The organism is Vibrio galatheae (assembly GCF_000967545.1).
In the GTDB taxonomy this organism is placed as follows: Bacteria; Pseudomonadota; Gammaproteobacteria; order Enterobacterales; family Vibrionaceae; genus Vibrio; species Vibrio galatheae.
The window spans coordinates 113,984-166,866 of the sequence record NZ_JXXV01000006.1 but is presented as its reverse complement, the minus strand read 5'-3'; the positions used below and the strand labels follow the sequence as shown (position 1 = coordinate 166,866).

The 52,883-nt window shown below is 45.1% G+C and carries 48 protein-coding genes and 3 pseudogenes (1 of these 51 cut by a window edge); 14 read left to right on the top strand and 37 right to left on the bottom strand.

Features of this window, described 5'->3' with window-relative positions; all coding sequences use genetic code 11:
- Nucleotides 1-48: 48 nt before the first annotated feature.
- From TW81_RS02745 to TW81_RS02725, 5 genes and pseudogenes are all read right to left on the bottom strand, one after another.
- Nucleotides 49-927, bottom strand: coding sequence for a 6-pyruvoyl trahydropterin synthase family protein (locus TW81_RS02745; RefSeq protein WP_045954192.1), 879 nt, complete (start codon nt 925-927; stop codon nt 49-51).
- A gap of 337 nt (nt 928-1,264) precedes the next feature.
- Nucleotides 1,265-1,621: a PilZ domain-containing protein gene (locus TW81_RS02740; protein ID WP_045954191.1), complete on the bottom strand. Its 357-nt coding sequence runs from the start codon at nt 1,619-1,621 to the stop codon at nt 1,265-1,267.
- 166 nt (nt 1,622-1,787) lie between these two features.
- Nucleotides 1,788-2,117, bottom strand: a pseudogene (locus TW81_RS02735) (basic amino acid/polyamine antiporter); the annotation flags it as partial.
- Between the two features lie 12 nt (nt 2,118-2,129).
- Nucleotides 2,130-2,306 (bottom strand): annotated as a pseudogene (locus TW81_RS02730) (basic amino acid/polyamine antiporter); the annotation flags it as partial.
- Nucleotides 2,307-2,804: 498 nt separating this feature from the next.
- A complete protein-coding gene (locus TW81_RS02725; RefSeq protein WP_045954188.1) occupies nt 2,805-3,026 on the bottom strand; it encodes a hypothetical protein in 222 nt (73 codons plus the stop codon).
- A 275-nt stretch (nt 3,027-3,301) separates the two neighbouring features.
- Between TW81_RS02725 and TW81_RS02720 the strand changes: the two genes are divergently transcribed.
- Entirely contained in the window at nt 3,302-4,168 is an 867-nt protein-coding gene (locus TW81_RS02720; RefSeq protein ID WP_045954187.1) for a patatin-like phospholipase family protein, read from the top strand.
- Between the two features lie 3 nt (nt 4,169-4,171).
- Here TW81_RS02720 and TW81_RS02715 read toward each other — a convergent pair whose 3' ends face one another.
- From TW81_RS02715 to TW81_RS02680, 8 genes are all read right to left on the bottom strand, one after another.
- A complete protein-coding gene (locus tag TW81_RS02715) occupies nt 4,172-4,774 on the bottom strand; it encodes a 2OG-Fe(II) oxygenase (protein ID WP_045954186.1) in 603 nt (200 codons plus the stop codon).
- Nucleotides 4,775-4,885: 111 nt separating this feature from the next.
- On the bottom strand, nt 4,886-5,224 hold the full coding sequence (locus TW81_RS02710; RefSeq protein ID WP_045954185.1) for a DOPA 4,5-dioxygenase family protein: 339 nt from the start codon (nt 5,222-5,224) through the stop codon (nt 4,886-4,888).
- A 47-nt stretch (nt 5,225-5,271) separates the two neighbouring features.
- The gene (locus tag TW81_RS02705) at nt 5,272-5,910 is read right to left on the bottom strand and encodes a response regulator (protein WP_045954184.1); all 639 of its coding nucleotides are present in this window, start codon (nt 5,908-5,910) and stop codon (nt 5,272-5,274) included.
- Complete coding sequence (locus tag TW81_RS02700) at nt 5,903-7,264, bottom strand: cache domain-containing protein (protein WP_045954183.1); 1,362 nt, start codon at nt 7,262-7,264, stop codon at nt 5,903-5,905. The genes TW81_RS02705 and TW81_RS02700 overlap by 8 nt, the downstream gene beginning before the upstream one ends.
- An 88-nt stretch (nt 7,265-7,352) precedes the next feature.
- Nucleotides 7,353-8,636, bottom strand: a complete 1,284-nt coding sequence (locus tag TW81_RS02695; RefSeq protein WP_045954182.1) for a TRAP transporter large permease — start codon at nt 8,634-8,636, stop codon at nt 7,353-7,355.
- Between the two features lie 11 nt (nt 8,637-8,647).
- Nucleotides 8,648-9,181: a TRAP transporter small permease subunit gene (locus TW81_RS02690; protein ID WP_045954181.1), complete on the bottom strand. Its 534-nt coding sequence runs from the start codon at nt 9,179-9,181 to the stop codon at nt 8,648-8,650.
- Nucleotides 9,182-9,304: 123 nt separating this feature from the next.
- A complete protein-coding gene (locus tag TW81_RS02685) occupies nt 9,305-10,411 on the bottom strand; it encodes a TRAP transporter substrate-binding protein (RefSeq protein WP_045954180.1) in 1,107 nt (368 codons plus the stop codon).
- 374 nt (nt 10,412-10,785) lie between these two features.
- Complete coding sequence (locus tag TW81_RS02680; protein WP_045954179.1) at nt 10,786-11,160, bottom strand: hypothetical protein; 375 nt, start codon at nt 11,158-11,160, stop codon at nt 10,786-10,788.
- Between the two features lie 220 nt (nt 11,161-11,380).
- Between TW81_RS02680 and TW81_RS02675 the strand changes: the two genes are divergently transcribed.
- On the top strand, nt 11,381-12,049 hold the full coding sequence (locus TW81_RS02675; protein ID WP_045954178.1) for a DUF2982 domain-containing protein: 669 nt from the start codon (nt 11,381-11,383) through the stop codon (nt 12,047-12,049).
- Between the two features lie 42 nt (nt 12,050-12,091).
- Here the strand turns inward: TW81_RS02675 and TW81_RS02670 are convergent, their stop codons facing one another.
- From TW81_RS02670 to TW81_RS02590, 17 genes are all read right to left on the bottom strand, one after another.
- Nucleotides 12,092-12,748: an MBL fold metallo-hydrolase gene (locus tag TW81_RS02670; RefSeq protein ID WP_045954177.1), complete on the bottom strand. Its 657-nt coding sequence runs from the start codon at nt 12,746-12,748 to the stop codon at nt 12,092-12,094.
- A gap of 79 nt (nt 12,749-12,827) precedes the next feature.
- A complete protein-coding gene (gene mepK, locus TW81_RS02665) occupies nt 12,828-13,370 on the bottom strand; it encodes a peptidoglycan L,D-endopeptidase MepK (protein WP_045954176.1) in 543 nt (180 codons plus the stop codon).
- A 180-nt stretch (nt 13,371-13,550) separates the two neighbouring features.
- The gene (locus tag TW81_RS02660; RefSeq protein ID WP_045954208.1) at nt 13,551-15,122 is read right to left on the bottom strand and encodes a L,D-transpeptidase family protein; all 1,572 of its coding nucleotides are present in this window, start codon (nt 15,120-15,122) and stop codon (nt 13,551-13,553) included.
- Nucleotides 15,123-15,230: 108 nt separating this feature from the next.
- Entirely contained in the window at nt 15,231-16,316 is a 1,086-nt protein-coding gene (locus tag TW81_RS02655; RefSeq protein ID WP_204243974.1) for a DUF1513 domain-containing protein, read from the bottom strand.
- Nucleotides 16,297-17,328, bottom strand: a complete 1,032-nt coding sequence (locus TW81_RS02650) for an imelysin family protein (RefSeq protein ID WP_045954175.1) — start codon at nt 17,326-17,328, stop codon at nt 16,297-16,299. The genes TW81_RS02655 and TW81_RS02650 overlap by 20 nt, the downstream gene beginning before the upstream one ends.
- A 9-nt stretch (nt 17,329-17,337) precedes the next feature.
- Nucleotides 17,338-18,729, bottom strand: coding sequence for a di-heme oxidoreductase family protein (locus TW81_RS02645; RefSeq protein ID WP_045954174.1), 1,392 nt, complete (start codon nt 18,727-18,729; stop codon nt 17,338-17,340).
- A gap of 119 nt (nt 18,730-18,848) precedes the next feature.
- The gene (locus tag TW81_RS02640; protein ID WP_045954173.1) at nt 18,849-20,111 is read right to left on the bottom strand and encodes an imelysin family protein; all 1,263 of its coding nucleotides are present in this window, start codon (nt 20,109-20,111) and stop codon (nt 18,849-18,851) included.
- Between the two features lie 168 nt (nt 20,112-20,279).
- The gene (locus tag TW81_RS02635) at nt 20,280-20,927 is read right to left on the bottom strand and encodes a GTP cyclohydrolase II (protein ID WP_045954172.1); all 648 of its coding nucleotides are present in this window, start codon (nt 20,925-20,927) and stop codon (nt 20,280-20,282) included.
- A 160-nt stretch (nt 20,928-21,087) separates the two neighbouring features.
- A complete protein-coding gene (locus tag TW81_RS19385) occupies nt 21,088-21,261 on the bottom strand; it encodes a hypothetical protein (RefSeq protein ID WP_204243973.1) in 174 nt (57 codons plus the stop codon).
- 302 nt (nt 21,262-21,563) lie between these two features.
- A complete protein-coding gene (locus TW81_RS02625) occupies nt 21,564-22,037 on the bottom strand; it encodes a DUF2947 domain-containing protein (RefSeq protein WP_045954171.1) in 474 nt (157 codons plus the stop codon).
- A gap of 20 nt (nt 22,038-22,057) precedes the next feature.
- Nucleotides 22,058-22,645 (bottom strand): HD domain-containing protein, encoded by a 588-nt coding sequence (locus TW81_RS02620; protein ID WP_045954170.1) that lies wholly within the window; start codon nt 22,643-22,645, stop codon nt 22,058-22,060.
- A 1-nt stretch (nt 22,646) separates the two neighbouring features.
- Nucleotides 22,647-23,225: a ribosomal protein S5-alanine N-acetyltransferase gene (gene rimJ, locus TW81_RS02615; RefSeq protein ID WP_045954169.1), complete on the bottom strand. Its 579-nt coding sequence runs from the start codon at nt 23,223-23,225 to the stop codon at nt 22,647-22,649.
- Nucleotides 23,226-24,770 (bottom strand): transcriptional regulator TyrR, encoded by a 1,545-nt coding sequence (gene tyrR, locus TW81_RS02610; RefSeq protein WP_045954168.1) that lies wholly within the window; start codon nt 24,768-24,770, stop codon nt 23,226-23,228.
- 99 nt (nt 24,771-24,869) lie between these two features.
- Nucleotides 24,870-25,916, bottom strand: a complete 1,047-nt coding sequence (locus TW81_RS02605; protein ID WP_045954167.1) for a YcjF family protein — start codon at nt 25,914-25,916, stop codon at nt 24,870-24,872.
- Nucleotides 25,913-27,289: a YcjX family GTP-binding protein gene (locus tag TW81_RS02600; RefSeq protein ID WP_045954166.1), complete on the bottom strand. Its 1,377-nt coding sequence runs from the start codon at nt 27,287-27,289 to the stop codon at nt 25,913-25,915. Before TW81_RS02600 ends, TW81_RS02605 begins: the two co-directional genes overlap by 4 nt.
- 118 nt (nt 27,290-27,407) lie before the next feature.
- The gene (locus TW81_RS02595) at nt 27,408-27,593 is read right to left on the bottom strand and encodes a hypothetical protein (RefSeq protein ID WP_045954165.1); all 186 of its coding nucleotides are present in this window, start codon (nt 27,591-27,593) and stop codon (nt 27,408-27,410) included.
- Between the two features lie 123 nt (nt 27,594-27,716).
- Entirely contained in the window at nt 27,717-29,240 is a 1,524-nt protein-coding gene (locus tag TW81_RS02590; protein ID WP_045954164.1) for a fumarate hydratase, read from the bottom strand.
- A 169-nt stretch (nt 29,241-29,409) separates the two neighbouring features.
- On the opposite strand from TW81_RS02590, the gene pabB reads away from it, so the two are divergent.
- Nucleotides 29,410-30,777: an aminodeoxychorismate synthase component 1 gene (gene pabB / locus TW81_RS02585; protein ID WP_045954163.1), complete on the top strand. Its 1,368-nt coding sequence runs from the start codon at nt 29,410-29,412 to the stop codon at nt 30,775-30,777.
- Nucleotides 30,778-30,807: 30 nt separating this feature from the next.
- Here the strand turns inward: pabB and TW81_RS02580 are convergent.
- Nucleotides 30,808-31,944 (bottom strand): annotated as a pseudogene (locus tag TW81_RS02580) (ATP-binding protein); the annotation flags it as partial.
- A gap of 326 nt (nt 31,945-32,270) precedes the next feature.
- Here TW81_RS02580 and TW81_RS02575 point away from each other — a divergent pair.
- The 6 genes from TW81_RS02575 to TW81_RS02550 all read left to right on the top strand — a co-directional run bounded on the left by TW81_RS02575 (nt 32,271) and on the right by TW81_RS02550 (nt 39,746).
- Nucleotides 32,271-32,876 (top strand): CoA pyrophosphatase, encoded by a 606-nt coding sequence (locus TW81_RS02575; protein WP_045954162.1) that lies wholly within the window; start codon nt 32,271-32,273, stop codon nt 32,874-32,876.
- A 291-nt stretch (nt 32,877-33,167) separates the two neighbouring features.
- Nucleotides 33,168-34,421, top strand: a complete 1,254-nt coding sequence (locus TW81_RS02570; RefSeq protein WP_045954161.1) for an aromatic amino acid transport family protein — start codon at nt 33,168-33,170, stop codon at nt 34,419-34,421.
- Nucleotides 34,422-34,514: 93 nt separating this feature from the next.
- Entirely contained in the window at nt 34,515-35,876 is a 1,362-nt protein-coding gene (locus TW81_RS02565; protein ID WP_045954160.1) for an L-serine ammonia-lyase, read from the top strand.
- 280 nt (nt 35,877-36,156) lie between these two features.
- Nucleotides 36,157-37,770, top strand: a complete 1,614-nt coding sequence (locus TW81_RS02560; RefSeq protein WP_045954159.1) for a methyl-accepting chemotaxis protein — start codon at nt 36,157-36,159, stop codon at nt 37,768-37,770.
- 169 nt (nt 37,771-37,939) lie between these two features.
- The gene (gene asnS / locus TW81_RS02555; RefSeq protein ID WP_045954158.1) at nt 37,940-39,340 is read left to right on the top strand and encodes an asparagine--tRNA ligase; all 1,401 of its coding nucleotides are present in this window, start codon (nt 37,940-37,942) and stop codon (nt 39,338-39,340) included.
- Nucleotides 39,341-39,512: 172 nt separating this feature from the next.
- Nucleotides 39,513-39,746, top strand: a complete 234-nt coding sequence (locus TW81_RS02550) for a hypothetical protein (RefSeq protein WP_045954157.1) — start codon at nt 39,513-39,515, stop codon at nt 39,744-39,746.
- A 50-nt stretch (nt 39,747-39,796) separates the two neighbouring features.
- Here TW81_RS02550 and TW81_RS02545 read toward each other — a convergent pair whose 3' ends face one another.
- The gene (locus tag TW81_RS02545; RefSeq protein ID WP_045954156.1) at nt 39,797-40,003 is read right to left on the bottom strand and encodes a hypothetical protein; all 207 of its coding nucleotides are present in this window, start codon (nt 40,001-40,003) and stop codon (nt 39,797-39,799) included.
- A gap of 103 nt (nt 40,004-40,106) precedes the next feature.
- Entirely contained in the window at nt 40,107-41,504 is a 1,398-nt protein-coding gene (locus TW81_RS02540) for an aminotransferase-like domain-containing protein (protein ID WP_045954155.1), read from the bottom strand.
- Nucleotides 41,505-41,818: 314 nt separating this feature from the next.
- On the opposite strand from TW81_RS02540, the gene TW81_RS02535 reads away from it, so the two are divergent.
- Together TW81_RS02535 and TW81_RS02530 are read left to right on the top strand one after the other, a co-directional pair.
- Nucleotides 41,819-43,309, top strand: coding sequence for an HD-GYP domain-containing protein (locus tag TW81_RS02535; RefSeq protein WP_045954154.1), 1,491 nt, complete (start codon nt 41,819-41,821; stop codon nt 43,307-43,309).
- Nucleotides 43,310-43,536: 227 nt separating this feature from the next.
- On the top strand, nt 43,537-44,730 hold the full coding sequence (locus TW81_RS02530) for an amino acid aminotransferase (RefSeq protein WP_045954153.1): 1,194 nt from the start codon (nt 43,537-43,539) through the stop codon (nt 44,728-44,730).
- Nucleotides 44,731-44,797: 67 nt separating this feature from the next.
- Here the strand turns inward: TW81_RS02530 and TW81_RS02525 are convergent, their stop codons facing one another.
- The 3 genes from TW81_RS02525 to TW81_RS02515 all read right to left on the bottom strand — a co-directional run bounded on the left by TW81_RS02525 (nt 44,798) and on the right by TW81_RS02515 (nt 48,673).
- Nucleotides 44,798-45,451, bottom strand: a complete 654-nt coding sequence (locus TW81_RS02525; RefSeq protein WP_045954152.1) for an outer membrane beta-barrel protein — start codon at nt 45,449-45,451, stop codon at nt 44,798-44,800.
- Between the two features lie 284 nt (nt 45,452-45,735).
- Nucleotides 45,736-46,113, bottom strand: a complete 378-nt coding sequence (locus TW81_RS02520; protein WP_045954151.1) for a hypothetical protein — start codon at nt 46,111-46,113, stop codon at nt 45,736-45,738.
- 214 nt (nt 46,114-46,327) lie between these two features.
- Complete coding sequence (locus tag TW81_RS02515; protein WP_045954150.1) at nt 46,328-48,673, bottom strand: helicase-related protein; 2,346 nt, start codon at nt 48,671-48,673, stop codon at nt 46,328-46,330.
- A 156-nt stretch (nt 48,674-48,829) separates the two neighbouring features.
- Between TW81_RS02515 and TW81_RS02510 the strand changes: the two genes are divergently transcribed.
- The 3 genes from TW81_RS02510 to TW81_RS02500 all read left to right on the top strand — a co-directional run bounded on the left by TW81_RS02510 (nt 48,830) and on the right by TW81_RS02500 (nt 51,723).
- Nucleotides 48,830-50,518 (top strand): NAD-dependent malic enzyme, encoded by a 1,689-nt coding sequence (locus TW81_RS02510; RefSeq protein WP_045954149.1) that lies wholly within the window; start codon nt 48,830-48,832, stop codon nt 50,516-50,518.
- 129 nt (nt 50,519-50,647) lie between these two features.
- Nucleotides 50,648-50,968, top strand: a complete 321-nt coding sequence (locus tag TW81_RS02505; protein WP_045954148.1) for a DUF3392 domain-containing protein — start codon at nt 50,648-50,650, stop codon at nt 50,966-50,968.
- Complete coding sequence (locus TW81_RS02500) at nt 50,941-51,723, top strand: SanA/YdcF family protein (RefSeq protein ID WP_204243972.1); 783 nt, start codon at nt 50,941-50,943, stop codon at nt 51,721-51,723. Before TW81_RS02505 ends, TW81_RS02500 begins: the two co-directional genes overlap by 28 nt.
- On the opposite strand, the gene TW81_RS02495 is transcribed toward TW81_RS02500, so the two are convergent.
- Nucleotides 51,698-52,883 carry the 3' portion of a GGDEF domain-containing protein gene (locus TW81_RS02495; protein WP_045954204.1) on the bottom strand. Its footprint extends 98 nt past the window's final position, so 1,186 of the gene's 1,284 nt are visible here — the last part of the coding sequence; its start codon lies off the right edge, out of view; its stop codon occupies nt 51,698-51,700. The two genes, TW81_RS02500 and TW81_RS02495, sit on opposite strands and share 26 nt — an antisense overlap.

The window sequence follows — 52,883 nt, the reverse complement described above, 5'->3', positions numbered from 1 at the left end:
CTTAACTGACTGGCATTACGCGCTTGAGCGTTCTTTTTGCTACCTGGTTTATTTAAAAGCCATTGCCCCTTTACCAACACCTTCGTAAGCGATGATCTGTAGTGATTGATCCTCATTAAGACTCGGTTTGACTTGGTCTGCAATGTAACAAGCCAGTAGCTCTACTGTTGTGTCAGTAGGTAGGATCTCAGTTTCACTTTTAGCAATCGCCAATTCGAACTCACCTTGTGGCGCAGTATAGCGGAATCCATAGTGGGTTTCGTCACAGATCGAGTTTGTCTGTTCAACAAAGCTCAAGTCAGCAACCGCTACTTGGTCTTCTTTGGATCCGAGGTAGATATCTTGCCAACGCTTGGCAAAGGCCGACTCTTTCTCTTTGTCACGTTGACCATCAACCAGTATCTCAATTGGAGAACGGTGGCCGTGAGCGATGCGCTGACAGTTCCCGTCGTGCTTTTTCAAACCATGGGTATAGTGATAAAACGCACCCGAGATGGCTTCATGTCGCAAAGTGATTTCAATTCCTGTCACATTGCTTGGCAAGTTATCGCGCAAAATAAGATATACATGTTCGGTGAGGCTCTCGATGTTAACTTCTTCGGCATCGATTAGGCAGTACGCTTCATTTGGGCAATGTAGATGGATACTTTTACTTCCACGTAGGAGATCCAGTGTGGCATAGCCAGCTTTGCTCTCTTTATGGATGATCGCCGAGCTTCGCGCAGGGACGATTAAACGATGATCAACATACTCATCGACAAGGCGTTTGATTTGCTTTTTTACCCGCCCGAAATCCAGCACCATACTCATTTCATTAAGCTCACCAGACATGGTCACATCAAGAATCCAACTATCTCCTACCACCCCTCTTTGTTCACAGATATATGAAGAATCGATAACGGTAAGATCTCTAACAAATAGGTTCAAGTTGAACTCCTTAGTACTTAAATGAGATACGGGAGGCTGAAAATTTTCAGCAGGCACTTCGTCTCATTGATTAGGCTGAATAAATTGGACGGGCAGGATGAAGCAACGACGGTGCAAAGTCCACCTTTTTATGACCCTTGGATAATAGTAGGGCAAAGTCTCGACAATTTTTACTTAATTATGCAGCACATACATGTCTTATAACGCTCATATCATTGAACGCTATAGATTTCTGTAAGCGGCAAGCGAATGGTGAATACTTAGTGTGTTGAAGAAACAAATAGCCTGTAAATTAAAAAGGAGCCATCTGGCTCCATTTTACAAAACGATACGGCTATTAGGCGGCGGCCTCTCTTAATCGCGCAAAAAATACTGGATACTTGTTGCGAATATTTCGCTGCTCATCCACCATAATTTTGAAGGTTGGGCCTTTGCGCAGTTGAACAATGACTTCGTCGTGTTCGAATCTAAGCACCGCGCCTTCTATCTCAACACGGTTTTCATCATTTAGGTTGAGTACGCCTTTCACCGACAGCCCTTTATACATAGTTTCAGTGTTATTCACTACCATGCGAATCCCACCTTCAGAAACCTCTGTTACCTTAAACAACTCTTCGCCGAGTCTAACAAAAGGCCGCGCTCGTTTCGGATATCGTAAACGATAAAACTGTCGTTTTTGTATAAAGCTACTCATGGTCCTATTCCTGCTCCGTGCTAACCATAGCTAGTTATAATCTTAAAGTATAACCTTTTAACACTAAAATGGTGTAGATAAACACGAGTTATTTTACTGATACCTACTATGTCGGCAAGACTACGGATTTTTAAAGTGCTAGCGAGATTTAAACCTCATGGGAATGTTAGAACGTGACGCTCAAACTGCCTTGCCAAATCATCGCCATCACTGTTAGAGCCAAAAACCCAAGCACACCAACACCGAATTTTTCTCGGCCTTTGAATGGGTTAATGCCCTGCTCTCTTTTGGCCTGAACATAAAAGTAGAGCCCAGGCAGATACAAGATTGCGGAAAGCAACAAGTAGTTCAGCCCCGAGGCATAGAGTAGCCAGAGCCCGTATATTGTGGCACTAACACCGATCAGTAGCAGGCGACCTTTGTTCTTCTCTTCGATAGCAATCTTGAGTACAAACGCACCAATTAAAAAATAAGGCACAAGGATCATTTCTGAGGCGATGGGAGGTCACTTCTGAAAGGATAAAGCGAGGAAAATCATGCCAACGCCAGTGATTGTCCAGCCAATGATAGCGGCGGCAGGACTTGCAACTGAAGCCATATTTTGCGGTAAGCTAAAGACACCTGCTCCAATCATAGAGCAGATAACAATTGCGGTAAGCGAACTTAGGCCAAGCTTTTTATCCATGGTTGTTTCTGGGTATAGATTCAGGGAGGCTAATCTTACGCTGAAACGGCCTATTTAGGCAGATTTGAACCACGCAAAACCTGACATTCTATGAGCAAATCGAAGATTTCATTGTCACCGATCAATCCAGCGCATGCATTTTAGACTATCCACGCAGAGAAAATAGGATTAAGCAGTATCAAACATCAATTTAATCAAGATAAAACGCGATATATCACTAATAAATGAACAGTCGTTAACATTTAAAATAGAAAAGTTAGACGAAAATAGCGACTAAATATCCGTAACTTCATCGAATTTATTCACAAACACCAGCAACTCTTCAATATTCGACTATGCTTTTAAAAGTGAAAAGCGGCAGCCTATAGCGTGCCGATAATGTTATCCATTACTTCCTGTTTGTAAGGTCGCTGAAAAGCGACCATTTTTTTGTGCAGTACCAATTCGAATAACTAGAAAAAGCAGCTAAGCGCTGCTTTTTAACATTGAAAAGATAGATTAGTGTTGAGCGCTTTCGGCTCGCTGAGCAAATTCTGCTTGTTGATAGATATCGGCCAAACTGCGATCTTTTCTTTGTTTAGCACTCTTTTTCTTGCCGAAAAAATGATGGTCTTGATCGTTCAGCGCCTTTTCATGAGCCTTTGCCGATTGAATAAACTCCGGATCGGACATCGCTTGCTGGCGTAGGCGGTTAACGCGTTCAATAGTTTCCAACAACATATTGCACCTCCTAATTACCTGTATCTATAAACAGTATAGCTAGCCAAACACCATTGTCAAAAAATACTGTATATAAAAACATGAAAATACTTAACTAGCTGCTAGGTATAAGATTATTCTAGGTATGCTTACAGATAAAATGGAAGTTTCCTATGCTTAGCATAGGCGGAACCAATTGATAGATAACGTCTATTACAGCTATCCGTCGTAGCCATTTTTAACCCGCTCCCCTTGTCGATAGAATCAAACACACATTAATCAACTTGGAGCAGAATATGAAAGCGCTCGTCGTAGAAGGTGGCGCAATGCGCGGCATCTTTGCAGCTGGAGTACTCGACTCATTTCTTGAACAAGACTATCAACCCTTCGATTTTGCCATTGGTGTATCAGCAGGTGCGTCAAACTTAGTCGGCTACTTAGCTAAGCAGAAAAATCGCAGCTATCAGGTGATCACGCAGTTGGCAACAAATCGCCAGTTTTTTAATCCAACCCGTTTTATCAAAGGCGGAAACTTGGTAGATGTAAACTGGCTTGTCACAGAGTCAGCAAGACAGTTTCCACTAGACAAACAGACGCTATTTTCAGGGACGCCTCTGGTTGCGAGTGCCACCAACATAGAAACTGGTCAGGCAGAATATTACCAAGTGACGTCAGACAATCTAAATCGGGTTCTTGAAGCGACCAGCGCTCTGCCCATTGCCTATAAGCAAACACCGTGCTTTTCTGGCGGCTGTTATACCGATGGTGGCGTTGCGGACTCCATTCCTGTAATCGAAGCGTATCGACGTGGTGCAAAAGAAATTACTGTGGTGCTGTCTCATCCACTCAGCTACCAAATGCCTCATTCGAGAACTTCTTGGTTGATCAAACGCTTGCTGACTGAACATCCGATGATCGGAGAAGCCTTAGCGAACCGCGCAGAACGCTATAATCATTGCTTGGATTTCATTCGCAATCCACCGAGAGATGTCACTATTCGAGTCATTGCTCCACCAGAAACGTTTGCTGTTAAGCGCTTAACAATGAAAAGAGATCTGCTTGATGATGGCTATCAGATGGGCCGTGTGGAAGGAGAAAAACACCTTGCTAGTCGTGAAGGTGTTTATGGTCTAACGATCGAGAATTGCCACTTTTGTGTTTAAGCACTACTGAGCTATATCGAGTAAGTTATCTCTTACTCCATTGACGCGGAACCAACCTGCAATGCTGTAGCGTTCGGCATTCGTCGGCAATACCTCATGAGGAAATTGCTCCGAGAGGAAAACAAGCAAGCGTCCAGATTTAGGTGAGAGGGTTAACAGTGGATTGTCTTGTAAATCGTAGACCACCAGCTCACCCGCATCTTGCGCTGACCAATCCGCGTTCATATAAAAAACGGTGGTCAAACGGCGGTTTTCATTGCCCTTAAAGCAATCGAGGTGTTTCTGATAAAAATCACCTTTCTCATACTTGGCAAAATGGGCTTCATATTCGAATAACCCAAGGAACAGATGTCTATTTGCAGCTAAACGAATCTGTTCCATTTTAGCCAAATAGTTTTCAACCGGAGTCCCCATATCTGAAGTTAACCAGTGGATTTTGTCACTGCGAATTGAGCTTTCTTGAGCCAGTTCGTCGTTGCGTCCGATGCGTGCTTTGTTCCAATCGAGCGGAAGGTAGTTTCTCAGGTCAGCCACTTCTTGATTGGAAAGAAAATCATCCCAAACGTAGTAGCCTTGGGTGAACAGTGCATCAATAAGTTGGTCCATGTATGTCGTTCAGTGATTAAATCAATGAACGCCTTATACACAATCCGACTTAGCTGTCACAAATCAGATAAATTGTCGTTACGACAAATAATTACATGGGAGTAAGAAGCGTTATAACACAGACAGATTGATTTCTACCGGCTCCCCCAGCCAATAAGCAAACTGGGTGTGATCTTGGATATCATTGCCCGTATCGGCGTGGACTAACACAGAGAGCTTATTGCGCACTTTATCTAGCCATGAAACCACTGCATCAAAATCATCACATGTGAAAGCGATTTGAAAGCTCCACATGGTATGTGGGCCAACAAGCTTCTCATGAAACCGACCGACAGGAACAGTAAATCGTGTTTGTGCTTCAGCTCTTATCTGTTTGGCTAGTTCACGACTCGCCTGATCGAAATAAACGTGGGCGTGGTAATGTTTGTGGTTATTTTTCGGATACGACATAGGCACTCTTAATCTCACTGTTAGCTGGTTTTAGGGGAACGTGATTATTAGGCAACAATGCCCTGTTCGAGCGCATATTTGGCCAACTCGCCCGTACTGTGTAAGTCGAGCTTGTGTTTAATGTTTTGTCGATGGGTTTCTACCGTTCGATAGCTAATATTCAGTAACGACGCGATTTTTTTGCTGCTATTGCCTTCCACAACCAGTTTCAGTATCGCTTCTTCACGGCGACTCAAAGGGTTGGGCTTTTGCGCCACCGGCACCACTTCTTGGGAAAACAGTGTCTGAGTCACTGACTCACAGAAGTAGGTAGAACCTTGGTAAACGGTTTTGATCGCTTGAACCATACGTCGCGCACAGATCTCTTTTAGCATGTAGCCAACCGCGCCGACTTGCATGACCTTCATAATGTACTCGCGGTTATCGTGCATGGTTAACATCAACACCTTCACATCTGGCATCGACTCTTTAATCACACTGGTCGCATCAATACCGTTCATCAAAGGCATGCTAACGTCCATCAGTACCACATCAGGGTTAAGTGCTTTCACCACTTCGATCGCTTCAACACCGTTACATGCAGAACCTATCACTTCAATTTCAGGTTCAGTTTGCAACCTTGCGATAAATCCATCTAATACCACTTGATGATCATCGACAATCACCACTTTAATCGGTTTATCCATATACTAATCCATCCAATTCCAGTAGTACGGTTATTTCTGTGCCTAAGCTTAGGTCACTTTCTATCTCGAAGTCACCGCCAATAAACTCTACCCGCTCGCGCATATTCCTTAAGCCAATGCCGTTTTTTCTCAGTGCACTGTTGACGTCAAAGCCAACACCATCGTCGCGAATAATTAGCTGAAGCCGATCGCCCATCTGGTGCAAGATAACACTCACGGTATTCGCGTGCGCATGTTTTTCAATATTGGTTAGAGACTCTTGTGCAACACGATACAAGGTTGTAGCTACCTCTGATTTCAACTTACCCGGCTGAGTACTCAGTGAGGCTTCGACATCCACTCCTGAGTGGGACTTAAAGTCTTGTAGCAGCGTATTCATCGCAGCCTCTAAGCCAATATCATCAAGGGCGCTGGGGCGCAAATTGTGCGAGATATGCCTTACCTCATTGATCGCCGTCGTGAGTGATTGCTGAGATTTGACAATATGTTGCTGTAAAGGCACATCTGTGATTTTGCTCGATAGCAACTCTAAATGACACTTACTTGAGACTAACAGTTGATTGATTCCGTCATGAAGCTCTCGGGCAAGATGCTTTTTTTCGTCTTCCTGGAACATCACGGTTTTGTGCGCAAGCTCTTTTAAGCTTCGGTCTGCAAGCCGGTGCTCGTGCAAGTTGACCGCTAGGGTAATCACCACAATCACACCGACAGTTACAAGCATAATGACAATCACCGAAAAGAACGTTGTTTCAATATTTTTGCTTACTTCCGACTTAAGATTAGCTACCTCATTGGTAATATCTTCAATGTATAATCCAGTGCCAATCATCCAGTTCCATTTGTCTAACCAAGCGGCGTAGCTGAGTTTTATGACGTTTTCACCAGTCGATGGTTTTTGCCATAAGTAACGGTGAAATCCTCCGCCACTTTGGGCTTGGTCAAGCAAAGCCTCAATCACTAAATCGCCATTCTCGTCCTGAAGATCAATCAGGTTCTGCCCTATCAAGTCAGGCATGATTGGGTGAACAAGATTGGTTCCCTGCTCATCATAAGCAAAAAAGTAACCGTCTTTATCTTTACCGTAGCGAAGTTTCGACAATACAGATTTCACTTGTTGCTTGGCTTCTTCTTCTGGCAGGTTGGAATCGTTATAAATGTGGGCAATGGCGTCAAAAGCTAAGTTGACATGATCCTTAAGCGCGGTTTCCTTTGAACGAATGAGGCCGTCTTCAAAGATGTGAATTTCCTTTTCACCGAGGGTTTTGGCTTGATGGATAGAGATCCAACTCGTCAGCGCGGTGACAAGAAGCAAAGGCAATAGACTAAGCAGTATCAGTTTCGCTTGTAGAGGCATTCCTTTCCCCAATGACAACAGAGGCTGCTTACCGAATGGCAAGCAGCCTCACTTTAACAGGAGTTGTTAATTAAACGTAACTAAAAGATCACATTCCGTAGAATTGAGGGAAAACGAGCAAGGTCGCAAGTACAAAGATCTGTATCGCGATAAATGGCATTACACCGCGATAGATATCTCTGGTGGTGACGCCTTTTGGTGCCACACCTTTTAAATAGAACAAACTAAAACCAAAAGGTGGCGTTAAAAACGACGTCTGCAAGTTCATGGCAATCAAAATAGCGAACCACGTCATGTTAATGCCCATCAGCTCTGCAACTGGCGCAAGGATTGGCACAATGATGAAACAGATCTCTACGAAGTCGATAAAGAAGCCGAGCACTAAAATAACCAGCATAGTGATGATCAGGAAGCCCCATTTATCACCAGGTATCTGCAACAACCACTCCTCAACTAAATAGTCGCCGCCCGTATAAGTAAATGCCATCGAGAAAGCGGTTGCACCGAGCAAAATCGCGAACACCATTGCGGTGACTTTGACCGTTTCCTTCGACGCTTCATAGACCATTGACCAGCTAAACTGACGATAAAGAAGAGCCAGCACGATTGCACCCGCACCACCAAGCGCAGCAGACTCTGTTGGCGTTGCTACACCAGCGAAAATAGAGCCAAGTACGACAATAATCAAAGCCAATGGAGGAATGACAGCCTTAAGCGCCGTGATCACCTCTTGTCTTCTGTCCATTGTACCGTCGCTCGGAATAGGCTGAGCCGCATCTGGATTCATTTTCGCGTAGATCAGGATATACACCACATACGCGCCAACAAGAACAATACCCGGCCATACTGCCGCTTGGAAAAGATCGCCCACTGGCACACCGAGCACGTCGCCAAGCAAAATAAGCACAATGGAAGGCGGAATAATTTGACCTAAGGTACCTGACGCACAGATGGTGCCACACGCTAGACCCTTATCATAGTTGTACTTAAGCATAACAGGCAGTGAGATAAGCCCCATTGCCACCACTGACGCGCCGACGACACCTGTCGAAGCTGCTAGCAAAGCGCCAACCAGAACGGTTGAAATGGCGATACCACCACGAACACCGCCAAACAGTTTGCCCATTGATTCCAGCAACTGCTCTGCTAAACGTGTTTTCTGCAGAACCAATCCCATGAAGACGAACAGCGGAACGGCCATCAACACAGTGTTTTCCATGATGGATTGAATTCGGTAAGGCATGAAAGCAAACATATCCATGCCTTCTGCCCAAACTCCAAAAATTAACGCAATACCGCCAAACGTGAAGGCGACAGGAAAGCCAAGTAGCAAAGCAAACAAGGCAACAAAAAACATTACAATACCGACCACTGTAGCCTCCTTTATTTGCGTTCTTGCGCGTAGATAAGATGTGGATTGATGATTTTATTCAGCGAATGAAGCAATAAACCAACACCACTGATCGCCATAAATAGGAATGACAAAGGAATCATCGCTTTAATTAGCCAGCGGTATGGCAACCCACCGGGATCGCCCGATGTTTCACCGAGCGCGTAACTCTCTTTGGCAAAATCGATTCCGTAATACGCCACCAAAAGACAAAACGGAAAAAGAAAAAACAGGGTACCGAGTAAATCAATGATCGCTTGTGCTTTGTTTGAAAGGCGCTCGTAAAACAAATCGACTCGAACATGACCACCCGCCTTTATTGCGTACGGGACACCAAGTAGAAATACTGCGGAGAACAGATGCCACTCCATCTCTTGAAACGCAATAGAGACATCATTAAATGCATAACGCATGACAACGTCATAAACGACATTGACGAGCAATAAGATAAATAACAGACTTGATAACCATCCGAGAAAGTCACCAAAGCGATTAAAACCTCGCTCAATATAGATCAGGCTTCTCATTCCCTACTCCATGGATTTTTGATAACGCCACTCTAGGGTCTGTTGACCTAATGAGTGGCGTTTTTATAAGATTTTCTTGAGCCTCCCCAACTGCGTGACATTGTCACGCAGCGGGAGCAATATTTATTGTTTAAGTTCTTCTTGTGCCGCTTGGCTGTTTAAGTAGGCGCGGTGAGAGATGTCCGTCCACGAACGCACTTGCTTCAGATAATCCGCTTGAGATTTTTGAATCTCGGCTGCCAATTCATCTTCCGCAGCGTGTTTTGCCAATAGACGATCATTAGCGTCACGCATTGCTTGCATTACAGCAGGTGGGAAATCTTTGACTTGCACGTCTGGGTATTCTGTTTTCATCGAAACCCAGTTCTTGCCACTTTCGTGCGTAGCCTGTGTATACATATCGTAAGCGGCCGTGCGCATTGCTATACGTAGAATTTCACGTAGATCTTCAGGTAAGCTTTCGTACTTACGTTTGTTAACTAGGAACTGAAGCTCTGAACCTGGCTCATGCCAACCTGTGTAGTAGTAAGGCGCGATTTTGTGAAAGCCCATACGTAAATCAAGTGACGGTCCAACCCACTCCAAAGCATCAATGGTGCGACGCTCAAGAGAGGTGTAGAGCTCACCCGGCGCAATATTGGTCGGCTTAGCGCCCAGCTCAGCTAAGATTTCACCTGCGAAACCTGGGATACGCATCTTCAGGCCCTGAAAATCTTCTACCGTGTTAATTTCTTTTTGGAACCAACCGCCCATCTGAACATCAGTGTTACCACCAGGGAAAGAAAGCAGGTTGTGCGGCGCATAAACCTTATCCATGAGCTCCATGCCACCACCGTGATAGAACCACGCGTATTGCTCAGAAGGAGTCATACCAAACGGCATAGAAGTGAAGTACAAGGTGTTTGGCACTTTGCCTTTCCAGTAATATGAGCCTGAGTGACCCATATCGTACTGACCTGATTTCACCATATCAAAAACGCCAAGTGGCGCTTTGTGCTTATTGGCAGAATCAATACGTATTTGTAGACGACCATTCGACATTTTTTCAGCCATTGCCGCCATATTTTTCGTGGCGTCACCAAAAACAGGGAAGTTTGGCCCCCAAGTTTCAGCAAGCTTTAAGCGATACACTTTTTCAGCAGCAGTGGCAGAGGTTGCAACAACTGCTAGGGCTGCAGCAATTGCAGTTCCTTTCAATACTCTTGTTAAAGATTGTTTGATAAGACTCATTTTCACGTCCTTTGTTCCGAGGTCCGCCTTACTAGGCATGTTCTATTTCTTAGACAGAGTGGTTGAACTAGGAACAATATGAAATAGGCGTGAACACGGACTATTTTTAACAATCAAAACAATAATTAGACTAAAGAACTACGTACTTATACGTAGAATAAAAGACATAAAAACTTAAAATAAAATTAAATTCAATTACTTATATAGAATAAAAATAATTCAACCCACCAATTAATACTTAGTTATTTACTCAAATGAGAATCAACTAAAAATGTGACAAAACCATTAAACCGGTTGGGATAAAACGAAAAAGCCTCGACATGGTCGAGGCTCTAAAGCATGTAGACTGAATAGTCAGCGTTGGCGTATGAAGGTTAGATCGCTTTGTAGATCACTTTGTTGCCAGCGAGTTGCTCTTTAACGACTAGGTTTTCTTCTAGCAGTTTTTTCAGAGCGCCTGTCGCCCAAGATGCCGCTTTCGCATCTTCTTGGCCTGCGGCGATGCCGATACCTTTAGGGTTGATACCTTCAGCGTTGCTAACAACGATATCAAGAACTTGTTGCTGCTTAGGTGTTAGCGCAACGTCAGTTGTATTCACGGCTGCTACAACTTTCTCCGCTGCTGGTTTTACAGCTACTTTTTTCTCAACTGCTGGCTTAGCTTTCTTTGTTGCTTGAACGTTAGCAACCGTCGCTTTAATGCGTTTTTGCAGTTTAAGCTGCACGTTACGCTTATGAGCAAGTCTCATCGAGTGTTTCTCCATTTCACTGCATACGGAGCAGTGGTGAAAATTTGAAGCGCGTTTTATACCAAAATTTTGCTGGTATTTACAGGGTATGAGCCGCTTTATGGGACAAAAATACGCGATACAACATCATGCGACTACAATTTAATCAATAAACCAAGTGTTCGAATCTTCAACTACTGATTATATAAACAGATGTATTTATTGCTGAGAGTAACCCGATATGCAAACCGTCCATTTAACCAATCAACCCTTTGTGTTCTCCTCAATTACCATGAGGTGGTTTAGTGGTATTTTCGCTATTGGCTGCCTGTTGCTCTTCTTGTATGCACCGGGTTGGCAGCAAGCCATACTGACCATCATAGTGATTGCGTCACTGCTTGTCTTTGGCTACATCCTGATACTAAAGAGCACGGTCAGATTCACCTTAACCGCCACACATTTTCAGCAGCATTTGTTTAAAGGCGGTTGGGTTGTGAAATGGAATAACGTCCAGAAAATTGGTATTTGTACCTACGAGCACCAAGGCTGGCATCAACCATTGCCTTGGGTAGGGATAAAACTGAAAGACTACTCCCCCTACCTCAACAGCATCTGTCCGAGAATAGCGACTGAAATTCTCCTCAGTCAACGTGCCCTTCTTTATTTAGGCGCTCGTCAACATCAGCAAGGGGCGCAATTTGAAGATATCGTATTGGATTCAAAAGTCTTTACTACTCCTGAGGGTAAGCGTTTTAAAGGGCTTCAGGCGATGCTCGCCAATCGTATGAAATACCAACGGCAGTATTTTGATTATGATATTTTCATTTCTAGCCAAGACTTAGATAGAGATGCAGATGAGTTCGTTGGACTAGCAAGACGATACCTAGCCGCTGCCGATCTCGACGCATAAAAAAGGCCGCTAGCGCGACCTTGAGTAAATCAAATTAGGTGGTTAATACAGTGGCATTTCATCTGCAACAAACGGGTTTGACGCGCGCTCTCTACCAAATGTTGATTCAGGGCCATGACCGGGAACAAATCGAACATCGTTGCCTAACGGCCATAACTTGCCTTTAATTGATGCAATCAAGGTATCAAAATCACCTTTCGGAAAGTCAGTACGACCGATTGAGCCATTGAAGAGCACGTCGCCGACAAACGCCAATTTTGCCTCTTCGCTGAATAGCACTACGTGGCCTGGAGTATGGCCTGGTGTATGAATCACGTTCAAGACTTGGTGACCGAATTTGATGGTATCGCCATCATTAAGCCACTGATCAGGTTCGAGTGCCTTTGTTAGCGGAAAGCCGAACATCTGACTTTGATTTTCTAGCCCTTGCAACCAAAAATTATCGTCTTTATGCGGCCCAATGATGTTTACGCCACCCAACTCACGGGCAAGAGGCTCAGTTCCACCGACATGGTCAAGGTGACCGTGAGTCAATACTAGGTTCACCACCTTTACGCCTAGATCCTTGATTAGCATCGCTAACTGCTTTACATCACCGCCTGGGTCGACAACGATGGCTTCCATGGTTTCATCACACCAAACGATAGAACAGTTCTGGGAAAAGGAAGTAACAGGGACGACTTGGTACTTGAGTGACATAGCTTAACCTTGATAACTATCTAAACTGGCTGAACTATGACACTTGCGCGCCATTTTGACAACCAGATGCGTAATACCATCATGCCCAGTAGCGCACAGGGCCAGTGTCAATATGGACAAAGTTACTTCTTGGATAGTAGCCAACACCACCAACTTGAAGTTCGCGGGCAGCATTGCGCACTCTCTCAAGGCTTACGCCATCAAGGCGAAAGTCAATCGCTTGTCCCAGCATGTGATAACTTTTCTTAGCGACACCACTTGATTGTCTACGTAGGGCTTCATTTGTTGCTGGAGAACGATAACCTGAGATGATCTGTACCTCAGCTTCAACCCCTAACTCTTTTTGAATCAAACTGATATGGTCAAACAATCGCTTGTCCATCGCATGAACTTCATTGCGCCTAAAGTCTCGGCACAAGTGGTTAAGACGATTGAGTTCTTTGTTGACGTAGTTATTACCATCGAAGTAACACGTTTCAAGTGCTTCACTGGTGTGTAAATTTGTTAATGCTAATGAACGAGGTTGATCTGGATAAGATGCCCACACCATACTTGGTGCACAGCTCGCTACTACCAAACCACTTCCGGCCAGCTTAATAAAGTCTCGTCGGGATAATGCCACTTTAAATTACCTTCACATGTTGCTCAAAACGTGTCAAACGGCGACACTACCGGACTCTGTTGTGAAGTGCAAATGCATAAAACATGCTCAAAGAGGCACAATGCAGCGACTTTGTTTATTACCTATTGAAGCCACTCATAAAAATTAATTTTTAATGTCAAAGTAAAGAATGGGTCAATTTTATCCCTTTGTGTAACGAAATCTATCTAAGCGGTAAATATCTTCCCGATAGTGGACATTTCCTTCCTCATACCAAGCCGTCTGATAAATGATATGGACAGGAATCCGGTTTTTTAACGGGATCGATTGATTGGCGACAGGCTCAGCACTCTGTTTTGTCTCGACGGAGGTATCTTGTTCAAAGGTTAAACCTTGCGATTCAAGTAAAGTCACCGCAAAACGATCGGCGTTTTCGACTCGAATACAGCCTGAGCTAAATGCTCTTTGTGTTTCGTCAAATAGCCCTTTACTTGGTGTATCGTGGAGATAAATGGCCCTTCGGTTGGGCGTGTTAAATTTATACAAACCTAGCGCATTGGCGTTACCTGATAGTTGAGTCATTCGATAGGGAAACGCACTGGGTTTCAGATTTTTCCAATCAATCTCTGCTGGGCTAATAATGTCTTGAGAGCCCCACTTAGGGATGATCTTAATATTGTGTGTAGCGAGGTAGTTCACATCCTCTTTCACCTTCGGAATGATGTCTTCAACCATGATTTTCCACGGTACATTCCACGTCGGGTTAAGGATAAGCGAGTCTAATTTGGTCGTCATCACAGGCGTTGGGCGTGCCTTTCTGCCCACGACAACCTTAGACGCAAACAGTTGCTGGCCGCGCGCCCAATACTTCATTTCAAAACTCGGCACATTGACAACAATAATGGTATCACGCTGAACAGGCCAGTAACGGATTCGTTCAGCATTGATTGCTAATATCGACAATCGCTTCTCTATCGCTAAATTTAACCACTTGATGGTATCGGGGCCGATAATGCCATCTTCTTTGAGGCCATGAAGCCGCTGAAACTGTTTAACGGCACTTTCGAGCGTATTATCAAACCAGGTGACATCTTTCCTAACATTAAGCAGGTCAACATCAACCACTTCGAGTCTGTGTAATAATACCTCTCTGTTGGCAAGTTTATCGCCGGCCTTTTTTATCCCTTCTTGGGTGTAAAGAGGGGTCTCCAGTTTCTGAAACTTCACCAGATGCAAATAGGTATCGACGAGCGATTGATAGCCTGAGGAGTCGGGCGTATAACGCTCAATAAGATCCCCTAATGCTTGCTGAGAGATGGCACGATGAGTCGCAATCAAGGCACTGTTAGGAGGGATGGGCAGCGATTCGTTCATCTTACCATCAAAGAACCACTCATTTCCCTCGGTTTTGGCATTTTCCGCGTAACTAAGGTAGAGAAGCAAGGTATCGGTTGCTAACACGTCATACTCATACCATCGATTGCTTTTACGATAAAACTGCAAGTAGTTTAATTGACGTGAAAACAGCGGACTAAAACTGGCGTGGTGGATTAACTCAAGTTGAAACTCGAGTTTGCTACTTTGCTGGAGATCAAACCAGATCATCTGAGAATTGTTATTGCGATATATGTCCTCTACCACTGCTGGATATTGCAGCAAGCGATGCAGTTGACTGTCGGGTTCAAACCAACCTATTTCGTTAAAAAATTGTGTCGCAAAACTCGTTGTGGGCGTTAAGCAAAGCACCAACAACCAACAAGTCCATTTTCCCATTGTTTCATCCCCTGCCATACTCCTAACGGTAAGTATGGCAGAGTTATAGAACAAGAGTATGACTTGTTGTTTAAACTTTTGCGGCTTGCTCCATTGCGGGTGAAAAGATTAACCGATGACGGACCAGTGATTGTCCCATTGAACACCAGATTGTAGGACCTGCTTCTCTCCTGGTTCTAACTGGCTAACAACACCACCCGCCCCGGAACTGACTTTGAATTCTTGCCCTTGGACAACAACGCCTGACGCATCAGGTAAAGGAGAGAGCTCGACCAGTTTTTGGTTGTGTTTAGACCAAATGCCATAGCAGTTACCACGCGGTGATGTCGCGAGGATCCAATCTTCCGTCGCAGCAATACTGGCAATGTAGTGATTAAAACGTGCCCACTGCTCTGGCTCTGCTTGGAGGGGGGTGAGTTTGCCACCAAGAGTATGCATAGCAAGCAGCGCGGGATACTCATCTGGCTCTCCACGGTACTGCTGACCACATAAAACCGTGTTCGAGCCATCATGTGCCAAATGACGAATACTTAACTTGTGATCGTCAAGCCCCACTTGCTCAACAAGCTCACCATTGTGGTCAAGGTAGCTCAAGCTTGGTGTCATTGACTCTAAATTTAGCGGTGCTCTACCATTGGTATGAACGCCACCTACACCCACGACCAACGAATCATCAGGCATAACGATCACTTCATGGGGCCCTAAGCCAAACCCGGTAAATTCTGCCACTTTTTCATAATTCGCAGTGACATCATAGACACCAATAATCCCGCGACTGGTCCCCCGCTCTCCTTCTGTCGCATAGAGCCATTTGCCGTCATTAGAATAGACACCGTGTCCATAGTAATGTCGGTTGCTATCAGCGGCTCTTAATTTAAGCGATTCACCACTGTGATAGTCAAATACTTGGAAAAAGGTTCCCGGGCGGCGGGCAAAAGCAACGCCATGACCGATTGCCGCATTCGAGGCGACGCCATGGCCACGATCAGGTAGTTGCACTTGGCGGATAGGCATACCATTTTTGTCTGCAACCACAGCGTTAAAACGGTTTCGCCCCGAAATAGAGCAGCCAATAAGCGTTGGCTTAGCAGGTTGTGATGACGTTGATACACAGCCAGCCAACGGATACGCCGCCCCAATAAGAGCGGCTTTAAGTAGTGAACGTCTTGTATTATCAGTCACCATCAGTTGCATTAAACCCTATGACGACGCCAAGCTCGATAGCGACTTCTTCATGAATCAGGTACTTTAGCTGCTCAAGCTTATTGTATTGAGCATAAACGTTTTGGTAGCCCTTCTTGGTTTGCAACAAATCAAACAAACTCTCATTGTTTGGCCAAGTTTCGATGGTCATCGCAAACTGGTTAGCAATACTGTCAGCCAATGCCACCTTCCCTTTTTCACGCAGCGCAGCATCAATACCTAAGCCGTTGGCAAAATAGAGCGTTTGCATTGCTTCAATATTCGCTTTTAAGTTCTGCATCGAGGTTTCAGAGCGCCATGACTCGGCAAAATAAGGCCGCGGCTTACCAAACGCCGCCAGTGGACGACTCATCTTTTTCATACTGTATTCGAGCTGATTAGAAAGCAGCGCGATGTATTCAGATTGCCACTGTTTTTGATCCAATGCAGTCCAAGGGTTCTCGCTCCATGCCTCGGCAATTTTTGCCGCATTGAGTTCTATGTTTGCTGTGATGGCTTGAGCAGTGATACAAGTGGTTGAACTTGGTGCTAAGTTGGACGTAGTGTCGAACAGCAACCATTCAATCGCTCCCAAACCTTGTACCGTCACGCTTTGCATCGCAATTTCAGACTGGGTCAAAGCGTGTTTTTGCTTCACCAAACCGCCCATTTTACGACCCGTCGTGTTCTTTTTGTCGGGCCAAAACTGAATATTCCAGCTCTGAGCTAACGCTTGCTCGGGCCCTCGCTCTTGGCCTTGTAGAGCCATCCAAGCCAGCATCGTTTGATGCCATTGTCCTTTTAGGGCCTCCAACTCCGTGGTCGATGCGCAGTACGCCGACATTGCCTGTGACAACTGGGTAGATTGATGTTTAAACGCTTGCGCAGATAAAAACTCTACTTCGTAGACACTTTGGCTAACGTGACTCGTATTTTGAGGCTCTACGGCACCAGTTTGAGTCGTTTGACAACCGATCATCGTCATGGCAATGGCTGCACCTAACGCGATACTTTTATGTTTCATCGTTGAATCCTATAACGAGTTCAAGAACGCGATTAACGCCTCTCTTTCTTTGTGGTTAAACTGCAACACTTTCTGTTTCGCCGTCTCTGCCTCTCCTCCATGCCAAAGCACAGCTTCCATCAGGTTACGAGCACGCCCATCGTGTAAGAAGTAAGTGTGACCATTGACCTCTTTAGTGTAACCAATCCCCCACAGTGGTGGTGTGCGCCACTCCTGACCATTGGCTAGGTATTCAGGTCGATTGTCTGCAAGACCTGCACCCATATCATGGAGCAACAAATCGGTATACGGGTGAATTATCTGGTTTGATAAAGCTGGCAAGTTTTCACGCAAACCGGTTTTAACCGTGGTTTTGTGACAGCTCTCGCAGCCTGTATTAGCAAATAACTTTTGCCCCAATTGTACTTGTGGATCATCAACATTGCGACGGATAGGCACAGCTAAATGCTGAGAATAAAATTCTACAAAGTCGAGAATGTTGTCGCTGACTTCAGGTGAACCGCCATTGGGTAGCTGTTCACAAATCGATTGTTTCGAAGTGCAGTTTTCATTGGGGAATAAGTTGCTAGTCAAACCGACATCACCATTAAAGGCGGCGGCATTTTGCTGCATAAGATTAGGTTGCCCCGCTTTCCAGCCAAAACGTCCTACCGCAAAGTCGTTGGCGAGTACATCCCACACGACATTGACCTTGCCAGAAATCACGCCATCGTTTTGTTTTTGTTCTTTGGCCCACGCGTAAAGTGTCTCATCCGGAATACTTTCCAGTAGTCCCAAGCCAATCATAGGTGGCGCAACACGGGCAGACATTTGCGTATCTGGGTGCATCGCTCCATAACCAAGGTTGGTGATTGACAGGTTTGGTTTACGTAACATCACAACGCTACCATCAGCAAACGTTATGGGCACATCAGAATAGGTGATGTTAATTGTGCCTTCAGGGACTTGATTCGCCAGAGCAAAATCTTGCAACTGTCCACCATACGTGGGTTCAGGGATCACTCCGTCTTTAATGTAGGCTTTCTTTTGCTCTGCCGTCATAGCAGGAATACTTAAACGCACAAGCATTGAGACAGCATGTTGATCATTCGCTTCAGGAGGATGACCTCTCCCATCCTTGATGTGGCAGTTCTGACAGCCATTGGTGTTAAATAGCGGCCCTAGCCCATCTCGGGCTTCTGTGGTGGCTGGTGCTTGTACCCATGGATTGCGAAAGAAACTGTTACCTACACTGAAATCTAAACGTTTAGACATTGGTAGGTTGCCAGCAGGTAAAGAATAAGCGTTTGCACCTTGTTTATTGACTGACGTATCGCCGCCAGACGTAACGTCATAGCCAAATGCAGTGCAAGTACTGAACATGAGAAGACTGGCAAAGACACTTTTCGTGTACAACTTCATACGAGGACTCTCAATAGATAAATAACCCGAAAAATAAAAATGGGAATTATTCTCAAATATCTATCATTAAAAACGGCAAAAGGGCTCTACTGAGCCCTTGTAGTATCTAAAGCTTGCGATCAAAACTCGTGGTCAGCAGTATCTGGATTCAGGCTGCTAATACCGACAATCTTGGCTGCACGCTCAATCTGAGTTGTCTGAGCAACGAGCGACATGATCGTTTCATTAACCAAGGCGTTACCTTGAGTGTTGCCTGCTGCGATTAATTGATCGAAATGTTGACCTTTCTTCTCTGCTGAAGTAACCAACTGACCCACTTGGGCGCGAGTTACATCAAACTGCTTTTGGATTTCCTGTGACGCTTGCTTATCTTTCTGGGCCACAAGATCATTGATGCTTGGACCAGACAACAGGGTGCCATCTTCACGTTTGTAGATACCCGTATATACGTTGTAAATACCTTGTTCGTTGTAGTAATGCGAGTTGTGCGTGTTGTCTGAGAAACAGTCGTGCTCATCTTCCGTTGAGTTGGCTTCTAGTGCCACTTTCATACGCTCACCCGCTAGCTCGCCAAGTGAAAGAGAACCCATTCCAAACAACATCTTACGTAAGCCGTTATCTGCTGAATCAGCTAGAAGTTCTTCACGATAGTTGCCTTTCACATCAGCTGACCACTGCTTTTCCATCCACTCAAGATCTTGAACCAACAGCTCAGCTGCTGCTTTAAGGTATTCGCCGCGACGGTCACAGTTATTATTAGTACATTCTGCACCAACAACGAAGTCAGTGTAGGCACGTTGACCAGCACCAGCGTTAGTACCATTCAGATCTTGCCCCCATAGCAGGAACTCAATCGCATGGTAACCTGAGGCGACGTTGGCTTCTGAGCCACCCACTTCATTGAGATCCGCGATTAACTCAGGTGTAATTTTAGAGACATCCACTTTTGATGCGCCAATGGTCAGCTCTTTGTTTGCAACGATGTTTGCGGCTGCGCCTTCATTACCCAACTCATATTGGTAATCGGACGCAACATAATCGATTAGTCCTTCATCTAGTGGCCATGCGTTTAGTTGACCTTCCCAATCGTCAACGACAGCGTTGCCGAAACGGAAAACTTCAGATTGTTGATAAGGAACGCGCGACGAAAGCCAAACTTGTTTCACTTGCTCAAATTTCGCAGCCGTTGGGTTAGCAAGGAAAGCAGCAACAGATTGATCAAGTGCCTTTGCCGTTGTGAGCGAGTCGGAAAATACAGCGTGAGCGACATCAGCATAATGCTCAACGACCTGTTCTTTAGTTACGTTTGCGGCGAAAGCAGAACTACTTGCAATAAGTAGAGAAGCTGCGACAGATTGAGCTAATAGAGTTTTTACATTCATCGAGAAAGCATCCTTGTTGAGCTTAATAATCATTCTTTATTGCTAGTGCTAATTATTATCATTTGCACCAATAATTGCGAATAATACAAACTTACAATTTTTTTGCAAGCAGTAAACAAAAAAACCTCACAAAAGTGAGGCTTTTATCAACGCTGCAATCTCAAAGGCTTAGAGATCGAGATTATGCTTTCCGTGCGAGATTTTGGCTTTGAGGTAGTTTTCGTTGCCATCTTTCACATGAGCAAGCGTATTGACAACCTCTTCGATCTCAATACCGTGCTCTTTAAGCTCACGGATCTTTTTCGGATTGTTGGTCACAAGGCGAATTTTGTTTGCACCTAGTGCTTGGAGCATCTGAGCGGCTTCTGTGAAATCACGCAGATCATCGCCAAAACCTAAGTGATTGTTAGCTTCGTATGTGTTTAACCCTTCACTTTGTAATTTGTAGGCATCAATTTTGTTATACAGCCCAATCCCACGACCTTCTTGACGTAGATAAAGAATAATCCCACCCGCTTCAGCCATGCGATTAATCGTTTCTTCTAGCTGTTCACCACAGTCACAGCGTGATGAATGGAACACATCACCTGTGAGACATTCTGAATGCATACGGACAAGGGGGGTTGCTTGTGTTTTATCCGCCTGTTTAAAAATGACGGCTACATGCTCTTTATCTGTCTTCAATCCACGAAATGAAAGTAGTTCGGCATCAATACTACTTTTCGCACCGACTTTGAAGTCAACTCTGGCTCTTACTTCCGCCATATTTTTACTCGCTTGAATCTGTGTCTTTACTATTTCTGTCGCTGCATTCATGCAAATGCTCCGCCTGATGTTAACTATGGGGATTGTTACCTATCTTTTCAATGATTAGATCACATTTGTTATAATATAACATTTTCTCCTCAAGACAATAAAAAACCTCACCAACAGACGTTGTGAGGTTTACTCAATCAAGACAAAATTAAAATCAGATCTAGTCTTGCTGGTTTTTCCATACCGACAATGCAATCCAACAAGCTTCTAACTCTCTCAACTCTTCGTCGGTTAAAAGAGATAAAGTTGGCTTTGTTTGAGGAAGCGCGCACGCCTGTATGGCACGAATATGCGCGTAAAAATCTTCTCGTAATTGAGTAATATTCAAGGCCACTGCTTTTCCCTAAGAATCTAGTGATATTTGTATAAAAATGAGTCATTAGATGCACTTGTCTAAATAATGATACCAAATGACATAATTGCCGCAAAGAATAGACAACAAAATGCGGAGTAAGTCACATTATTTATACAGTTTAAGTCTTTACTTTTCTTGATATTAGTTTGATCAAAATGATCTTTTATCCACCCTAAATAGTCGCGGCTATAGCCTTAACAATCTAAACAGTTTGGACTAGCTCAAGCCGCGAGAAAATGCTCGATCTAAAGAACGAAAAAGAGCAGCAATTGCTGCTCTGATTAGTTTCTGAAACCCAACTTAACCGTTCCTTGGGTATCAAACCACAAGGCCTCTTTTCGACGGCGGCCAATGAGAATTGGTCCATCGTCGTAAAATAAGAAATTTTTCCAATGCTTTTTAAATACCGACCATTTGGTCTCAATCACATTGTACTTTTCATAACAGAAGTAAACGGTGACATCATCTTGCCAATCAATAAATTCGGCGACCTCTGGCGGTAAAGCGTCTTCATCGGCTTCCCAGGCAGCCATCCAGTCGACACTCTGTTGCCAGTTTGATTCTTTCATTGGCCAGTCACTCGAACTTAATCGTTCCGCGTCAGGGCTTTGTGCACTGATGTTCTCTTTCCATAACTGAGAGGCACGCGCTTGCGTCATTGGTTTTATCGCTTCTAAATCCTGTTCAGGTACTGGCATAGACTGATGGGTGAAAATCCATTTTCTTTGGTATTCATCCAAAGTAAGGTATGACATTAAATTTCCTCTTGAAGCACTTACGCTTTCAGCCAACCATTTTTCGTGGCGTCTTCGATGATTTGTTTAGCTTTGTCCCACAATGCTTGTGAGCCGTACTCGATTTTTTGGTTCACGGTCAGTGCTTGTTGACGAGTAACTCCATGCTCTAGCCAGCTCTGACCTTGATTATGATAGTTACGTAACATGGGAATAATTCGGTCTAATGCTTTGGAAAATTTGGCATCGCTAGACTGTGCTGATTCAAATTCTAACCACAATTCCAGAAGTTGCTGCCCTTGCTCGATTGGCAACATGCCAAAAAGACGCTCGGCCGCAGCCCGCTCTTTCTGCTCTTGTTCAGCAGAAGCCGCCACATCATAAACAAAGGTGTCGCCCGCATCAATTTCCACAATGTCATGGATCAAAAGCATTTTCACCACACGTGCTATATCGACGGGCTGGTTAGCATGCTCTTCCATCAATATCGCCATGAGCGCCACGTGCCAACTATGCTCAGCGCTGTTTTCTAAACGGCCCTGGGCGCTTTTTACCCGCGTGCGGCGTAACACAGATTTAAGTTGGTCCAACTCCATCAAAAGGGCCAATTGTTTCTCAAGTCTTTGCAAGTTAGGCCTCCTTCCAGTTGGGGTTAACGAGCGATGTCAAATTATGGTCTTCCCATTTTCCGTTAATCAACAAATAGTCTTTGGCAAACCCTTCTTTAATAAAACCAACGCGCTGCAGCACGGCTTCACTACGATGATTACGCGGCATATAGCTCGCCATCACACGATGAAGGTTCTGCACTTTAAACATATAGTTCACGGCCAGTTTCAATGCACGCGTCATCGCTCCCCTCCCTTGGGCACTTTCTGCCAGCGAGTAACCTACATTGCAAGCATGGAAAGGAAAGCGTGAAATGTTGCTAAACGAAATAGTACCCAACATCTGATTGGTTTCTTTATCGATAACCAACAAGTAATAGCCAAGTCCCATTTTATGTAATTCGTTGAGCTTAATGAGTTTTTGCGTCCAACCAGACAGAGTAAAAAAACCGTCTTCGCGTTTAGGCTCCCATTCGCGTAGATGTTGCCGATTGGCAATGAAATACTCGGTAATCAAATGGGCGTCAGTCGGCTCAGCGGTACGAACAATGATGTCGTTGTCCACCTCATAAACTGAGGTGGGTGTCGTAATTCTTTCCATCTAGTTTTTTCTAATACCATATTCACGCAGTTTGTTCGCCACTGAGGTGTGGGAGACGTTTAGGCGCTTAGCTAGTTTACGGCTTGAAGGGAATGACTGATAAAGACGCTCTAGAACCTGAGATTCATACTCTTTCATGATCTCATCTAGTGAGCCATCCAGATTGATCGTTGGCGTATTGGCATGCGAGCTTTCCAACTGTGGCAGATGGAATAAATCGGCGGTCAGTGTATCAGACTCCAATTCAGTCAACGCACGCAGCACCATGTTCTCTAGTTGGCGCATATTGCCCGGCCATTGATAACTCACCAATTGATCAACCAGAGACTCATCAATTACCGGTTTAGAAATACCGAGTTGCTTAACATATTTGGCGACAAACAGTTCAAGCAATGGCGCGATGTCATTGGAGCGTTCTCTTAACGGTGGGATCTGCAACGTCAACACGTTTAGGCGATAGAACAGATCTTCACGAAATGATCCCGACTCAGCTAAGTCTGCCAATTGGTGCCTTGTCGAAGCAATCACACGGACATCGACATGAATTTCATCCTCTTCCCCGACGCGGCGGAAGGTGCCATCTTGCAACAAACGCAGCAATTTAATTTGCAGATGTGGACTCATTTCACCAATTTCGTCGAGAAAAACCGTACCGCCGTTCGCCTGTTCGAATATCCCTTTGTGACCTTGCTCGTGGTTAAACGACCCTGGTGCATGGCCAAACAGCTCCGTTTCTGCGACGCCATCCGGCATAGAGGCACAGCTTAAGACTAAAAACGGATGAGCAGCACGGTGTGAGCGATTGTGACAAGCGCGGGCTAACATCTCTTTTCCGGTTCCCGTTTCACCTTGAATCAACAGCGGTTGGTCAAGCATTGATAGTTTTTTCGCCTGACTGATTAACGCTTTATGTCGATTGGAGACACCGACAAAGTGCTCAAAACCTAGGTTATTGTGCAAGGGTAAGGAATCATCAAACAGAGGTGTCTCTTGCGCAGAGCGAATGATCATCACCGTACTTGCCAAGACAGATTCGTTGGATTCATCGGAGATGTAAACGGGCATGATTTCCATCATGTAATCGAGCCCACTGATGACGATGTCTTCTCGTTGACGAGTAATTTTGCCCTCCACCCATTTGGCAAAATTGAAACTTGGCAGTAGTGTCGATATTTGATGACCGATCATTTCGCTTTCTTCACAACCAAACAACGATAGCGCGGCGTGATTGGCCATATCGACATGACCTTTGAGATCAATCGCCAGCACAGGTTCTGGTAGATTGTTAAGCAGTGAGATAAGTTCGTTGTTGTGACGTTCAATCGGCATAAACTGTATCTTACGAACATCTTTTACGCCCGAGATACGACGTATCTCTGCCATCAGTTCACTAAAGGTATCAAAGTCGATATCTGGGCAGTTTAAGTAAATAATCCCTGAAATATCGATTTCGATACCTCGAAGATCCAAGTTTTTCGAAGCAAGGATATCGAGCAATTCACGAGTCAGACCAAGTCTGTCTTCACAGAAAACTTCTAGGCGCACGGATAAGTTCCTAAATAGGTGTCACGAAAAGTTGACAGTAGTTTCCCTTAAGCCTAGATCCTCGTCAAGCAAACAGATATTACTTGCTTCACATTCACACTATTTGAATGTTATTGCGGCGACTTTTTCGACAATCTGCTTGCGTATCGAGGCTAGCTTTACTTGTCTCTGTTTATGCCACGGGATAGGACGCAGCAGTGCCATCGCTTTCAGGCCAAGTCTCGCGGTGAGAATACCAACGCCGAGCCCCTGACCTGCACGTGCGGAAACCTTGCCAGCTAAGTCCATGGACATTAGATCCATACTGGCATCCACAGCCATCTCACTGGCACCTGCCGCTGCCATATTGACTAACGTTGCTTTAAACAACGTCAGTCGCGACCAGTACCCCAACTCAATACCATAAACATCAGCAAGGTTGTCGATCATCTTAAAATTACGCCAAGCGACAAGCATCATATCGGCAATAGCTAGTGGGCTGATTGCCACCAAAGCCGCTGACTCGGTCGCATGCTGAGAGACAATTTTTGTCGCCAATTTGTCTTGCTCGGCGACAACCATGGCATCGTACATGTCTAAGATTTCTGCATCGCTGTGTGACGCATTAATACTGTTTACCCAGCGATCGTAACTCGGTGACTCACATTGAATCTCCGATTGCTTCGCCACCGCCTCACAAAATGCCTTTCCTTGACCAATGCTGTCTGCTCTAAGCAGTGCTTCACTTTGCTCTTGAATACTAAAGTGACTACGTAACCGACGCAGTTTTAACAGTTCCTTGGTGATACCCGCGACACCTAATAGCGACACGCTGACAATAAAGCCCGACCAGCCAAGCGCAAGCCAGTCTGCTGACTGAATAGCCATCACAACACTGTCGATCGCCTGCCAACCTACCAACGCTGAAAATGTCGCTATCAGTCCAGTCGCTAGCCATCTAGAGCGTTTTTTAGGCCGAATGACCAGCTCTAACTGCGCTTCAATTTGTGTTTCACCTTCAAGGTCAGGCGTACTAACTGGGACGAAGGTTTCTTCGGCGGTAAAATGTTTTTGTAGCGTGAGATCAGGTTGCTGCGTTGGTTGAGTTTCAAACCCATCATTGAATACCTGCTTTTGCTTAAACTGGGGGGCATCTTTACTTGTCATTTCAGCTTGTCTCCGATTAGGTATTCGAGCGCTTTATCCATTCTGATGTGAGGCAGTGGATCATCCGCTGAGCCTTGTTGAGGTCTGAAAGCCGTAAACTCAAATCCTTGATGATGCCAATATTCTTCGGCTGGCAATTTCTTCGGCACTTCGCCCGGAAATACGGTTTGGGAACCATCATTTAATGTGACTCCCTGAATTGCAGGGTAAGTTTGCTCACCTTGGGTAATAAATCCTGCCTGTGTGGCCTGTATCGATGCCATCGTCATACAGTTCATTTCGATATTTTCATACGAAGCGGTTTGCCATGCTGGATGAACCATCTGCTGCAGTAAAGAAACCAGATTCGTGTGTTGCTCTGGTGTGACGTGATCCGCTTTTGTCGCCGCAAATAAAATTTTGTCGATTCTGGGCGCAAACAGACGTTTAAGCAGATTACTTCTGCCATAGCGGAAACTATGCATTATCTGCTCTAGGGCATGACGCATATCGTGAAACGAATCGTAACCTGCATTCAAGGGCTGCAAACAATCCACCAGCACGATTTGGCGATCAAAGGTTGAAAAGTGATGTTTGTAAAAGGCTTTCACCACTTTCTGTTGATATTCCTGATAGCGCGCTTTAAGCATCGCCAAGTTGGAGCCTTTGCCAATTTTCTCCTGATCGTCGAATCGACAAGGGAAGAATTGCAATACTGGTGCTCCGTCTAGATCGCCCGGTAACACAAATCGCCCAGGTTGTACCCAATGCAAGCCATTCTCTTTGCAACTGTGGAGAAACTGCGTATAAAGATGGGCCATTTCTGCCAGCGCATTTTCGTCTAACTCGCCCAGTAAATCAAAACCTTCAAGTTTGTCTAGCCATTGTTGAGCAAGTTGCTGGCGCTGACCTTTTAAGGCGGAGAACTGGCTTTGCGACCATTGTGCAAAGTCCATATCGAGCAACGGCAAATCCAACAGCCACTCACCGGGATAGTCAATAATGTCAATGTGCAGTGTCGATGTCGCACTAAACAACTTCTTGGTTTTCTTCTGCGGGCGATACTTTAACGCTAACCTGATTTCACTGACGTCACGAGTCGGTTCAGGCCACATTGGCGGGTTCGCATGGATATGTTGCATTGCTTCATCGTAGGCAAAACGCGGTACCAGCATGTTAGTTTGTGGCTCGCGTTTGGCACCAATCAGTCTTTTGTCGCGTGCAGCAGCAAACAGCGGTAAATTCTCGTGAGTTGAAGTATGCAAAAGTTGATTCACTAGCGAACTAATAAAGGCTGTTTTGCCCGCTCTCGACAATCCCGTGACGGCAATACGCACGTGTGAGTCCATGGTTCGACTAAGTAAATCATTTACGTCTTGGCTAATTTGCTTCATTAATACACTCTTCTATCTGCTGTCGGGCCTATCGTAACGCGTCTAATCTTAATCCTAGATGAATAAAAAAGCCCCTGATAAAAATCAGAGGCTTAGTCTAGCAAGTAACAAGCGCAAGTTAGTCGTCTTCGATCAATTTGTAGATAACAAACAAGGCGATTTCGAGCAATACAAACAATACACAGGTGATAGTGACATACTTAACATCGAAGATGCTGATGCCATGTAAAATCAGGTCGTACCCGACAAACGCACCAACAACCACGGCAATGATTATCTGCAAGATTTGAATGAAACGTGGCATGTAAACTCCTGTGGTTAGTGTTCTGGCTCTAAACAGTTCAACAAAAGGTGCAGTGTTTGCTCCACCTTTGTCAAATGTTCAGAGATTAAATTAGTGATTTCTCACAAACTTAGTCGCTCTTTGTTAGGCTTGTTGTTCCATTTCTTGGATTTTAACTTTCCAAGTATCTGGGCCAATTTGGTGAGCGTTAGCGCCATTTGAGTCGACCGCCACAGTGACTGGCATGTCTTCTACTTCAAACTCGTAGATCGCTTCCATACCGAGATCTTCAAATGCAACCACACGAGCTTTCTTAATTGCCTTAGCAACCAAATAAGCCGCACCACCTACTGCCATCAAGTAAACGGCTTTATGTTTCTTGATTGATTCAACCGTTGCAGGACCACGTTCTGCTTTGCCGATCATGCCCATGATCCCCGTTTCTTCCAACATCATATCGGTAAATTTATCCATACGAGTTGAGGTTGTTGGGCCAGCAGGACCAACCGCTTCATCACCAACCGCATCAACTGGGCCAACGTAGTAGATAAACTTGCCTTTAAAGTCGACGCCAGCAGGTAAACCTTCGTCGTTTTGCAGCATAGTTTGAATACGCTTATGCGCCGCATCACGGCCAGTCAGAATCTTACCGGATAGCAGCACAGTTTCACCTGTCTTCCACTGCTCAACATCGGCTTGGGTCACTTCATCTAAATTGACACGACGAGTATTTGCGCCCGCTTCCCACGTGATATCCGGCCATTCTTCAAGCTTAGGTGGCGTAAGATCCGCCGGGCCGCTGCCATCTAGCGTGAAATGAACATGGCGTGTTGCCGCGCAGTTAGGGATCAAACATACCGGTTTAGACGCCGCGTGCGTTGGCGCGGTTTTAATCTTCACGTCAACAACCGTCGTTAAACCACCTAGACCTTGCGCACCAATGCCTAACTTATTGACACGATTGAAAATGTCGAGACGAAGCTCTTCTTCCGCATTTTGTGGGCCACGATCAATCAGCTCTTGAATGTCGATATGTTCCATCAAAGATTCTTTTGCCAGTACTGCCGCCTTTTCTGCTGTACCGCCAATACCTATGCCGAGCATACCCGGTGGACACCAACCTGCACCCATTGTTGGTAATGTCTTCTCGACCCACTCTGCGATATCGTCTGATGGGTTTAGCATCACCATTTTCGTCTTGTTTTCTGAGCCGCCGCCTTTCGCTGCGATTTGAATCTCGACCTTATCACCCGGCACCATGTTGATGTGCACTACAGCAGGCGTGTTATCTTTGGTATTGATTCGTTTGCCTGCAGGATCCATAAGCACGGATGCGCGCAGCGGGTTGTCTGGATTGGTGTAAGCTTGGCGAACACCTTCATCAACCATTTGTTGGACAGTCAGTTCAGTAGAGTCCCATTGCACACCCATACCGATATTGACAAAACAGGTCACGATGCCAGTGTCCTGACAGATTGGACGATGACCTTCTGCTGACATACGCGAGTTAATTAGGATCTGAGCAATGGCATCTTTTGCCGCTTGGCTCTCTTCACGGTTATAAGCTTTTTCTAGGGCTTGGACAAAGTCTAATGGATGGTAATAAGAAATGTACTGAAGCGCGTCAGCAACACTGCTGATCACGTCCTGTTGGCGAATTACGGTCATTGCATGCCTCGTTATATTTATGCTTCCTTTTTTGAGTCGCACACAAGCGTTTGCATCTGGATGTCATGTTTGCAAAACACTGATGTAGCGACTTTTGTGGTCATTATGATACTCTTGCTTTCCTCAACACGCCACGTAATCAACGATCTCTTTGTCACAAATTAAACAAATGAATAACATCACTCTAAACCACTTAGAAATCAAACCGATTCCTTATCAGTCTGACCTTGCGACTCAATACTTTTCACGCATTCAACACCTGCCGTGGGCGATGTTGCTTCGTTCTCCTTCACGGACTCATATTGATAGCCGATTTGATATTTTAGTAGCGGAGCCAATTGCGACGATCACCACATTTGGCACCAAGAGTGACATTGTGACAAGCGAAGGGAGAACATCTTCGACCGAGAATCCTTTTGAGTTGGTCAAAAGAATTCAACAGCAACGGTTACCTGAGTTGGATTATGAAGGCGAGCTGCCATTTATTGGCGGCGCACTAGGTTACTTTGCTTACGATTTAGGGCGGCGAGTTGAACGAATCCCATCCATCGCCGAACATGACCTGCAGACCCCCGACATGGCAGTTGGCGTTTATGATTGGGCAATGGTCGTCGATCATCAAGAAAAATCAGCCTTTGTAGTTGGGGTAAGCATCGATGAAAAATGGGATTGGCTTTGTTCACAACAAGTTGGCTCCCCTCAAGCGTTTGCACTCTCTGGTAGGTGGCAGTCGAATATGACGAAGGCAAGCTACGCGGAGAAATTTAAGCGCGTTCAAGAATACTTACGTTCTGGTGACTGTTATCAAATCAACTTGGCTCAGCGCTTTTGTGCTCCTTATCAAGGCAGTGAATGGCAAGCGTATCAAAAACTTGAACACGTCAATCAAGGACCATTTTCTGCGTTTATCCGCACGGAACATGGCGCAATACTGAGTGTTTCTCCTGAGCGTTTTTTACAACTCAAAGAGCATCAAGTAGAGACCAAACCCATTAAAGGAACACGGCCACGTAGCGCTGACCCAGATACGGACAGCCAAGCGGCTTATGAGCTTGCTAACGCAGAAAAAGACCAAGCTGAAAACCTAATGATCGTCGATTTGCTGAGAAACGATATCGGCCGAGTGGCAAAACCAGGCACAGTACACGTGCCTAAGCTGTTTGATATTGAAAGTTTTCCCGCCGTGCACCACCTCGTCAGCACAATTTGCGCACAACTTGATAGTCAGTATGCTGCTGCCGACCTACTTAATGCCTCTTTTCCCGGTGGCTCAATCACTGGCGCACCAAAGATCCGTGCGATGGAAATAATCGAAGAGCTAGAGCCTCACCGTCGCAACGCGTATTGCGGCAGTATTGGTTATATCAGTCGCCACGGACGAATGGATTCAAGCATCACTATTCGTACTCTCGTCGCTGAGCAGGGCAATTTGTACGTCTGGGCTGGTGGCGGCTTGGTGGCAGACAGTCAATGTGATTCAGAATACCAAGAGACGTTGGATAAGCTGAGCCGCATTTTGCCAGTGCTTGGTCAATAACAGGCTAGATCAAACGGGCTTAGAGTTCGATTAAGCCCATTTTTCCAACATCAGTTTAAGATCCTTAGCAGTATAGGGTTTGGTTAAGATATCGTTCATACCACATTGAATGCACTTTTCCCGCTCTTCAAGCGTTGTTCCTGCTGTTAATGCAATGATAGGTAACGTATACGCTTGTTCCCTGAGATAAGCGGTCGCTTCAAAACCGTCCATTTCGGGCATCCGGCAATCCATAAAAACAATATCATACTGGCTGTCATTACAGGCTTTGATCGCTTCCAAGCCGTTGTTCGCGATGTCTGGGCTAATCGACAGCTTCTTCAGCATTTGATTGATAATGACTTGATTCATCCGAATATCATCCACCACCAAAATAGACAACTCTGCTAACGGCCTTAGTGACCTTTTTGAGCTGAGTATTCTCTTAGGGTTGGCACTTTCAGATGCCACTTTGAGCGGAATACGAACGTTAAATTGACTGCCCCTATCAAGCTCGCTACACAGTGAAATCTCACCAGACATCAGCTCCAGCAAGCTTTTACAGATGGCTAACCCCAACCCGGTACCTTCAAAATTGCGCCGCGCACTTCTGTCGGCCTGCGCAAACGGTGTAAACACTCTTTGCTGAGCGATTTGACTGATACCAACCCCAGTATCTACGACACTCACAAGTAGATTGTCGCCATCCCAACCAACTTTAACTGAAACAGAGCCTTGCGAGGTGAATTTTATCGCGTTGCCAATCAGGTTACGTAAAATCTGATTAATTCGCTCACGGTCGCCAATAAATGCGCTCGGTATACTGCCCTGTTCAATGATTTCAAACGTAAGATCTTTTTCTTCAGCCTGAGTTGCAAATACCCCTTCGAGCATGCACCTCATGTCTTGCCATAAAAAATGGCAAGGGATCAGCTCCATCATACCAGCGCTGATCTTACTAAAGTCGAGCATATCATTGATGAGATGGCGCAGATGCTCGCCAGAATAGGTCAAGTTACTCAGTAATGTTTGCTGCTCTTCATCTAGCGCGGTAGTGGCGAGCAGTTCCGCACTGCCGAGTAAACCATTGAGCGGAGTTCTCAATTCGTGGTTGATCATCGCAACGAACTCTTGCGTCGAACGCTCTGCACGTTTTCGCGCAGCAATTTCCTTGGCTAATTCGATTTCAAGCGACGACTTTTTGGTCATGTGGGTTATTCCACTAGGCTCAATTGACGCCGATTCGTTTGCCTCTTGTTGCGGAACTGGCAAAGTATTATTAGCTTGGTGCAGCGACTGAAATGTTGTAGAAAATCAGCAAAGCGAGACACCCAATAGCAAGCTAATAAGCTATTATTATTAGGTAACCTGTTATAAAGGCTAATGAAAAAAGTCTGATTGATACACTTTTTGGCCTTAATGCTTTTCATTACTGACGCTGTCCCTGCGCTTTTAGATAGTGTAAAAAGCATGAAACATAATGCCGTTTTTTTCAAATAGCAAAAGGAGCTAACGTGTTGTCTGAGCTAAATAAAACGCACCTTATTCAACGGTTTCAGTTACATCAAACCGTCGACTACCATCAAGAAGCTCTAAAGCGCGTCTCTCATTTGAACCAAATTCACTTGCGTAAGGCATCGGTCTTGGTTGGCTTTGTCGAACGCGATAATGGTATTCACGTGCTGTTTACTCGCCGCGCTAAGCATCTCAAGCACCACCCCGGTCAAGTCAGCTTTCCCGGAGGCAAGTTTGAACCATCCGACATAGATCTGTCACACACCGCTGTGCGTGAGACGTATGAAGAGGTGGGTATCGAACCGAGTCAGATTCAAATCTTTGGTCAGATGCCAGAATTAGTCACGATTAGCCGCTTTACCGTCACGCCTTTTTTAGCCTTTATCAGCCCTGATTACCAAACCCACATCGACAAAAATGAGGTCGACGAGGTATTTGAAGTACCTGCCTCTGTCATATTGGACAGCGCAAAACTGCACAGCCAACAATTCCAAGTTAACAACTTTTCGCATCGTGTTTTTGGGTTGTCTTACAAAAGTCACTTTATCTGGGGCATGACAGCACAAATTATTGAAGCGATGCAAAAACACATTATGCATAAGTAAACATACCATCGCTCAACATCAAAGTTGTTCACATTCGTGATATCGCTTATTAACAAAGCACCCGTTTTATGTTGACAAGCATAAAACAAATTCACCAAATCATTAGTTTTTCTCATCCATGCCATTAGCATAAATCACTAGTAGCACGCCATTTTCGTGAGCAAAAACCTATTTTTGACATCGGTTATCATCACTTGAATCAATTCATGATTTAGATCTAATTTTTTTGCAAACAAATTATGCAAAATTGCACCCGACTTATTTCCTGTTCCCAAAAATGAGTATCACAACATGAATACAACAACTACTGCGGCATCAGCCGCACAATCGTCTAGTAAGTTTACTTACAAAGATTTCACTTGGTGTCTGTCACTTTTCGGTACTGCCGTAGGTGCAGGCGTACTGTTTCTACCTATCAAAGCAGGTGCTGGTGGTTTTTGGCCATTAGTTATCCTTGCTCTAATCGCAGCACCAATGACTTGGTTTGCTCACAAATCTCTAGCCCGTTTCGTACTTTCTGCGAAAAACCCTGACGCTGATATCACTGACACTGTTGAAGAGCACTTTGGTAAGACTGGAGCAAACCTTATTACTTTTGCTTACTTCTTCGCTATCTACCCAATCGTTCTTATCTACGGTGTTGGTATCACTAACACGGTTGACTCTTTCTTAGTTAACCAAATGGGTATGGAATCGATTCCTCGCTGGTTACTTTCTGGCGCATTAATCGCAGCAATGACTGCGGGTGTTGTGTTTGGTAAAGAGCTAATGCTGAAAGCGACATCTGCACTGGTTTACCCTCTAGTATTCATCCTACTTGCGCTTTCTTTCTACCTAATCCCTGATTGGAACAGCTCAATGATGTCTGTTGCACCAGACTGGTCTTCTATGCCTTCTGTTGTTTGGTTAGCAATTCCTATCATCGTGTTCTCTTTCAACCACAGCCCAGTAATCTCTCAGTTCTCTAAAGAGCAACGTCGTGTATACGGTGATGATGCCGTGAAGAAAACTGACGCAATCACTGGTGGCGCAGCAATGATGCTAATGGGTTTCGTAATGTTCTTCGTGTTCTCTGTCGTGCTTTCACTATCTCCAGAACAACTCGCAATGGCTAAAGAACAAAACATCTCTGTTCTTTCTTACCTAGCGAACGTACACGAATCTCCACTTATCTCTTACATGGGTCCTCTTGTTGCTTTCGCAGCAATTACTTCAAGCTACTTCGGTCACTTCCTAGGTGCGCACGAAGGTCTAGTTGGCTTGGTGAAATCTCACTCTGAGTCTCCTAAGAGCAAGATTGAAAAAGCATCACTAATCTTCATCGTTGTGACTACTTGGATTGTGGCTATCGTTAACCCAAGCATCCTAGGCATGATTGAAACGATGGGCGCACCTATGATTGCAGCTATCCTGTTCCTAATGCCTGTATTCGCAATGAACAAGGTCCCTGCGATGGCGAAGTACAAAACTTCTGCACCTGTACAGATTTTCACAGCTATCTGTGGTATTGCAGCTATTACTTCTGTAATCTACGGCGCTCTTTAATCAACGGCTTTATACAGTCTGATTAAATCAAGAATATAACGATAATAATTAAGCCTCCCTACCCCTGGGAGGCTTTCTTCTGAGGTAATCGATATGATTAGTGTTTTTGACATCTATAAGATCGGTGTTGGTCCTTCAAGCTCACACACTGTTGGTCCAATGAAAGCGGGTAAAGAATTTATTGATGATTTACGCTCAATGGGAAAATTACGCGACATCACTAAAATTACCGTTGACGTCTATGGTTCACTATCACTGACAGGGAAAGGTCACCACACTGATATCGCCATCATCATGGGTCTTGCAGGTAACACCCCTGAAAAAGTCGATATTGACTCAATTCCGGGCTTTATTGCTCGTGTTGAAGAAACTGAGCGCCTTCCTGTTGGCATGCATTGCCATACAGTATCGTTCCCCAAAGAAGGTGGGATGAACTTCCATACCACCAACCTAGAACTACATGAAAACGGCATGCAGATCCACGCGTGGGTCAATGACGAAAAAGTGTACTCTAAGACTTATTACTCTATCGGCGGTGGTTTCATCGTAGATGAAGAAAACTTCGGTAAAGAAGAACAGAACCCAGTTAAGGCACCTTACGAATTCACCACCGCTGAAGAGCTGATGAATCAATGTAAGGAGAGCGGGCTTTCTATCAGCACATTGGTGATGAAGAACCAAGCGGCTCTTCACTCCGACGAAGAGTCTCGTACTTACTTTGCCAACATTTGGAAAACCATGCGCGAATGTATGGAACGCGGTATGAATACCGAAGGTATTTTACCAGGGCCACTGCGTGTGCCTCGTCGTGCTGCTGCTTTGCGTCAACAACTGCTTACTTCCGAGAAAACCACTAACGACCCAATGTCTGTGGTTGACTGGGTCAATATGTTTGCGTTTGCGGTCAACGAAGAGAATGCGGCAGGTGGCCGTGTGGTAACAGCACCAACCAATGGAGCTTGTGGCATTATCCCTGCGGTACTGGCTTACTACGATAAGTTTATCCAAACGGTTACGGAAAAAGACTATATCCGTTATTTTGCGGCATCGGGTGCCATCGGCGGTCTTTACAAGCGTAATGCGTCAATCTCTGGTGCTGAAGTAGGCTGTCAGGGTGAAGTTGGCGTGGCATGCTCTATGGCGGCAGCGGGGCTCGCTGAGCTTATGGGTGGTAGCCCTGAGCAAGTCTGTATGGCTGCTGAAATCGCGATGGAACACAACCTAGGTCTAACCTGTGACCCTGTTGCTGGTCAGGTTCAGGTTCCATGTATCGAGCGTAATGGCATCGCAGCAGTAAAAGCGATCAACTCGACTCGTATGGCGCTACGTCGTTCTTCGGCACCAACTGTTTCTCTCGATAAAGTTATCGAAACCATGCTAGAGACAGGCAAGGACATGAACGCGAAATACCGTGAAACCTCGCAAGGCGGCCTAGCAGTAAAAGTTATCTGCTAATTCGACATTGCTAAAAATAGACTCCAGCCCAAGCAATACGCTTGGGCTTTTTTTGTTGTGTGAGAAAGGAGCAAAGCGCTATCTAGATGCTTACTCAGACTGCCATATTGCGCGCCAAAATTATGTCACATAGTCAATTATTTGCTCACAAGCTGCTTACATCACATTTACAATAACCTCACATAGCGTGCGGTCACAATATGAAATTCGACACCTTCCTTAACCTAAGTATCTAAGTAAAAATTAAGAGGTCTATCCCAATAATTAATAATTTCTAATAATGCGCCTGACAATTACAACAAAGTTGCTCATCACCCTACTCACGGTCTTTGGCCTCGTATTAATGGCATCAACGACCTATCAATATCTGCAACAACGCGAGTTGATCAACTCAGTGCTGAGTGAGCAACTGCATGACAAGGCTAGTAACTACTTTGATAGTCTGAATATGATGATGCTCACTGGCACCATGGCTCAAAAAGAAACGTTGCGCGAAAAAGCACTCGCGCAAGATGGCATTGAGCAAGTCAAAGTTTTACGAGCAGACGCAGTCAGTAAGTTATATGGTCCTGGACAAGAGAATCAAAAACCCGTAGATGATATTGATCGACGTGCCCTTTCTGGCGAGTTGGTTATTGAGCCAATTTCTGATACGTGGGGCTCTGGGATTGTGGTCGCGCTACCGATGAAATCAAGCGAAAACTATCGCGGGACCAACTGTGTTGCTTGTCATATGGCGCCAGAGGGAGAAGTACTTGGCGCCATTCGCCTTGAATACAACCTTTCGCATGTCAATCAGTTGATCAGCCAACGTGCATTGATCGCATTAGGGATTATGTCTGCATTTGGCTTTGTTGGCTTTTTAGTCACTATGTGGCTTATCCGCAAGATTATTGTTCGTCCAATTCAAAAAACCTCAGGCTTTATGCAAAGCTTAAGCAATACCAAAGATCTCTCTCAGCGACTTGATACTTCGCAACGAGATGAGATTGGTCAGCTCTCAGGTGCCATCAATTCGTTTATGGATACCGTCAATGTCAGCTTAGAACAAGTTCAATCCACCTCACACAAAGTGGCGGATAGTGCTACGGAACTAACACGCTTAGCGCAAGTGACCGATTCCGCAGCAAATAATCAGCAAGCGGAAACCGCCGAAGTTCAAGACAATATCGAGCAAATGCAGTCTCAGCAAGTTCAGGTTGAAATTGCCACAGAAGAAGCGTCGACGCTCATTAAACACACGACGCACATTGCCGAGCAAAGTGCTCAGCAGGCACATGGTGCCAGCCATGAAATCAAAGGACTTGTCAGCGATATTGAACAAGTAAAAGACAGCATTGTTGAACTCAATGAACAAACTGCTGAAGTATCGAGTATTCTCGAAGTGATTAAAGGCATTGCAGAACAAACCAATCTATTGGCTTTGAACGCCGCCATAGAAGCAGCACGCGCAGGAGAACAAGGCCGTGGATTCGCCGTGGTTGCTGATGAAGTGAGAAACCTTGCCAGTCGGACAGCCGAAGCAACAGGAAGCATCGAAAATATCATCGCACAATTCCAAAAAGACAGTGAAGCGTCTCTGACTTCGGTTGACTCGGTCTGTAGTACCGCTCACCAGCGTTCTAATGAAGTCGAGCTACTTTCTCAAGCAATGAATGATGTTGTTGAAGAGATGAAACAGGCATTGGCTCATGCCAACAGTATTCAGGATCAATCGAGCAATACCGCTCATCTAAGTCACGATGTGCAAAACAAAGTTCAAGTGATCAATCAACACGCGAATCAAACAACGGAATCTGCCGCGCAAACTCGTGACATCAGTATGAATCTTGAGCAACTTTCTGAACATTTGGAGCAGTTGCTCGCTCAATTTACCCTTTCAGCCAAGAAATAGACTTTTTTGTTCGCCTAAATGACAATAAAGGTTGAAGCATAATATTTGAAAGGTAATATGTTCCATTGAATCTTAAGAATTCTATCCAACCCAATGTTTGCTCATTATTTATTCGATAAATTTTGCAACATTGGGTTGAATTTTTACCTCAATGGAGAATATTGAAAACATGACTTACGCGCCTGTATCAGACGTTTTGAAAGGTCAGCTAGCAGTAGACAGTGAAGTAACTGTTCGTGGCTGGATCCGTTCACGTCGTGATTCCAAAGCTGGAATCTCTTTCCTTGCCATTTATGACGGCTCTTGTTTCGACCCGATTCAGGCCGTGGTCCCTAATAATCTTAATAATTACGACAACGAAGTACTTAAGCTAACCACTGGCTGCTCTGTTGAAGTAACGGGTAAGATTGTTGCGTCTCCTGCGAAAGGTCAAGACTTCGAGTTAGCTGCAACAGAAGTTAAAGTTGTAGGTTGGGTTGAAGATGCAGAAACCTATCCAATGGCAAAAACTCGTCACTCTATCGAGTACCTACGTGAAGTTGCGCACCTACGTCCACGCACTAACGTAATCGGAGCGGTAGCACGTGTACGTAACTGCCTATCTCAAGCAATCCACCGTTTCTACCACGAGCAAGGTTTCTTCTGGGTATCTGCGCCACTCATCACAGCATCTGATGCAGAAGGTGCTGGTGAGATGTTCCGCGTTTCTACACTAGATATGGAAAACCTACCTCGTACAGATAAAGGCGACGTTGATTACAACGAAGACTTCTTCGGTAAAGAGACTTTCCTAACCGTATCTGGTCAGTTAAACGCAGAAGCTTACGCTTGTGCTCTAAGCAAAGTTTACACCTTCGGCCCTACATTCCGCGCTGAAAACTCAAACACTAGCCGCCACCTAGCAGAATTCTGGATGGTTGAGCCTGAGGTTGCGTTCGCGGATCTAAACGATATCGCTAAACTCTCTGAAGATATGCTTAAGTTCGTATTTAAAGCCGTACTTGAAGAGTGCCGCGACGACCTAGAGTTCTTCGCTCAACGTATCGACAAAGAAGCGATTACTCGTCTAGAGCAGTTCGTTTCTTCTGATTTTGCACAAGTCGATTACACTGACGCTATCCAAATCCTGCTCGATTCAGGTCGCGAATTCGAATTCCCAGTTGAATGGGGTATCGACATGTCTTCTGAGCACGAGCGCTACTTAGCTGAAGAGCACTTTAAAGCGCCAGTAATCGTGAAGAACTACCCGAAAGACATCAAAGCATTCTACATGCGTGCCAACGATGACGGTAAAACAGTTGCAGCGATGGACGTACTGGCACCGGGGATCGGTGAAATCATCGGTGGTTCTCAACGTGAAGAGCGTCTAGACATCCTAGATGAGCGTATGCGTGAAGTGGGTATCGATCCCGAGCACATGAACTGGTACCGCGATCTACGTCGCTACGGCACTGTTCCACATGCTGGATTTGGCCTAGGTTTTGAGCGCTTAGTCTCTTACGTAACAGGCATGGGCAACGTGCGTGACGTCATCCCATTCCCACGCACACCACGTTCAGCAAACTTCTAGGTTATCGCTGGTAAAGAATGCAAAAACCTCCGTATCAACGGAGGTTTTTTTATACACCTAATTTAGGTATTAAGTACAAAATTATGCACACTTATCTATCATGTTTGATATTAGATATTCAGCCACAAACGAGCTAATGTGAAAGTATCCTCAGCCAAAAGGATATCCAAATATGAAACTGTTTAAAATTGAAGATCTCGCCTATAACGGTGTTGAAGATGGCGTCCACAGTTGGGATCACCCCCAGGGCGAACAACCCTATTACTGGCACCCAGATTGGTTACATATCGCCGAAGATATCACTGGGATGCACGGTAAAAAAGCGCTCAGTGTCCCTAGTGGTGAAACCGCCAATGAAGGGCATGCTAAGCAAGCAATTATTGATCATCTGAACAGCAAGAAGTAACGTCATCCCTCTCGTGTCCATAGCATTTTGACACGAGAGTTTGTACGCTCCTATTCCGGCTGCTCTTTCGCAGCGTAGCGTATCGCGAACAGACACAGACCAAACATAACAAATGGTATCGCAGCTGCGGTGTATTCTGTCCATGCATAACTGGCGAATGATTTGGCTAAGATCAGGTGACCAAATACCAACAAACCCGCACACACTATCGCTACCAGCATAAGACGATATTCGTGCTTATAACTCTGCTTTTCCATAATTTCCCCTCTCATTCCACTAAGCGGATATTTGAGCACAGATTACAGTTAAGCCTGCTACACAGTTGCGACGAAAAAACACCAAGCAGTTAGCCAGCACCACTCAATTTGAGTCAGTTGCTATAAGTTGACCAATTTCCTTAATGGCATCTGACGCTGATGATGTAACTTCAAACGAAATATTTAGCCTCAAGCAGTGTTGAAACTGCCCGCTCGATGAAAACAAGTTACCGTAGCCAATCGAAATATTCTTCTCTTTCAGTATTTGGTAGAGACGGTAAGTATCTACTTCACAGGGCAACTCAAGCCAGAGAAAATAGCCGCCATCAGATTGGTGAATAAGCGTTCGTTGGGGAAAGTATTCTTTGATCAGGGCGATGTGCTTATCTCGACGCGCGCGCAGGTGTTTGCGCAGTTTACGTAAGTGGTTGTCATAGCTTTCATGTTGAAGGAAATGGGCAACGCCTTGCTGGATGGGTGCACTTGCCGCCAATGTCGACATTAATTGCTGCTTTTGCAGTTTGTCATTTAAGCATTGGTTCACAACCCAACCAATCCGATAACCGGGACACAGCGACTTGGACAGTGAGCCGCACAGCAACACTCTGTCTTGTCTATCCCAGTATTTTAAAGGCTGGGGCTTGTGAACCTCATAGTGTAGTTCGGCATAAACATCATCTTCAATGAGGTAAACATCGTAGTGGTTGGCCAATCGCACTACCTTGGATTTCGCCTCATCACTGAGAGAAGCACCTGTAGGATTCTGGAAGTTAACCATGAGCCAACAAGCTTTGACATCATGGTCGCGAAACGCCTGTTCAAGGCTTTCTAAGTCAATACCTTTGACTGGATTGACAGGCACTTCAATCACATTGAGCTGCAAACGCTCGGCGGCCTGTAGCGCACCATAAAAAGCGGGCGACTCTATGACAATAGTATCGCCCGGTTCACATAGCACCTGCAGACTAAGATTCAGTGCCTCCATCGCTCCGGATGTCAGAACAATATCCTGATGAGAAACTTCAACACCTTGCACCAAATAACGCTGAGCAATGATTCGCCTTAAGGTTTCATTTCCAGGAGGCAAGTTGTGAATGACGCTGTTGGTCGGCATCTTACGCCCGGCGCTGGCCAAGTGGCGATTTAATACCTGAAGTGGGAACAAATCAGGAGCAGGAAAAGCGGCCCCAAAGGCGATCGAAGCTTGATTGTTAATTTTCAAAAAATCGTACAACTCGTCGTTGTATTGGCGTGGGTACGATGAGGTCACTCTCTCTTCTTGCCCGGCATCCAACATTGAGGTAACAAAATAACCAGATTGCGGCTTAGCTCTAATCCAACCTTCTGCTTCTAACAATTGATAAGCTTGAAGCACAGTAGCAGAACTGACAGAAAAGCTCTGGCTTGCGGCACGTATTGAAGGAATTTTCTCTCCAGCTCGCCATGTGTTCTGTTTAATTTGTCGTTTAAGCTTTTGTGCTAATTGCTGATAGCGGTTCATATGCCCCCTCATAAATTCACTGCCAAGATACCACAGCCAAGCCATTGATGGGCTCGCAAACTTCTCACTAACTAAATCTGGTTTAAACTGGCTTTGTGATACAACGCATCAGCTTGGTTCATACAAAGCGACCACTAGTCGTCTAACGACACATCTAATGGTACTGGTTATTTGCTACTCGCACTTAAATGGCAAAAGTATATAAATAATAGAAACAAATCGATAAAATACTCGGTCATCTATTGAGTCGACAAATTGATTTTAGATTTTCGACAGGCCAATGATGGCCACCAAACATCCTTAGAGGCTATAACATGGTTAAATCACATTACAACGCGTCTCTGACCTTAAAGCTGTACGTGCTGGCAGCAGTGGTTTTCGGTCTTTATAGTGGTCGAGTTTGTCCGATGCTCGAAACGCTTTCGTTTGCCGAGCTGTTTACCCATGTATCGACAACATTCGGCAGCGTCTATCTTGTCCGCCATTTTCTGCTCAGTGAGCACAAATTAGTCCAGCAGCAAAAACATGCCTTGCTCGACAGTGTGCTGATGTTTTTTGGCAGCCTAGTATTAGCCACCTTTTACAATACGTTTTATGATTTTACGCTCGACAGCAATCTCAAAGTGCTGTTTGGTATGACCCTATTTGGCTTTTTTACAGGTGTGCTGCTACAGCTTGATGCAAAAATTGCCCACTTCGATAGCCTAAGCAGCGCGGAAAGGTACCAGTTCGAGCTAAGTGGCCAAAGACAGTCTATCGTTAAGCAAATGATCTTTCTTATCAGCCTACTCTTGATAACTTTGACCTCTATGCTGGCAATGGTCGCGGTTAAAGACATTTTCTGGCTAGAACAAAATCCACAGCGCGTGTTGGACGGCACTGGAAAAATCAGTGTTATCAAAGAGTTTATCTATATTTCCGTGGTGCTTGGCGCCTATGTCATCACGATTATGATCCAATGGAGTAAATTGATTCAGCGTGTATTAACTGCACAGGAAAGCTCGTTGCTGGAAGTAGCCAATGGCAACATCTCTAAGCGACTGCCTATTTTCGAACACAATGAATTTGGTTCAATGGCGTCTTTGACCAATCAGATGCTCGACAGTTTGGAATCTAGCCAAGACGAAGTTAAAACGACTCGCGATGTCGCGATTGTCAGTCTGTCTGCGCTCGCAGAATCGCGAGACAACGAAACGGGGGCACATATTCTTAGAACTCAAGAATATGTTCGAGCATTAGCTGCTCATCTGTCTCAATTCGAACAACACAAACCGCTGTTAACTTCTCACTACATCGAGCTGTTGTACAAATCGGCACCGCTACACGACGTCGGTAAAGTTGGTATTCCCGACAACATTTTGCTTAAACCAGGCAAACTTACCGATGAAGAGTTTGAAGTCATGAAAGGTCACCCAGAAATAGGCGCTAAAGCTCTTTCTATGGCAGAAGGACAACTCGGTAGTAATTCATTTCTACAGTTAGCCAAGGAAATTTCTCTTACCCACCATGAAAAGTGGGACGGGAGTGGTTACCCTAAAGGCTTAAAAGCAGAAGAAATTCCCCTTTCAGGGCGATTAATGGCTTTAGCCGATGTTTATGACGCACTTATTTCTGAACGTGTATACAAAAAAGCGTTTAGCCATGAAAAAGCCAAAGCGATTATTTTGCAAGGCAATGGCAATCATTTTGATCCACAGGTGGTCGATGCTTTCATTGCGATTGAAAATGAGTTTGTCGCAATTGCCAACAAATACCGAAGCCTCGAAGCACAGGAAAATGAGCAAGAGCAAAGAATGCATGCTTAGCAAGCTCAACGCCTCTTTTTGACGGTTGTTTTTCTAACGTTAAAGTCCCTTTAGTCAGATGATTAAAGGGACTTTTTATATAGAAATCTTAGTTTCAACTTTACCAATAATAAAATCCTACGATTTTTTAAATTTTCTTCAAATTCGCTGTTGTCTCACTGTGCGGAGAAAGGTATAAATAAGCGGAGTTACTTATATCCTCCCTTCGATAAACATGGATGACGATTATGTTTGAAAAAGTAGTTGCTGCACCCGCAGACCCTATTCTTGGCCTCACTGAAGAGTTTAAAAAAGACGCTCGCGCTGAAAAAATTAACCTTGGCGTTGGTATCTACAAAAATGAGCAAGGTGAAACCCCTGTTCTTGCAACAGTTAAAAAAGCTGAAGCAGCGCTGATTGAAACTGAAAAAACGAAGTCTTACCTAACTATCGAAGGTACTGCGGAGTACGCATTGGCTGTGCAGAAGTTACTTTTTGGTAACGATGCAGAAATCGTAGCAGATAACCGCGCAAAAACAGCACAAGCACCGGGTGGTACTGGCGCACTACGCGTCGCTGGTGAATTCATCAAGCGTCAGCTAGGCGATGTCAAAATCTGGATCAGTAACCCTACCTGGGCAAACCACAATGGTGTCTTCGCGGCTGCTGGTATCGAAACGGCGCAGTACGGTTACTACAATGCAGAAACCAAAGATAAAGATTTCGCGGCAATGGTTGCAGATTTAGAGCAAGCATCGGAAGGCGATATCGTTCTTCTTCATGGCTGCTGTCACAACCCAACAGGTATCGACCCAACCACTGAAGAGTGGGAAACGTTAGCTAAACTTGTTGCTGACAAAAAGCTGCTTCCACTATTCGACTTTGCATACCAAGGCTTTGCGAAAGGTGTTGAAGAAGATGCCGCTGGCCTACGTATCTTTGCTAAATACAACAAAGAAATTCTCGTCGCGAGTTCATTCTCGAAAAACTTCGGCTTGTATAATGAGCGTGTGGGTGCTTTCACTTTAGTTGCTGAATCAGAGCAAGTGGCTACGACTGCGTTTTCTCAAGTAAAAGCGATTATTCGTTCGATTTACTCTAACCCACCAGCACACGGCAGCGCAGTGGTTACTCACATCCTAAACGATGCCGAGCTTCGTGCAGAGTGGGAAGCTGAAGTAAAAGAGATGCGCGATCGTATTCAAGATATGCGTGAATTGTTCGTCGCAACGCTGAAAGAGCAAGGAGTCGATGCAGACTTTAGCTTCATCGAACGTCAAAACGGCATGTTCTCGTTCTCTGGCTTGTCTAAAGAGCAAGTAGCTCGTCTCAAAGACGAATTTGCTATTTACATTGTGGGTTCTGGCCGTATCAGTGTTGCCGGAATGACACGCTCAAACATGCTACCACTGTGTGAAGGTATCGCTGCAGTTCTAAAATAGTCGTTTTGCATAGCTAAAAAAGCCAGCGAAAGCTGGCTTTTTTGTCAGATCAATCTAACAAAATTGCTTAGAATAAGTATCTCAATGAGATTCCACCTTCATTGGTGGTCGCATTACCCTGAATTCTCGTAGTCGCAAAATCACCCGCGCGGTGAGTGTAAAAAGCGCCGACCGTAAAACGTTGTGCAAACTGATAATCGGCTCTGAGATTAAAAATGGTCTCGTCTAGAAAATCGGTGTAATTGTACTCACCGCTCGCGGCTAGCTCCCATTTTTCAGACGGTGAATACCTCAGCTGTACGCTGGCACCTAAGCTAAAGTCATTGTCACTAAACAACTTAATGTTGGTATTGTCCACACTCTGTGTCGCCCACAGATAACCCAACTTTGCGCCAACCACTAAGTCGAGGCTATCAATAATGGCATAGCGATAACCAACACCCGGTAACAATGTGTAAAGCTCAGTTGTTTCATCTTCAGGGTGGATAAACCTCGCTGTATAATCGAGGGTAAACAAAACATTGTCGCTAAAAACATAATTCCCACCGACAGAGAGTGCCGTGACATTGTTGTTGACGCCTAAGTTTTCGTTAAGTGAACCCGCACTTAAATCTGCGTAAAAGAAGTCATAGTTAATATTATTCAGCTTGTTCGTTTCAGCGGCATGTAATGAGCTAACAAGCAACAAAGGAGCGTATAACCAGCAGTGCTTCAAATCCATTCTGACCTCGTAATTCCCTATACAACAACATCCGTTAATTTCAGCCAGTCTCAACGCAATCAGCGATCTGCACGCTAATATGCTCGTAAAGTTAACCTTTGCTCTGACCAAGTGTTATGTAAAGAAATATAGAACAACTGCCCGTCAAGTTACTGAATAAATTGCGAGAATTATGATCTTCTACAAAGTCTAAATCCCAGATATAGAAAAAGATCTCATATGAGATCTTTTTCTAGCCAACAAATGCCGCAATGATTCAGAGTTCTGGTGAGTATTGTCTGAGTCTAAAATTTGATAATCAGTTCATCTTGGGACAAGACCTGAATGTCAATCTTAGACTTGGATTTCATCCGCTCTAATGACTCAACTTCTAATTCATACGGCATCACAATTTTAAGCTCTGCCACCCCTTCGCTCTTCGCTAACTGAAGTAAGGTGAGGATATTAGATTCGTCACTGCGATTCGCCGAGAGTGATTTCATAGCTTGATCCCACAAGCGATCTTCAATCGTCAGTGTTTCTTTTATCGTATTTTTCCAAGCTAAGCTGAATATAGGTGCAAACGTACTCATAGCTTCTAAGAAAGTCCATTTCTTACTGCAAGAAGCACCGAGAAAAGAAGTATAGTCGAACACAACACTTGTCTTGCCTAGATGTTCCATATCATCCCCCGTAATATCGGCAACACAGTGTACTTAATATCCTAGATTCGATTGGTTATAGCAATAGGATATAAGACATCGGTCTTTTATGCCCTAAATCCGTTTTAAAAAGCTATATAAAAACCACAACGGTAACAAAATGTGTACAATTAAGTGATATACGAGACCGGTTGCTTAATATTTTACAGACAAAATAATATCTAACGACCGGGTGCTATTTGATATCAACAATTTTACTCGCCCTCTTGTACTGAATTCTCCACCCCTTCCAGCTCGGTAATTCCCATCGTTTTGGATAGCCTTTACGCAGCCCATCTCGGTGTACCACATAGACAAGTTTTTTCTCGGCGTGGTATTCCACATCAAGGTTCAAATCACCTAAAGCAAGTTCAAAGGGATAGGCACTGGCAAACTCTTCATATTCCCAGTAAGGGATCCCTTCGAAGACAAAGTCATCGTCACTAAATAGATCGAGTTCAGATATATCACTGAGCTCTAACAGCGTTAACTGCTCGGTAAACCAAGACTCAAAAGTGAGTTGGCTGATATCTTGCTCTGTCTCTCCTAGCCCCAGAGCAACGTATAATTTCCAGTGTTCAATCTGCTTTTGACGCACATTTGCAAAGCCTGGCAGTAGCTTGTTTGCTTTTACCGCTTCAACCATTGGCTTAATCGCCATACTTCCTTGTGCCAGCTCATACCGACGTTCAATCACTCTGCCTGCGTAGATAAGATTCATTTCAATCGCAGGTTGATCATCAAGCGTTGTGACTTCCCCTTGTTGCCATTCCCCGATGCCTAGTTGGCTAAGAGTAGTAAGTTTAATCGGTAGGGTGAAAGTGGCTAAATTGAGCGTTTGCTTCACCCCTCTTCCCGATAGGCTGTGAGTGTCCAGTACCAACGCCGCTTCATATTTGCTTAGAAAGCGACTTTCTCGACCTAATGTCACTTCCATTTCACCGTTCGCCATCGCCTCACGACGCTTTGACCGGCGAACGAAGACCAACTCAGGATGCAACTGGGCAATGGCTTCGACTAGTGCAGCATGAGAATAGCGAGAAGCCACACTAAGCTGTGGTAATTCAAATACTTCACGCATCTGCGCCGCGAGCGCTTGAGATTCTCTTAGCACTTCAGAGTCGACATTGACACCTGCGAAGGCGGCGCCACGGATCACGCCGATAGCGATTTGCGCGTCACATCCGAGCGGCTCTTGTTGCTCAAGCCTTTCTCTCGCCTCGTCACTGGATGATAAACGGTACAAGTTCGCTGGTGTCGCAAGAACGGCCGTGAGATCCACCATAGCTTCACGCAGAGCCCGAGTCGGCATACGTGTTACCAAATCGGCATACAACGCATCAATGGGTAGTGGGTAAATGCGGCTACCATGTTCGGTTACCTTACCGTCTTCATCGACCGCTCCCATCGCCAAGAGTATGTTTCGTGCTTGATTTAATGATCGATCGGGAAGAGGGTTTAAAAAATCAAGCTTATCGAGCGCTTGACCACAACAGGCAGAGGCGAGCATTGCTTCTGTTAACGATTCGCGGTGCATTTCGGGTGGCGTCACATCGGACAGCGCAGCATGTTCTCCGTACAGGCGGATACACACTCCGTCCATCACTCGTCCTGCACGTCCACTTCTCTGTTGAGCGCTGGCTTTTGAAATGTGCTTTAAACTTAACGTGGTTCGTCCATTGCGCTGCTCTGTTCTGCGCTCAAGTCCTGAATCAATGACAGCAACAATATTAGGGATCGTCAGTGACGTTTCAGCAACGTTGGTCGCCAGTACAACTTTTTTTTGAGGCAGGATGCTTAATGCGATTTCCCTTTGTTCATTGGTCACCGAAGCATGAAGCGGAACCGCGATGATACCGTCGATACTCGCCAGCTGACTCATACATTGGGCAATCTCTTTCCTGCCGGGCAAAAATACTAAGATGTCTCCTTCAACATCAAGAAGCTCGCTCACTTCTTGAGTCACTCTCTGCTCAAGATTGCGAATATCTGGAAGTTGTCTGGAATCACGTGCACGGTATCCAATCGCAACATGGTAATTACGTCCCTGCGCATACAGGCGACTCGCACCCATGTATGCCGCTAATTTTTCGCCCTCTATAGTTGCCGATGTGACAACCAGTTGATGGTTGGCATCACCTTTAAGCAGAGCAACCAGCAGATCGGTATCCCAGCGCCGTTCGTGAAACTCATCAACAATGACGGTTTTAAAGTCCTGCAACTTGTTTTCTGAGTACCAACGCAGAGCCACTCCGGGAGTGACAAACACCACTTGGGTATTGTCGTCAAACTGGCTATCTAGCTTGATTGCGTAACCTATCGATTTCCCCAATGCCTGACCACTTTGCTTCGCAAGAAACTGAGCTAATGAAGTGCAGGCAATACGGCGCGGCTCGATAACTAATACTCGCCCAGTTTGCGCAGCCCACAAAGGTAAGCGCGTTGATTTTCCAGACCCCGTCTCGGCTTCAACAATAAGATGGTTGCTCGGCAGCAAAGAGAGAAAGTCTGGTTGGAGAGTATCGATCGGCAGGCTTATCATGATTTACACATAGCGAGGTTTAAAGCTCGAAATTATATACGCAAACTTTATCAGAATGGAGGAATATTCAGTTTACATTAACGCAACGAATCCCTATCATTTTCAAGTTCCTGTTCCCAAAGGTCTGTTGACCCTAACCCCCTACTAAGGCATGTGATGAATAACGATAAACGCCCTCTTTATATCCAATATGCAGGCCCTGCACTTCTCAGCACTCCCCTCCTCAACAAAGGCAGTGCTTTCTCTGCAGAAGAAAGAAGCTCATTCAATCTAGAAGGTCTGCTACCAGAAACCACTGAAACTATTCAGGAACAAGTTGAACGTGCTTACCAACAATATCGCAGTTTTGAGAGCGATATGGACAAGCATATTTATCTACGCAACATTCAAGATACCAACGAAACGCTCTTCTACCGTTTGGTGCAAAATCACATATCAGAGATGATGCCAATCATCTATACACCAACAGTTGGTGCAGCGTGTGAAAACTTTTCCAACATCTATCGTCGCGGCCGTGGTCTGTTCGTCTCTTACGCTAACCGAGAGCGCATTGACGACATTCTAAACAACGCCTCAAACCACAACGTTAAAGTGATTGTCGTTACTGACGGCGAACGAATTCTTGGGCTTGGTGACCAGGGCATTGGTGGTATGGGAATTCCTATCGGTAAGCTTGCTCTCTACACGGCATGTGGTGGTATTAGTCCAGCTTACACCTTACCTATCGTCCTCGATGTTGGTACAAACAACCCGCAAAGACTGGCGGATCCTATGTATATGGGCTGGCGTCACCCTCGCATTACGGGTGCTGAGTACGACGCTTTCCTCGAAGAGTTTATGCAGGCAGTTCAGCGACGCTGGCCAGATGCATTAATCCAATTTGAAGATTTTGCGCAAAAGAACGCGATGCCGCTACTGGATCGATACAAAGATCGTTTCTGCTGTTTCAATGATGATATTCAAGGTACCGCTGCAGTCACCGTTGGTTCGTTACTCGCCGCATGTAAAGCGGCAGGAAGCCAACTATCTCAGCAACGTATCACATTCCTCGGCGCTGGCTCAGCAGGTTGTGGCATTGCCGAAGCAATTATCGCGCAGATGGTATCGGAAGGAATTAGCGATGAACAAGCGCGCTCACAGGTATTTATGGTTGACCGTTGGGGTCTACTGCAAGAAGGCATGCCAAATCTGCTCGATTTCCAACAGCGATTGGTGCAAAAACACGCCAACACTGCAGAGTGGCAAAGTGAAGGCACTGGCTTCTCTTTGCTTGATGTGATGCGTAATGGTAAACCAAACGTGCTAATTGGCGTCTCTGGTGCTCCGGGTTTGTTTAGCGAAGAAGTCATTAAAGAGATGCATAAGCACTGTGCGCGACCAATCGTCTTCCCATTGTCTAATCCAACCAGCCGCGTTGAAGCAACACCTAATGACATCATCCACTGGACAAACGGTGAAGCGTTAGTGGCAACGGGTAGTCCGTTTGATCCTGTGGTACTTGAAGGTAAAACCTACCCGATCGCGCAATGTAACAACAGCTACATATTCCCGGGTATCGGATTGGGCGTATTGGCGGTCAATGCTAAGCGTGTAACCAACGAAATGCTGATGGAGTCGAGCCGTGCGTTAGCAACTTGTTCACCGCTCGCTATCAATGGCCAAGGCGCACTACTGCCACCACTAGAAGCGATTCACTCAGTATCGAAGAAAATAGCCTTCGCGGTAGGTAAGAAAGCGATTGAGCAAGGCGTTGCACTCGAAATCACCGACGAAGCCCTCGAAGAAGCCATTGACTCTTCATTTTGGCAGCCAGTTTATCGCCGTTACAAGCGTACCGCGTTCTAAGTCAATCAAACCCAGCCAAGGCTGGGTTTTTTATTACTGCCAGCTATGTCTCGTCGTAGATTTCTCATATCCCCGTTTCTATTGCTTCGTGTTATTCTCGGTTAATCAACGGCTTTTACTTGTATTATCATGGAATACCTTAACCTTTTCGGCGGATATTTGCGCCCCTACCTCGGCGAGATTTCGACCGCACTGATTGCCTGTACCTTAGTGATGGCAGGCGGAGAGATCAACGCGCTAGTGAGAAAATTATTAAGAAATACAAACTTCGCCCTAAGAACGATAGTGTTTGTCTTGATTAACGCGTTCGGTTACGGCTTAATCATCATTAAAGCAACACCTTACCTATCTCGGACATTAAGCGGTCTTGAGGCTGGCATCATGTTTTCCATCGTATTGTTTTGCTTCATGATCATTGGCCTATGGGCACAACGGAACCGACAGATTTAGTGCGCAGATTATTTCACCATCAACCACGAACGAGGACTTGGCTAAAGTTATTGCTGAGAATGTTGACGTGGTTGCCGATCGCCATCATTTTTCTCGCCATCACCCTTTTCGCGATTGATCGCTGGGTCTCTTACCAAGCACAAGATCAACTGTTTACCCAAGCGGATGAAATTGAATCATTCGATGTCGCGGTCGTGCTAGGCACCAGCAAATACCTTGGGAAAGTGCTCAATGAGTACTACACCAACCGCATCGATGCAGCGATCGATCTCTATCAGCAAGGGAAAGTCGAATACTTTCTGTTAAGTGGCGACAATGCTCACCGCTCCTATAACGAACCTTGGACGATGAAGCGTGATCTACTCAAGGCAGAAGTACCTGAAGAGAATATTTTTTTGGATTATGCAGGGTTTCGAACTCTAGACTCAGTCGTCAGAGCAAAAGAGATTTTCGACACTAATCATTTCCTGATCATTTCGCAAAAATTCCATTGTGAACGGGCAATCTTTATCGCCAACTCACACGACATTGACGCCAAGTGCTTCGCAGTTGCAGGCCCCTCAAATCATTCTGGATTCAAAGTGCGAATGAGGGAGGTATTTGCGCGGGCTAAAGCGATGCTTGATATCTATATTATTGATGCGAAGCCTAAGTTTCTAGGGCCTAAGGAACCTATCTTGGTTGAGCAATTTTCAGACCAAAGCGACAGCGTTGAAGCAAGTTCTAGCGCTAATCTGGACGAGGAGTCGCAATAACCCGATTTCTCCCTTTGCGCTTCGCCGTATACAGAGCTTCGTCAGCTCGGGTTAACATTTCATTGGTTCGCTCATCACTGCTTCTTGATGCAACACCAATACTCGTTGTCAGCGGATCGCCATGTACCCATATATGCGACTCAATACGGTGACGAATTTTTTCCGCTAACTCGCTGGCCTCTTTGAGGTCAAAACCTGGACAGAAAACAACAAATTCTTCGCCACCCCACCTTACTAAGCGTTCGCTTGGGCTTAGAATCCCAAGTATCACCATAGTAAACTCACGTAAGATATCGTCCCCCATAGTGTGACCGTACTTATCATTCACGTCTTTGAAATGGTCAATATCGAGATAGAGAGCAGATAACGCTTTTTGCTGGCCTAAATCACCCTCAAAATGCGTATTTAACCATTCGCGAATCGAGTAACGATTCATCGCGCCGGTCAAAGCATCTCGATGAGCCAACTCGGCGAAGTGAATGTTTTGTTCTTGTAGTTCTGAGTTCAGCTTGCGTAAGTGATCATGCCTAAACTGAGAGCGTAAAATGAGCTGATGGCTACGTCTAATCTCAATTGCGCTGTAGACCAATGCGAGAGATACCCAAAACACCAACAGCACCAACATCAAGGTTTCACCCTCAACGTAATTGCCCACCAGTTCAACACTCTTAACCGTCATTTGGTATTGACCAACGAATTGGTTAGACCCGGTCGCTAATTCTAGCTTAGTGATATTGGTAAATTCCGGCGCAGAATGCTCAATCGGAATATGGTTGTCGGCCAACCACCAAGTCAACACCTGTAGGTTGGCAATCGGAATATCGATAACACCATTATCAACTCCCGGAGCATAAGAAAGGCCATTGTATTTTTGCGAATACTCGTTATCTTCCACCGAATACTCCGGGTTGAAGTTACGCAGATACAAACGCAGGTTCGGCTCTTGGTCGCTGTCGAGTTGGCTAAAATCGATGTTAAGGCGGATAGTATGATAGCGTCTCAGATTCAAGCCTTGATGGACGCTTTCGCCAAGCTGTACCGTTATCCCACAGTAAGGCCACTGATAGGCATCAGATTTATTTAAGGTACAATTCAAAACAATGTCAGAGTCAGTCGTTTCAATTGAAGAGGTGCTGATCCCGCCCTGCTCCTGATCATCA

Coding starts and splice junctions, on each gene's coding strand:
- TW81_RS02740 (WP_045954191.1), bottom strand. CDS start 1,621: ATGAGTAGCTTTATACAAAAACGACAGTTTTATCGTTTACGATATCCG.
- TW81_RS02725 (WP_045954188.1), bottom strand. CDS start 3,026: ATGTTGTTGGAAACTATTGAACGCGTTAACCGCCTACGCCAGCAAGCG.
- TW81_RS02720 (WP_045954187.1), top strand. CDS start 3,302: ATGAAAGCGCTCGTCGTAGAAGGTGGCGCAATGCGCGGCATCTTTGCA.
- TW81_RS02715 (WP_045954186.1), bottom strand. CDS start 4,774: ATGGACCAACTTATTGATGCACTGTTCACCCAAGGCTACTACGTTTGG.
- TW81_RS02710 (WP_045954185.1), bottom strand. CDS start 5,224: ATGTCGTATCCGAAAAATAACCACAAACATTACCACGCCCACGTTTAT.
- TW81_RS02705 (WP_045954184.1), bottom strand. CDS start 5,910: ATGGATAAACCGATTAAAGTGGTGATTGTCGATGATCATCAAGTGGTA.
- TW81_RS02700 (WP_045954183.1), bottom strand. CDS start 7,264: ATGCCTCTACAAGCGAAACTGATACTGCTTAGTCTATTGCCTTTGCTT.
- TW81_RS02690 (WP_045954181.1), bottom strand. CDS start 9,181: ATGAGAAGCCTGATCTATATTGAGCGAGGTTTTAATCGCTTTGGTGAC.
- TW81_RS02685 (WP_045954180.1), bottom strand. CDS start 10,411: ATGAGTCTTATCAAACAATCTTTAACAAGAGTATTGAAAGGAACTGCA.
- TW81_RS02680 (WP_045954179.1), bottom strand. CDS start 11,160: ATGAGACTTGCTCATAAGCGTAACGTGCAGCTTAAACTGCAAAAACGC.
- TW81_RS02675 (WP_045954178.1), top strand. CDS start 11,381: ATGCAAACCGTCCATTTAACCAATCAACCCTTTGTGTTCTCCTCAATT.
- TW81_RS02670 (WP_045954177.1), bottom strand. CDS start 12,748: ATGTCACTCAAGTACCAAGTCGTCCCTGTTACTTCCTTTTCCCAGAAC.
- TW81_RS02660 (WP_045954208.1), bottom strand. CDS start 15,122: ATGGGAAAATGGACTTGTTGGTTGTTGGTGCTTTGCTTAACGCCCACA.
- TW81_RS02655 (WP_204243974.1), bottom strand. CDS start 16,316: ATGCAACTGATGGTGACTGATAATACAAGACGTTCACTACTTAAAGCC.
- TW81_RS02650 (WP_045954175.1), bottom strand. CDS start 17,328: ATGAAACATAAAAGTATCGCGTTAGGTGCAGCCATTGCCATGACGATG.
- TW81_RS02645 (WP_045954174.1), bottom strand. CDS start 18,729: ATGAAGTTGTACACGAAAAGTGTCTTTGCCAGTCTTCTCATGTTCAGT.
- TW81_RS02640 (WP_045954173.1), bottom strand. CDS start 20,111: ATGAATGTAAAAACTCTATTAGCTCAATCTGTCGCAGCTTCTCTACTT.
- TW81_RS02635 (WP_045954172.1), bottom strand. CDS start 20,927: ATGAATGCAGCGACAGAAATAGTAAAGACACAGATTCAAGCGAGTAAA.
- TW81_RS02625 (WP_045954171.1), bottom strand. CDS start 22,037: ATGTCATACCTTACTTTGGATGAATACCAAAGAAAATGGATTTTCACC.
- rimJ (WP_045954169.1), bottom strand. CDS start 23,225: ATGGAAAGAATTACGACACCCACCTCAGTTTATGAGGTGGACAACGAC.
- TW81_RS02605 (WP_045954167.1), bottom strand. CDS start 25,916: ATGACAAGTAAAGATGCCCCCCAGTTTAAGCAAAAGCAGGTATTCAAT.
- TW81_RS02600 (WP_045954166.1), bottom strand. CDS start 27,289: ATGAAGCAAATTAGCCAAGACGTAAATGATTTACTTAGTCGAACCATG.
- TW81_RS02595 (WP_045954165.1), bottom strand. CDS start 27,593: ATGCCACGTTTCATTCAAATCTTGCAGATAATCATTGCCGTGGTTGTT.
- TW81_RS02590 (WP_045954164.1), bottom strand. CDS start 29,240: ATGACCGTAATTCGCCAACAGGACGTGATCAGCAGTGTTGCTGACGCG.
- pabB (WP_045954163.1), top strand. CDS start 29,410: ATGAATAACATCACTCTAAACCACTTAGAAATCAAACCGATTCCTTAT.
- TW81_RS02570 (WP_045954161.1), top strand. CDS start 33,168: ATGAATACAACAACTACTGCGGCATCAGCCGCACAATCGTCTAGTAAG.
- TW81_RS02565 (WP_045954160.1), top strand. CDS start 34,515: ATGATTAGTGTTTTTGACATCTATAAGATCGGTGTTGGTCCTTCAAGC.
- TW81_RS02560 (WP_045954159.1), top strand. CDS start 36,157: ATGCGCCTGACAATTACAACAAAGTTGCTCATCACCCTACTCACGGTC.
- asnS (WP_045954158.1), top strand. CDS start 37,940: ATGACTTACGCGCCTGTATCAGACGTTTTGAAAGGTCAGCTAGCAGTA.
- TW81_RS02550 (WP_045954157.1), top strand. CDS start 39,513: ATGAAACTGTTTAAAATTGAAGATCTCGCCTATAACGGTGTTGAAGAT.
- TW81_RS02545 (WP_045954156.1), bottom strand. CDS start 40,003: ATGGAAAAGCAGAGTTATAAGCACGAATATCGTCTTATGCTGGTAGCG.
- TW81_RS02540 (WP_045954155.1), bottom strand. CDS start 41,504: ATGAACCGCTATCAGCAATTAGCACAAAAGCTTAAACGACAAATTAAA.
- TW81_RS02535 (WP_045954154.1), top strand. CDS start 41,819: ATGGTTAAATCACATTACAACGCGTCTCTGACCTTAAAGCTGTACGTG.
- TW81_RS02530 (WP_045954153.1), top strand. CDS start 43,537: ATGTTTGAAAAAGTAGTTGCTGCACCCGCAGACCCTATTCTTGGCCTC.
- TW81_RS02525 (WP_045954152.1), bottom strand. CDS start 45,451: ATGGATTTGAAGCACTGCTGGTTATACGCTCCTTTGTTGCTTGTTAGC.
- TW81_RS02520 (WP_045954151.1), bottom strand. CDS start 46,113: ATGGAACATCTAGGCAAGACAAGTGTTGTGTTCGACTATACTTCTTTT.
- TW81_RS02515 (WP_045954150.1), bottom strand. CDS start 48,673: ATGATAAGCCTGCCGATCGATACTCTCCAACCAGACTTTCTCTCTTTG.
- TW81_RS02510 (WP_045954149.1), top strand. CDS start 48,830: ATGAATAACGATAAACGCCCTCTTTATATCCAATATGCAGGCCCTGCA.
- TW81_RS02505 (WP_045954148.1), top strand. CDS start 50,648: ATGGAATACCTTAACCTTTTCGGCGGATATTTGCGCCCCTACCTCGGC.
- TW81_RS02500 (WP_204243972.1), top strand. CDS start 50,941: ATGGGCACAACGGAACCGACAGATTTAGTGCGCAGATTATTTCACCAT.